The sequence below is a fragment of the Paenibacillus vandeheii genome, from assembly GCF_030433635.1.
GTDB classification, from domain to species: domain Bacteria; phylum Bacillota; class Bacilli; order Paenibacillales; family Paenibacillaceae; genus Paenibacillus; species Paenibacillus vandeheii.
Map to the genome: position 1 here is coordinate 115,343 of NZ_JAROCD010000005.1, position 56,848 is coordinate 172,190.

At 45.4% G+C, this 56,848-nt stretch carries 64 protein-coding genes, 1 pseudogene, 1 riboswitch and 1 other annotated feature (2 of these 67 cut by a window edge); of the genes and pseudogenes, 58 read left to right on the plus strand and 7 right to left on the minus strand.

Annotated elements, in window-relative coordinates; genetic code table 11:
* From fur to sigF, 8 genes are all read left to right on the plus strand, one after another.
* Positions 1-461, plus strand: the 3' portion of a protein-coding gene (fur, locus tag P5G61_RS10845; RefSeq protein WP_301246422.1) for a ferric iron uptake transcriptional regulator. It extends 7 nt beyond the left edge of the window; 461 of the gene's 468 nt are visible here — the last part of the coding sequence; its start codon lies off the left edge, out of view; the stop codon is at positions 459-461.
* 156 nt (positions 462-617) lie between these two features.
* Entirely contained in the window at positions 618-860 is a 243-nt protein-coding gene (locus tag P5G61_RS10850) for a DUF4227 family protein (protein ID WP_301246424.1), read from the plus strand.
* Between the two features lie 73 nt (positions 861-933).
* Complete coding sequence (locus P5G61_RS10855) at positions 934-1,824, plus strand: tyrosine recombinase (protein ID WP_301246425.1); 891 nt, start codon at positions 934-936, stop codon at positions 1,822-1,824.
* Positions 1,825-2,003: 179 nt separating this feature from the next.
* Positions 2,004-2,828 (plus strand): purine-nucleoside phosphorylase, encoded by an 825-nt coding sequence (locus tag P5G61_RS10860; RefSeq protein ID WP_076291905.1) that lies wholly within the window; start codon positions 2,004-2,006, stop codon positions 2,826-2,828.
* Positions 2,829-3,133: 305 nt separating this feature from the next.
* Positions 3,134-4,255, plus strand: coding sequence for a D-alanyl-D-alanine carboxypeptidase family protein (locus tag P5G61_RS10865; RefSeq protein WP_301246760.1), 1,122 nt, complete (start codon positions 3,134-3,136; stop codon positions 4,253-4,255).
* A gap of 143 nt (positions 4,256-4,398) precedes the next feature.
* Positions 4,399-4,752 carry an anti-sigma F factor antagonist gene (spoIIAA, locus tag P5G61_RS10870; RefSeq protein ID WP_036663380.1) on the plus strand — a complete coding sequence of 118 codons (354 nt, stop codon included), beginning with the start codon at positions 4,399-4,401 and terminating at the stop codon, positions 4,750-4,752.
* Positions 4,749-5,204: an anti-sigma F factor gene (spoIIAB, locus tag P5G61_RS10875; RefSeq protein ID WP_301246426.1), complete on the plus strand. Its 456-nt coding sequence runs from the start codon at positions 4,749-4,751 to the stop codon at positions 5,202-5,204. The genes spoIIAA and spoIIAB overlap by 4 nt, the downstream gene beginning before the upstream one ends.
* A 14-nt stretch (positions 5,205-5,218) precedes the next feature.
* The gene (gene sigF, locus P5G61_RS10880) at positions 5,219-5,974 is read left to right on the plus strand and encodes an RNA polymerase sporulation sigma factor SigF (protein ID WP_076291907.1); all 756 of its coding nucleotides are present in this window, start codon (positions 5,219-5,221) and stop codon (positions 5,972-5,974) included.
* Positions 5,975-6,063: 89 nt separating this feature from the next.
* On the opposite strand, the pseudogene P5G61_RS10885 reads toward sigF, so the two are convergent.
* A pseudogene (locus P5G61_RS10885) lies at positions 6,064-6,411 on the minus strand (DMT family transporter); the annotation flags it as partial.
* A gap of 120 nt (positions 6,412-6,531) precedes the next feature.
* Here P5G61_RS10885 and P5G61_RS10890 point away from each other — a divergent pair.
* From P5G61_RS10890 to P5G61_RS10965, 16 genes are all read left to right on the plus strand, one after another.
* Complete coding sequence (locus P5G61_RS10890; protein WP_301246427.1) at positions 6,532-6,888, plus strand: helix-turn-helix transcriptional regulator; 357 nt, start codon at positions 6,532-6,534, stop codon at positions 6,886-6,888.
* Positions 6,889-7,562: 674 nt separating this feature from the next.
* Positions 7,563-8,219 carry a stage V sporulation protein AA gene (locus P5G61_RS10895; RefSeq protein WP_301246428.1) on the plus strand — a complete coding sequence of 219 codons (657 nt, stop codon included), beginning with the start codon at positions 7,563-7,565 and terminating at the stop codon, positions 8,217-8,219.
* On the plus strand, positions 8,206-8,628 hold the full coding sequence (locus P5G61_RS10900; protein ID WP_024630950.1) for a stage V sporulation protein AB: 423 nt from the start codon (positions 8,206-8,208) through the stop codon (positions 8,626-8,628). Before P5G61_RS10895 ends, P5G61_RS10900 begins: the two co-directional genes overlap by 14 nt.
* Before the next feature lie 86 nt (positions 8,629-8,714).
* Entirely contained in the window at positions 8,715-10,322 is a 1,608-nt protein-coding gene (locus P5G61_RS10905) for a spore germination protein (protein WP_435874140.1), read from the plus strand.
* A gap of 105 nt (positions 10,323-10,427) precedes the next feature.
* Positions 10,428-11,759: a diaminopimelate decarboxylase gene (gene lysA, locus P5G61_RS10910; RefSeq protein ID WP_301246430.1), complete on the plus strand. Its 1,332-nt coding sequence runs from the start codon at positions 10,428-10,430 to the stop codon at positions 11,757-11,759.
* Between the two features lie 217 nt (positions 11,760-11,976).
* A complete protein-coding gene (locus tag P5G61_RS10915) occupies positions 11,977-12,408 on the plus strand; it encodes a peptidylprolyl isomerase (protein ID WP_301246431.1) in 432 nt (143 codons plus the stop codon).
* Between the two features lie 148 nt (positions 12,409-12,556).
* A riboswitch (FMN riboswitch) is annotated at positions 12,557-12,720 on the plus strand.
* Between the two features lie 357 nt (positions 12,721-13,077).
* Entirely contained in the window at positions 13,078-14,181 is a 1,104-nt protein-coding gene (gene ribD, locus P5G61_RS10920) for a bifunctional diaminohydroxyphosphoribosylaminopyrimidine deaminase/5-amino-6-(5-phosphoribosylamino)uracil reductase RibD (protein WP_179282958.1), read from the plus strand.
* A 40-nt stretch (positions 14,182-14,221) separates the two neighbouring features.
* Entirely contained in the window at positions 14,222-14,890 is a 669-nt protein-coding gene (ribE, locus tag P5G61_RS10925) for a riboflavin synthase (protein ID WP_024630945.1), read from the plus strand.
* 57 nt (positions 14,891-14,947) lie between these two features.
* Complete coding sequence (locus tag P5G61_RS10930; RefSeq protein ID WP_024630944.1) at positions 14,948-16,186, plus strand: bifunctional 3,4-dihydroxy-2-butanone-4-phosphate synthase/GTP cyclohydrolase II; 1,239 nt, start codon at positions 14,948-14,950, stop codon at positions 16,184-16,186.
* Positions 16,187-16,277: 91 nt separating this feature from the next.
* Positions 16,278-16,745, plus strand: a complete 468-nt coding sequence (ribH, locus tag P5G61_RS10935; RefSeq protein WP_024630943.1) for a 6,7-dimethyl-8-ribityllumazine synthase — start codon at positions 16,278-16,280, stop codon at positions 16,743-16,745.
* 102 nt (positions 16,746-16,847) lie between these two features.
* On the plus strand, positions 16,848-17,648 hold the full coding sequence (locus tag P5G61_RS10940; protein WP_024630942.1) for a segregation and condensation protein A: 801 nt from the start codon (positions 16,848-16,850) through the stop codon (positions 17,646-17,648).
* A complete protein-coding gene (scpB, locus tag P5G61_RS10945) occupies positions 17,617-18,279 on the plus strand; it encodes an SMC-Scp complex subunit ScpB (RefSeq protein WP_301246433.1) in 663 nt (220 codons plus the stop codon). The genes P5G61_RS10940 and scpB overlap by 32 nt, the downstream gene beginning before the upstream one ends.
* Positions 18,280-18,465: 186 nt before the next feature.
* A complete protein-coding gene (locus tag P5G61_RS10950) occupies positions 18,466-19,194 on the plus strand; it encodes a DUF2953 domain-containing protein (protein ID WP_301246435.1) in 729 nt (242 codons plus the stop codon).
* 179 nt (positions 19,195-19,373) lie between these two features.
* Complete coding sequence (gene ytfJ / locus P5G61_RS10955; protein WP_301246436.1) at positions 19,374-19,859, plus strand: GerW family sporulation protein; 486 nt, start codon at positions 19,374-19,376, stop codon at positions 19,857-19,859.
* A 135-nt stretch (positions 19,860-19,994) separates the two neighbouring features.
* A complete protein-coding gene (locus P5G61_RS10960; RefSeq protein WP_063870640.1) occupies positions 19,995-20,447 on the plus strand; it encodes a phage holin family protein in 453 nt (150 codons plus the stop codon).
* Positions 20,447-21,202, plus strand: a complete 756-nt coding sequence (locus P5G61_RS10965) for a peptidoglycan recognition protein family protein (protein WP_301246438.1) — start codon at positions 20,447-20,449, stop codon at positions 21,200-21,202. Before P5G61_RS10960 ends, P5G61_RS10965 begins: the two co-directional genes overlap by 1 nt.
* 24 nt (positions 21,203-21,226) lie before the next feature.
* On the opposite strand, the gene P5G61_RS10970 is transcribed toward P5G61_RS10965, so the two are convergent.
* From P5G61_RS10970 to P5G61_RS10985, 4 genes are all read right to left on the minus strand, one after another.
* Positions 21,227-21,415 carry a hypothetical protein gene (locus tag P5G61_RS10970; RefSeq protein ID WP_301246439.1) on the minus strand — a complete coding sequence of 63 codons (189 nt, stop codon included), beginning with the start codon at positions 21,413-21,415 and terminating at the stop codon, positions 21,227-21,229.
* 216 nt (positions 21,416-21,631) lie between these two features.
* A complete protein-coding gene (locus tag P5G61_RS10975) occupies positions 21,632-21,868 on the minus strand; it encodes a hypothetical protein (protein WP_024630935.1) in 237 nt (78 codons plus the stop codon).
* 202 nt (positions 21,869-22,070) lie between these two features.
* On the minus strand, positions 22,071-22,340 hold the full coding sequence (locus tag P5G61_RS10980; protein WP_094936936.1) for a hypothetical protein: 270 nt from the start codon (positions 22,338-22,340) through the stop codon (positions 22,071-22,073).
* Between the two features lie 174 nt (positions 22,341-22,514).
* A complete protein-coding gene (locus tag P5G61_RS10985) occupies positions 22,515-23,375 on the minus strand; it encodes a GT-D fold domain-containing protein (protein ID WP_301246440.1) in 861 nt (286 codons plus the stop codon).
* Positions 23,376-23,660: 285 nt separating this feature from the next.
* On the opposite strand from P5G61_RS10985, the gene P5G61_RS10990 reads away from it, so the two are divergent.
* The 18 genes from P5G61_RS10990 (at position 23,661) to P5G61_RS11075 (ending at position 41,262) form a co-directional block, all read left to right on the plus strand.
* Positions 23,661-24,059 (plus strand): Na-translocating system protein MpsC family protein, encoded by a 399-nt coding sequence (locus P5G61_RS10990; protein ID WP_301246441.1) that lies wholly within the window; start codon positions 23,661-23,663, stop codon positions 24,057-24,059.
* A 732-nt stretch (positions 24,060-24,791) separates the two neighbouring features.
* Positions 24,792-25,358 (plus strand): sigma-70 family RNA polymerase sigma factor, encoded by a 567-nt coding sequence (locus tag P5G61_RS10995; protein WP_179282955.1) that lies wholly within the window; start codon positions 24,792-24,794, stop codon positions 25,356-25,358.
* A gap of 97 nt (positions 25,359-25,455) precedes the next feature.
* On the plus strand, positions 25,456-25,893 hold the full coding sequence (locus tag P5G61_RS11000) for a hypothetical protein (RefSeq protein WP_301246442.1): 438 nt from the start codon (positions 25,456-25,458) through the stop codon (positions 25,891-25,893).
* An 85-nt stretch (positions 25,894-25,978) separates the two neighbouring features.
* On the plus strand, positions 25,979-26,422 hold the full coding sequence (locus P5G61_RS11005; RefSeq protein WP_301246444.1) for a hypothetical protein: 444 nt from the start codon (positions 25,979-25,981) through the stop codon (positions 26,420-26,422).
* Positions 26,423-26,638, plus strand: coding sequence for a hypothetical protein (locus tag P5G61_RS11010; protein WP_301246445.1), 216 nt, complete (start codon positions 26,423-26,425; stop codon positions 26,636-26,638).
* Between the two features lie 133 nt (positions 26,639-26,771).
* Complete coding sequence (locus P5G61_RS11015) at positions 26,772-27,389, plus strand: lytic transglycosylase domain-containing protein (protein WP_301246447.1); 618 nt, start codon at positions 26,772-26,774, stop codon at positions 27,387-27,389.
* Between the two features lie 82 nt (positions 27,390-27,471).
* Positions 27,472-28,239 (plus strand): sigma-70 family RNA polymerase sigma factor, encoded by a 768-nt coding sequence (locus P5G61_RS11020; protein ID WP_301246448.1) that lies wholly within the window; start codon positions 27,472-27,474, stop codon positions 28,237-28,239.
* Positions 28,240-28,397: 158 nt separating this feature from the next.
* Positions 28,398-29,585, plus strand: a complete 1,188-nt coding sequence (locus tag P5G61_RS11025) for a D-alanyl-D-alanine carboxypeptidase family protein (protein ID WP_301246449.1) — start codon at positions 28,398-28,400, stop codon at positions 29,583-29,585.
* Between the two features lie 18 nt (positions 29,586-29,603).
* Positions 29,604-30,230, plus strand: coding sequence for a nucleoside recognition domain-containing protein (locus P5G61_RS11030; protein WP_024634048.1), 627 nt, complete (start codon positions 29,604-29,606; stop codon positions 30,228-30,230).
* 6 nt (positions 30,231-30,236) lie between these two features.
* Positions 30,237-30,770, plus strand: coding sequence for a spore maturation protein (locus P5G61_RS11035; RefSeq protein WP_079349442.1), 534 nt, complete (start codon positions 30,237-30,239; stop codon positions 30,768-30,770).
* A 65-nt stretch (positions 30,771-30,835) separates the two neighbouring features.
* Positions 30,836-31,654 (plus strand): S1 family peptidase, encoded by an 819-nt coding sequence (locus tag P5G61_RS11040; RefSeq protein ID WP_301246450.1) that lies wholly within the window; start codon positions 30,836-30,838, stop codon positions 31,652-31,654.
* A 221-nt stretch (positions 31,655-31,875) separates the two neighbouring features.
* Positions 31,876-32,625, plus strand: coding sequence for a pseudouridine synthase (locus tag P5G61_RS11045; protein WP_024634051.1), 750 nt, complete (start codon positions 31,876-31,878; stop codon positions 32,623-32,625).
* A 131-nt stretch (positions 32,626-32,756) separates the two neighbouring features.
* Entirely contained in the window at positions 32,757-33,284 is a 528-nt protein-coding gene (locus P5G61_RS11050) for a redoxin domain-containing protein (protein ID WP_053784499.1), read from the plus strand.
* Between the two features lie 14 nt (positions 33,285-33,298).
* Complete coding sequence (gene resB, locus P5G61_RS11055; protein WP_301246452.1) at positions 33,299-34,972, plus strand: cytochrome c biogenesis protein ResB; 1,674 nt, start codon at positions 33,299-33,301, stop codon at positions 34,970-34,972.
* Complete coding sequence (gene ccsA, locus P5G61_RS11060) at positions 34,969-36,231, plus strand: cytochrome c biogenesis protein CcsA (protein ID WP_079349439.1); 1,263 nt, start codon at positions 34,969-34,971, stop codon at positions 36,229-36,231. Before resB ends, ccsA begins: the two co-directional genes overlap by 4 nt.
* Before the next feature lie 148 nt (positions 36,232-36,379).
* The gene (locus P5G61_RS11065) at positions 36,380-37,096 is read left to right on the plus strand and encodes a response regulator transcription factor (protein ID WP_017687664.1); all 717 of its coding nucleotides are present in this window, start codon (positions 36,380-36,382) and stop codon (positions 37,094-37,096) included.
* Positions 37,065-38,549: an ATP-binding protein gene (locus P5G61_RS11070; protein WP_301246454.1), complete on the plus strand. Its 1,485-nt coding sequence runs from the start codon at positions 37,065-37,067 to the stop codon at positions 38,547-38,549. The genes P5G61_RS11065 and P5G61_RS11070 overlap by 32 nt, the downstream gene beginning before the upstream one ends.
* Positions 38,550-38,745: 196 nt before the next feature.
* Entirely contained in the window at positions 38,746-41,262 is a 2,517-nt protein-coding gene (locus tag P5G61_RS11075; protein ID WP_301246455.1) for a BclA C-terminal domain-containing protein, read from the plus strand.
* Between the two features lie 103 nt (positions 41,263-41,365).
* On the opposite strand, the gene serA is transcribed toward P5G61_RS11075, so the two are convergent.
* On the minus strand, positions 41,366-42,961 hold the full coding sequence (gene serA, locus P5G61_RS11080) for a phosphoglycerate dehydrogenase (protein ID WP_079349437.1): 1,596 nt from the start codon (positions 42,959-42,961) through the stop codon (positions 41,366-41,368).
* 199 nt (positions 42,962-43,160) lie between these two features.
* Positions 43,161-43,391, minus strand: a binding site (T-box leader).
* A gap of 346 nt (positions 43,392-43,737) precedes the next feature.
* On the opposite strand from serA, the gene P5G61_RS11085 reads away from it, so the two are divergent.
* From P5G61_RS11085 to P5G61_RS11095, 3 genes are read left to right on the plus strand one after another with little or no spacing between them, the layout of a single operon-like run.
* Positions 43,738-44,331, plus strand: a complete 594-nt coding sequence (locus P5G61_RS11085) for a type II CAAX endopeptidase family protein (protein WP_024630696.1) — start codon at positions 43,738-43,740, stop codon at positions 44,329-44,331.
* Positions 44,332-44,348: 17 nt separating this feature from the next.
* Positions 44,349-44,780: a hypothetical protein gene (locus tag P5G61_RS11090; protein ID WP_301246456.1), complete on the plus strand. Its 432-nt coding sequence runs from the start codon at positions 44,349-44,351 to the stop codon at positions 44,778-44,780.
* Complete coding sequence (locus P5G61_RS11095) at positions 44,768-45,592, plus strand: metallophosphoesterase (protein WP_301246457.1); 825 nt, start codon at positions 44,768-44,770, stop codon at positions 45,590-45,592. Before P5G61_RS11090 ends, P5G61_RS11095 begins: the two co-directional genes overlap by 13 nt.
* Before the next feature lie 99 nt (positions 45,593-45,691).
* Here P5G61_RS11095 and P5G61_RS11100 read toward each other — a convergent pair whose 3' ends face one another.
* Entirely contained in the window at positions 45,692-46,624 is a 933-nt protein-coding gene (locus P5G61_RS11100) for a polysaccharide deacetylase family protein (RefSeq protein WP_301246458.1), read from the minus strand.
* A 94-nt stretch (positions 46,625-46,718) separates the two neighbouring features.
* Between P5G61_RS11100 and P5G61_RS11105 the strand changes: the two genes are divergently transcribed.
* From P5G61_RS11105 to P5G61_RS11165, 13 genes are all read left to right on the plus strand, one after another.
* The gene (locus P5G61_RS11105) at positions 46,719-47,075 is read left to right on the plus strand and encodes a hypothetical protein (RefSeq protein WP_024630692.1); all 357 of its coding nucleotides are present in this window, start codon (positions 46,719-46,721) and stop codon (positions 47,073-47,075) included.
* A gap of 187 nt (positions 47,076-47,262) precedes the next feature.
* Entirely contained in the window at positions 47,263-47,877 is a 615-nt protein-coding gene (locus P5G61_RS11110) for a genetic competence negative regulator (RefSeq protein WP_024630691.1), read from the plus strand.
* Positions 47,878-47,919: 42 nt separating this feature from the next.
* The gene (gene prsW, locus P5G61_RS11115) at positions 47,920-48,615 is read left to right on the plus strand and encodes a glutamic-type intramembrane protease PrsW (protein ID WP_024630690.1); all 696 of its coding nucleotides are present in this window, start codon (positions 47,920-47,922) and stop codon (positions 48,613-48,615) included.
* Positions 48,616-48,637: 22 nt separating this feature from the next.
* Positions 48,638-48,904, plus strand: a complete 267-nt coding sequence (locus tag P5G61_RS11120) for a hypothetical protein (RefSeq protein WP_301246778.1) — start codon at positions 48,638-48,640, stop codon at positions 48,902-48,904.
* A 122-nt stretch (positions 48,905-49,026) separates the two neighbouring features.
* On the plus strand, positions 49,027-50,373 hold the full coding sequence (gene ypeB, locus P5G61_RS11125) for a germination protein YpeB (RefSeq protein WP_285080385.1): 1,347 nt from the start codon (positions 49,027-49,029) through the stop codon (positions 50,371-50,373).
* Between the two features lie 154 nt (positions 50,374-50,527).
* Positions 50,528-51,181: a flagellar brake protein gene (locus tag P5G61_RS11130; RefSeq protein ID WP_079349431.1), complete on the plus strand. Its 654-nt coding sequence runs from the start codon at positions 50,528-50,530 to the stop codon at positions 51,179-51,181.
* A 68-nt stretch (positions 51,182-51,249) separates the two neighbouring features.
* A complete protein-coding gene (locus P5G61_RS11135) occupies positions 51,250-51,465 on the plus strand; it encodes a hypothetical protein (RefSeq protein WP_301246460.1) in 216 nt (71 codons plus the stop codon).
* A gap of 115 nt (positions 51,466-51,580) precedes the next feature.
* The gene (gene cmk, locus P5G61_RS11140) at positions 51,581-52,285 is read left to right on the plus strand and encodes a (d)CMP kinase (protein WP_285080388.1); all 705 of its coding nucleotides are present in this window, start codon (positions 51,581-51,583) and stop codon (positions 52,283-52,285) included.
* On the plus strand, positions 52,282-52,869 hold the full coding sequence (locus P5G61_RS11145; RefSeq protein WP_024630685.1) for a lysophospholipid acyltransferase family protein: 588 nt from the start codon (positions 52,282-52,284) through the stop codon (positions 52,867-52,869). The genes cmk and P5G61_RS11145 overlap by 4 nt, the downstream gene beginning before the upstream one ends.
* Positions 52,870-53,014: 145 nt before the next feature.
* Positions 53,015-54,229, plus strand: coding sequence for a 30S ribosomal protein S1 (rpsA, locus tag P5G61_RS11150; protein WP_024630684.1), 1,215 nt, complete (start codon positions 53,015-53,017; stop codon positions 54,227-54,229).
* 184 nt (positions 54,230-54,413) lie between these two features.
* Positions 54,414-55,736 (plus strand): ribosome biogenesis GTPase Der, encoded by a 1,323-nt coding sequence (gene der / locus P5G61_RS11155; RefSeq protein ID WP_024630683.1) that lies wholly within the window; start codon positions 54,414-54,416, stop codon positions 55,734-55,736.
* A gap of 11 nt (positions 55,737-55,747) precedes the next feature.
* Positions 55,748-56,371 carry a glycerol-3-phosphate 1-O-acyltransferase PlsY gene (plsY, locus tag P5G61_RS11160; RefSeq protein ID WP_076288925.1) on the plus strand — a complete coding sequence of 208 codons (624 nt, stop codon included), beginning with the start codon at positions 55,748-55,750 and terminating at the stop codon, positions 56,369-56,371.
* On the plus strand, positions 56,364-56,848 hold the 5' end (the start) of the coding sequence (locus P5G61_RS11165) for an NAD(P)H-dependent glycerol-3-phosphate dehydrogenase (RefSeq protein ID WP_301246464.1). 556 nt of this gene lie beyond the right edge of the window; 485 of the gene's 1,041 nt are visible here — the first part of the coding sequence; the start codon lies at positions 56,364-56,366; the stop codon falls past the right edge of the window. Before plsY ends, P5G61_RS11165 begins: the two co-directional genes overlap by 8 nt.

The window sequence follows — 56,848 nt, forward strand, 5'->3', positions numbered from 1 at the left end:
CACGGATCGATAAAATTAAGCAGCAACTACAGTCCCAAGGATATAAATTAACGCCCCAGCGGGAAGCCACCGTAAGAGTACTTCTTGAGAATGAAGAAGATCATCTGAGCGCAGAAGACGTATTCATGCTCGTGAAAGAAAAGGCTCCCGAAATCGGTCTGGCAACCGTGTACCGTACCCTCGAACTGCTGAGTGAGCTGCATGTTGTAGAGAAAATCAACTTCGGCGACGGTGTAGCGCGTTATGATCTACGCGGAGATACATCCAAGCATCACCATCATCACTTAATCTGTGTTCAATGCGGAAGTATGGATGAAATACGTGAAGACTGGCTTGGACCGCTTGAAGAGCGACTGGAGCGGGAATTTAACTTTTCGGTAGTAGATCACCGACTGGATTTCCATGGGATTTGTTACCGTTGCAAAGCTAAAAATGACCAGAAGGCCAAAGATGAAGAATAACATAGCATATCTTCAAGCTCTCACCGGCGGTTTTGACGGGAGAGCTTTTTTGGTCCAGCATGTGATGTAAGGTTTACCCTGAATGTCATATTCCTGTGTTTGCGGACATACCTTGATTCTAGACGAATCAGTTCGAACCAGGAGGGGGTACAACCCATGATTATATCGCTGCGGAGAGGGCTCCGTTTTATTCGATTTATCGTATTTTTTGCTGCATTAGTTTATCTGTTCTATCATGTCCTGGATTTGTTCAACGGCTGGATCTCACCTGTGGACCAATATCAGATGCCAACAGGAAATGCGGTTAAAGTATTTCAGGAAACGGTTTGGCCTAGTAACGGGGAAGGACGTCCTACGATGTCAGAGCGTCTCCGTTTATTCTATTGGTACGGAGAGTAGCTGGACAGCCAGGGATGCAAATACGGAAGCAGGTTGCCCGTGTGGTAGTCCTGTCAGATGAGGAGCGTTGTGCATGAAACAGACGATACACGCCTATGCCTTATACTTGGAAGAGGATAAAGGGATGTCGAGCAGCACGCTGGAATCGTATCTTCGGGACGTGGACAAGTTCATCGAATTTGCGGATAAAGAATACGGTATCCGGGAAGCGGAGCAGGTGCGCCGGACGCATGTTATCCTGTTTATAGGTCAGCAGAAACAGGCAGGACGTGCGAATGCAACCATTGCCCGCAGCGTCGTATCCCTGCGCTCCTATTTTCACTTTTTGATGCGGCGTGGTGAGATAGTACAGGACCCCACGTTTGACGTGGAAGCTCCAAAAGCAGACAAGACACCGCCGCAGGTGTTAACCATCCAAGAGATCGAATTGCTGCTCGCGTCCCCCGATACCCGTTCACCGCAAGGGGTGCGTGACCGGGCCATGCTGGAGCTATTGTATGCGACAGGCATTCGTGTATCCGAACTGATTGCGCTTGACGTTCGGGATGTACAGCCAGGTATGCGCTTTATCCGCTGTGGAGGTGCCGGTAAAGAACGGATTTTGCCAATAGGTGCACCTGCCGCACAGTGGGCGAGTGTATATGTGAATGAGTATCGCAACCTGCTAATCAAAAATGGGACGGACGAGCAGGCTCTCTTTGTCAACGTGTCCGGCAGAAGATTAACCCGTCAGGGCTTCTGGAAGCTGCTCAAAAAAGCAGCGGTGGATGCGGGAATCTCAGGCGAAATTACGCCACATACGCTCCGTCACTCCTTTGCCGCTCACCTGATTGCCAGTGGGGCAGATACACGTGCGGTGCAGGACATGCTCGGTCATGTCGAGCAGCCTGGGCAGCAGTATGGACATCATGGCCGCAAAACGATGAAAGAGATATATGAATCTCATCATCCGCGGGCGAAATAGTTATATATGCATACAAATATGCAAAAAAAAGCGGAACAATAATCCGATTTAGGATAAAATAAATTGAACACATTTAAACGCCGTTATACATAAGTAAATGCATCATTTCAGTGTGTATGTTTGGATTGATGCCATTTGCGGATACAGACGGATCGTTTCAACTCAAGGGGGAACATCTTATGACAGCATTAAACCAACAGATGATTTTGGAAGCGGCATCTTACATTCAAAGCAAAAGTTCCATTAAGCCGGAAGTCGGCTTGATTTTAGGTTCAGGACTTGGCATTTTGGCAGAACTGATTGAAGATGGCGTCAGCATCGCCTATCAGGATATTCCGCATTTTCCGGTGTCCACAGTAGAGGGACATGAGGGCGAATTACTGGTGGGGACGATCAAAGGCCGTCCGGTCGTCATGATGAAAGGTCGTTTCCACATGTACGAAGGGTATGGTCCTGAACTGACAGCCTTCCCGGTACGTGTCATGAAAGAACTGGGTGTGACTTCCTTGCTCGTAACGAACGCAGCAGGTGGTGTGAACACCTCATATGAAGCCGGTGACCTGATGCTGATCTCGGATCATCTGAATCTCACAGGCAAGAATCCGTTAATCGGACCGAATGACTCCGCCCTTGGCGTACGCTTCCCGGATTTGTCCGAAGCCTACAGCCGCCGCCTGCGCGCGCTCGCGAAGGATACGGCCGCTTCACAAGGTTTTGATGTACGTGAAGGTGTATACGCAGGTATGCTTGGTCCGAACTACGAGACACCAGCTGAGATCGTGATGCTGCGTACGCTGGGTGCCGATGCTGTCGGCATGTCTACCGTTTCCGAAGTCATCGTGGCACGCCATGCCGGCCTGGAAGTGCTCGGTATCTCCTGTATCAGCAACATGGCTGCCGGCATTTTGGACCAGCCGTTATCGCATGATGAGGTTATGGAGACGACAGAGCGTGTTCGTGAATCTTTCTTGGCCCTTGTTCTGGCTGTTATTCCACAAATGTAAGTTGTAATATAGAGAAGCAATCTTCCCTCGTGAGAATCATTGGGGCAGATTGCTTTTTTATTGCCTTGCTGTAACAAGCTGCTCATCAACGAAGTGAGTGAAGACGCTTTTTTTTGTGTTTCACACCGATTAGATAAAAAGTTCGGGAAATCATTCTTTACATGGAATAATTTAGTCCAAACGGGCCGACAATGATTAGCAGTACATGCATGGAACATGCAGTAAGCAAGTCATTTGAGGAGGTAACCCTAGTGAAGAAACGAATAATGGCATCGTTCATGACCCTTTGTATTCTGCTGCCCCTGATGGCATCAACAGCGCTGGCTGAAGAAACACCGAAAGCTGCGGGAGGAGCGGATCTGGCCCCGTCGGCACGCTCCGCCATTTTGATGGATGCGGATACGGGCACCGTTATTTTTGAAAAAAACAGTCATGATCAGCTGCCTCCAGCGAGCATTACGAAAATTATGACCATGCTGCTCACCATTGAAGCGGTCGACTCGGGCAAGCTAAAGATGACGGATAAAGTGAGAACGAGTGAATATGCCGCATCCATGGGTGGATCACAGATTTTTCTGGAGTCTGGAGAAGAGATGACGGTCGATGATATGTTAAAAGGCATTGCCATGGCGTCCGGTAATGATGCTTCTGTAGCGATGGCGGAGAAAATTGCTGGCTCAGAGGAAGCCTTTGTGCAGCTAATGAATGAGCGCGCGAAGGAGCTCGGCATGAAGGATACTCATTTTTCCAACTGTAACGGCTTGCCGGTAGAGAACCATTATTCTTCCGCCCATGACATTGCGGTCATGAGTCGTGAGCTGCTGAAGCATCCCGGGATCACGAAATATACAGGAGCATACCAGGACTACCTTCGTAAAGATAGTGAGAAGCCATTTTGGCTGGTAAATACCAACAAATTAGTTCGTTTCTACTCTGGTGCGGACGGATTGAAGACAGGATATACATCCGAAGCCAAGTTCTGTCTTTCGGCTACAGCGATGAAGGACGGGCTGCGTACCATCGCAGTTGTACTTGGAGAACCCAATACGAAAACACGGAACAGTGAAGTGTCCTCGATGTTTGACTATGCTTTTGGGCAATACACGATGAAAGCTCTGTACAAATCAGGGGACCTGCTGGGCAGCTTGAAAATTGAAAAAGGTGAAGTGGCCGAATTGCCGCTGAATGCAACGCAAAATTATAGTGTGCTGATGCGCAAAGGTGCGAAATCGGATGAGATTCGTCATGAATTGCTGATGGCAAAAGAATTAAAAGCTCCGGTTAAAGCAGGTCAGAGTGTAGGTAAGCTTGTCGTCTACCAGGGCAACGAGGTAATTAAGGAATTCGACATTCAGGCTCCGCAGGATGTGAACAAAGCTGGCTGGTGGAAGCTGTTTAAACGCACAACCTCCAAGTTGTTCGATTAAGTGACGATTGATGCAGGGTACGTACATCCTTTGAACATATTTTGTAGTTAAATAGGGGTTTTCTTCTAGTTTTGTCGGGGGGCAGGAAAAGCCTTCGGAAACGTAGAAATCCTTGTTCAAGACAGGGAGGAGAGTGAGCAAACATGAACTTGCATGTGGAAATGGAACATCACCGCGGGATTCTGATTGTGCGATTATCCGGGGAGCTGGATCACCATACAGCTGACATGGTACGGATGCAGATGGATGAAGCTATTCAGCGCAGACAATGCGAGCATCTGGTACTCAGCCTGAAAGATCTGCAATTCATGGACAGTTCGGGTCTGGGTGTCATTTTGGGAAGATACAAGCTCATTAAGAATAAAGGCGGCAAGATGGTTGTCTGTGATGTCAATCCGCCGGTGTATCGTTTGCTGGAAATGTCGGGATTGTTCAAGATTATGCCGATTTACGAAAATGAGGGAACTGCTCTCTCAGGTCTGGAGGTCGTCTCATGAATGAAGGAACGGGGGCAAATTTCATGAATCTGCAATTCGCGGCCAAGTCGGAGAACGAATCGTTCGCCCGGGTGACGGTTGCTGCCTTCATCTCCCAGCTTGATCCTACGATGGACGAGCTCAGTGATCTGAAGACGGTCATCTCGGAAGCCGTAACGAACAGCATCATCCACGGTTACAATAACAATCCGGATGGTGTCGTGTCCATTCAAGCCGAGATTCGCGATGACATGATTACTATTATTGTGGAAGACCGCGGTGAGGGAATCGAAGATCTTGAACTGGCCAAACAGCCGCTGTATACGTCCAAACCCGAACTTGAGCGCTCGGGCATGGGTTTCACCATTATGGAAAACTTCATGGATGAATTCGAAGTCAGCAGTGAGCCCGGCAGAGGCACCTCCATCAAGATGAAGAAGAGGATCGAATCCAAGAAAGCATTGTATAATTAGGGGTTGGTGTTCTTATGGATGCTGAAGTGAAACAGTCTTCACAGACCTATTTGGACGATGCCGAGGTCAAACGGCTGATTGCGCTCAGTCAGTCGGGTGACCATGTCGCGCGGGATACGCTGGTGAACTGCAACATCAGACTCGTCTGGTCCGTCGTACAACGTTTTATGAACAGGGGATATGAGCCGGAAGATCTGTTCCAGATTGGTTGTATCGGGCTGCTCAAATCGGTGGATAAATTCGATCTCAGTTATGATGTGAAATTCTCCACCTATGCTGTCCCGATGATTATCGGAGAAATTCAGCGTTTCCTGCGGGATGACGGCACACTTAAAGTCAGTCGTTCACTCAAGGAAATGGCGAATAAAGTCCGTAAAAAAAGGGACGAGTTGTCCAAAAATCTGGACCGTCTGCCAACAATCAAGGAAGTGGCTGAAGAGCTGGGGGTTACCCCGGAGGAAGTCGTCTTTGCACAGGAAGCGAACAAACCGCCGACCTCCATACATGAGACGGTATTTGAGAATGACGGCGATCCGATTACTTTGATGGACCAGATTGCCGACGAGTCTCAGGAACGGTGGTTTGACAAACTGGCGCTAAACGAAGCGATCGGTGGTCTCAGTGAACGGGAACGGCTGATTGTATACCTCCGGTATTATCGGGATCAGACCCAGTCCGAGGTCGCCAGCAGGCTGGGTATATCCCAGGTGCAGGTGTCACGGCTGGAGAAAAAAATACTTCAATCCATCCGCGACCAGATCGCACAGTGATTTGTGGATTACAGACAACAATATTGGTGCTAATTCACCAATATACGACAACTAACAACCTTCTATCGCACGTTAATATGCGAAGAAGGTTATTTGTCGTTGACTTGGATGGGTTTGGGTTTGGAGCGATTTGACTGCAACAGTACGATCAATCCAATGATACATGCTGTCCCCAGCCATTGAAATAAACCAAAAGGTTCATGCAACCAGATTACAGTGGTCCCAACGGCAGCAAGGGGCTCTGCGCTTCCCATTAGACTCGTTTCTTTCGCTGTCAGGCTTTTTAAACTTTCGATATAGAACCAGAATGTAATCATCGTCCCTAAAATAATGGTAAATGCCAAATATCCGTAGGTTTCCAAACGCAAGCTGGCAAACTCCATTTTCCATGGGGGGTGGATAAGGCTCAGTGCAGCCCCTCCGATAATCAAGGCCCAGCAGCCTCCATTTTACGAAGTGAATGTGGCTTCAAGCCTTTTGACAATATGGAAACTTCTGATTACAGGTGGATACGCGCTGGAACATGATCTAACATTAGAAGCAGGCGAATGAAGGACATGGTCGAATGGATTCACATGCACTTTGCTGATTCAATCAAACTGGAGGATATAGCAAGGGCGGGTCAGTTAAGCCGTTCGGAAACCTGTCGTTATTTCAAGCAAATGTTGAAGACAACACCCATGCAGTATGTCATCGATTATCGCATCCGAAAGAGCGTGGAGATGTTACAAATCCCAGATTATAGCATTACTCAGATTGCTTATGAAGTCGGTTTTAATAGCACGAGTTATTTTATCAATCAGGGATTAGACATTGAACAGAAAAATGAAGGGTTCGTTATCCATCCTGTTAGCTATTACGGGTATTGTTTTCGTGCTGACACGCTATTTCAGTTTGTTTCCCCAAGATATTGAAGTAATCCAAATTACTCCATCTTCAGATATAACATCTTCACAGGAAGTCCTGACAACGATGCGTAAGGCTTTCCCAAAGTTGCCCGATCTCCAAGTTTCTTACCAGTCTATCCATAAGATTTTCTCCTCTCAGTAAGTCCTAAGTCGCTATATTAGCGGCTTTTTTTGATCTGAAAAAAGGGGCCTGACAAAAAAATATAGCTTTAATTCCCAGCTTATAAAATCTCCTACTACCACTTCCCAGCATATTTATTGCAGACCTTTGGAAAAAGGGGAACCCGTACAACGGAGGGATGGAATCGGACAAAAGGAGCGAAGCCTCGAAGGTAGGTTCTAATACACTAGCAACGAAAGCGGCAGAATAAACCTGAAGAAGCGAAGCGTTCGCCTAAAAGCTTTCTGAAAGAAAGCTACTTCGAAAGCATACCCTGTCTCCGAATTTCTACAATAGTAGAAATTAATCAAGAAATTTGGAGACAACAGCGATCGGAAGGTTGGTCTGCAGCTGGAGTACCTGCGTGTAGTTCCCTTACTAACCGGAGAGCAACAGCGACCGATGGCCTATCCATCCCGAAGCGCCCGCAGGGCCCACACAACCTTTTTCCAACAGAATGTAATAAATTTGCACATTCTTCAAATACTAACCTAAATTACGCAGTAAAGGAGTGTTTCGGATGTCACTGACACCCACTCCAACGGTCTATGTTCGTTTGCGCAGCCGTATTCGCATCCAGAGGGGCCGAAGTGTCAAGCTTGGAGATGTCGCTCACTTGCTCACCTCTCCCGAAGAACAGGAAAGAAGGCTGCTTGAGCTCGAATTGCTGCGCCCCGGACCGGAGGACGGCAATCTAATCCTCATTGATATATTGCAGATCATTCCTCAGATCCGTCGGGTCTTGCCAGATGTCACCGTTGAATTAATCGGATCGGGGCACACACTTGTTGAAGTGATTGTGGGAAGTGGCAAGCCTTCCAAATCTCTGTTCATCTTGGTGTGGCTGCTGCTTTTCTTTGGATCAGCATTGACTATTATGAATTTTCATGCGGATGTCAACATGCAGGAAGTTCAGATTCGAATTGTAGAGATGATTACAGGCCGCCGGGATGAGCATCCGTATCTGTTTCAGGTGGCGTATTCCATCGGGATCGGGTTTGGCATGGCCGTGTTCTTCAATCATTTATTCAAGAAAAAGTGGAATGAAGAACCTACCCCTTTGGAAGTAGAAATGTTCCTATATCAGCAAAATGTAGACAAGTATGTAGTGATTGAAGAAACCGAACGTATGCATGAAGAGGAACGCAGGGAGATGAATGCGGATGAGCGTTCTTAACGGAGCAATCAGCATTGTGCTGGGAATTGCGGGGGGAATCGCCGTAGGAAGTGGTGTAATTGCGTTGATTCTCGTGCTCGATATGATCCCCAGATTGGCGCAACTTACGCGTACTTACGATAAAACCCATTGGTATGAAGGGGCCTTGATTGGAGGTTCGCTGCTCGGTACAGTTGCGGATTTTTGGCACTGGAAAGTACATGGCGTACTGCTGCTCAGCCCGATCATCGGACTATTTTGCGGTGTGTTCATTGGTCTGCTTGCTGCGGCACTCACGGAAGTGCTTAATGTACTTCCTGTACTGGCGAAACGACTGGGCATGAAATCCTATTTGTTCGGATTGCTGCTTGCCATGATTTTGGGGAAGATGACAGGCTCCCTGTTTGACTTTTTTGTATACCAGCGTTAGAACGTTAGGCCAAAGGAGGATGGGAAATGGACGTACGATCGGGCAACGACGGGCAGGACTCCAACGAGGCAGCAACCGAAGAGAAGATGCATAAATCTAATTATGAGATTCAGGAGGAAGAAGAAAAGAAGGCTCACGAAAAGAAGAAGCAAAATGAAATGTCTGATAGTATCGAGGAATCGGTGAAATATTGGCAGGAAAACGACGATATCTCCCCTCGCATGAGTGATAACAAATACACGCTTCAGCAAGTGTTGGGACTTGGAGAGTCCTTTGATGTGAATATGAGGGAAATGGTCTTGGGCGGCAAACGCGTTGGATTGTTGCTGCTGACTGGGTTTGCGAAAGATGAGATTCTACTCGAGGTATTAAAAAGGTTAACCTATCTTACACCGGAGCAAGTGTCCGGACATGCGTTAAAGTCGTATTTCGAATGTTACATTCCTCATATTCAAGTTGAGCGAGTGGAGAAAATGAGTGCCGTCATCAACAAGGTCCTCACAGGGATGAGTGCCATGTTTGTTGAAGGGGATCGTTCCGTCATCATTATGGATACGCGCAACTATCCGGTACGTTCACCAGAGGAACCTTCGCTGGAGAGAGTGGTGCGTGGTTCAAGAGACGGGTTCACGGAGACACTTCTGACCAACGTGGCGTTAGTGCGTCGAAGAATACGGGACCCTGGATTGAAATTTGAAATTATGCAGGTAGGCCGGAGATCTCAAACGGATGTCTGTGTTGTATATATTGACGATATCGTGGACAAAGTTCAGGTGGATTCCGTTCGTGAAAAGATCAAACGTGTGAATATCGACGGCATCCCTGCTGCCGATAAGCAGCTTGAAGAGGCGATTATTAACAAGGGATGGCACCCGTATCCGTTAGTTCGCTATTCGGAACGACCGGATGTGACGGCTTCCCATCTGATGGACGGACGGGTTGTTATTTTTGTAGATACATCACCCAGTGTGATGATTCTGCCGACGACTTTTTTTGACTTATGCGAGCATGCGGAAGAGAACAGACAGACAGCGTTTATGGGAACCTATCTGCGCTGGGTACGATTTGGAGGTATTCTGATTTCGCTTTTCCTGCTGCCGTTATGGTTGTTGATGGTTATTGACCCTGCCATCAAACCAACAGGAATGGAGTTCATCGGTCCTCACGAGAATGCAAAATTGCCGCTGATTTTGCAGTTCCTACTTATTGAATTCGGGGTGGATTTATTACGGATGGCAGCTGTACATACCCCTACGCCACTCGCTTCGGCAATGGGTTTGATTGCGGCCATTTTGGTCGGGGATATCGCTGTGAAAACGGGTTATTTTGTGAATGAAGTTGTACTGTATATGGCTATTGCTGCTATCGGCATGTTTGCAACACCCAGTTACGAGCTTGGTTTGGCCAATCGATTGGTCAGGTTGTTCTTGCTGGTGGCTGTGGCGATATTCAAGGTTCCCGGATTTGTTGTCGGAACGACGTTCATTATCGTAGCGCTCACTTTGCATCGCTCGTACAACTCTTCGTATCTCTGGCCGTTCATACCGTTTAATGCAAAGGCTTTGGGTAACTTTTTGTTCCGTTTACCGCTGTTGGAAAATAAAAAACGTCCTTCAATCAATAAAACGCGTGACAATACCAAAATGGACAATGATCCGGACGGGGAACTGGAAAAAAGTAAAAAACACAAATGATCAGCCGAAAAATCCATTCTTCTCATTTTCTAATTTGATATACTGGTGTAAAATCATTGGAATAACAGCTGTTCCAGTATATAAAAAAAGTGAGGAATGCAGAATATGTATTTACATGGTACAAGTAAAATAAATGCACAGGGACATCTGGAAATTGGCGGAGTCGATGCAACTGACCTGAAAGAACAATTTGGAACTCCCCTGTATGTTGTGGACGAGCAATTGGTTCGCGAGCGCTGCAGAGAGTATATGGAAGCATTCCGAGCTTCTGGCCTGGGCTTCCAGGTGGCTTATGCAAGTAAAGCATTCTGCGTAATGGCTATGTGTGCTCTTGCTGCGGAAGAAGGTCTTTCCCTGGATGTTGTATCCGATGGGGAACTGTTTACGGCATTGCAAGCTGGCTTCCCGGCTGAGCGCATTCACTTCCACGGTAACAACAAAACGCTGGAAGAGATCGAAATGGCGCTTGATGCAGAGATTGGCTGCTTTGTTGTGGATAACTTCAATGAACTGCACTTGCTGCAAGCTGTAGCCGCAGACAAAAATCGCAAGGTGAACATCTTGCTGCGTGTGACGCCTGGTGTTGAAGCGCATACGCATGAATATATCTCGACAGGACAAACGGATTCCAAATTTGGATTTGATATCGGAAACGGAACGGCATTTGAAGCGATTGAATTGGCATCCAAGCAGTCTAATCTGGTATTGCTCGGTGTGCATTCACACATCGGATCGCAAATTTTTGAGGTTGAAGGCTTCCAAATGGCCGTTCAGCGCGTTGCTGAGTTTGCAGCAGATGTGTATGAGCGCCTTAACGTTGCTTTCAAAGTGGTTAACCTGGGCGGTGGCTTCGGTATCCGTTATATCGATGGAGATACGCCACTTGAAGTTTCACAGTACGTGAAAGCCATCACGGATGCAGTGAAAAATCATTTTGCCCAAATCGGCTATGCTGTGCCTGAGATCTGGGTTGAACCAGGCCGCAGTATCGTGGGTGAAGCTGGAACAACGCTTTACACCGTTGGAACGAGCAAAGATATTCCGGGGGTTCGTAAATACGTGGCAGTGGATGGTGGGATGACCGATAATCCACGTCCAGCACTGTATGAGTCCAAATATGAAGCTGTATTGGCTAACCGTGCAAATGAGGCTGCTCAGGAGACGGTATCTATTGCTGGTAAATGCTGTGAAAGCGGCGATATGTTGATTTGGGATCTCGACCTGCCTAAAGTGCAAAGCGGCGATTTGCTCGCGGTAGCTTGCACAGGCGCGTACAACTACTCTATGGCCAGCAACTATAACCGGATCCGTCGTCCGGCAGTGGTGTTTGTCAAAGATGGTCAAGGGGATGTTGTCGTACGCCGTGAGACGTATCAGGACATCATTCAGAATGATCTGGTACCTGAGCGCATTGCCAAACAGCCAGTCATCCGTTAATCCAAAACATAGTTGAGTTTTATAAAAGAAGACCAAAAAGGATGATCCTTTTTGGTCTTCTTTTGCATCTTTAGGCAAGCATTTCAAAAAATCTTGCTGATTATTTTGCGATCAATGCAATTTCGGTGTACACTAAGAAAAGTGCTATAAAGCTTGGCCCAGGGTCAAGCGTTCTGGCACCATTAACGATGGTCAATACGAAAGGAGTCATTTACATATGGCGAAACAAGCGAAAATCAAAATGGCAAACGGCGGAGAAGTTGTAATCGATCTGTTCGATCAAGAAGCTCCAAACACAGTGGCAAACTTTGAGAAACTGGCTAACTCCGGTTTCTACAACGGTCTTGTATTCCACCGTGTTATTCCGGGCTTTGTAGCTCAAGGCGGCTGCCCTAATGGTAGCGGTGCAGGCGGTCCAGGTTACACAATCAACTGTGAAATCAACCCGAACAAACATGAGCGCGGAACATTGGCTATGGCACATGCAGGCCGTAACACAGGCGGAAGCCAGTTCTACATCTGCTACCAACCGCAACCACATTTGGATGGACAACATACGGTATTTGGTAAAGTAACCAAAGGTATGGAGTTCGTAGATGCTTTTGAAGGTAAAGACAAAATGGAGACTGTTGAAGTTGTAGAAGCTTAATCAGGATCTCTGTAAGGAAACCGTTTCGCTTTGGCGAGACGGTTTTTTTATTGCACTTAAGCTTATTAAAAGTTAGTATGTGACAAAAAGGAACAAAAAACAATTGATTTTTTGGCGTTAAAGTGCTAACATCCAATTAATAACGCAACGAATCCTTCAGGGCAGGGTGTAATTCCCTACCGGCGGTGATGCAGTATGTGAGGATATCTATCCAGCATTGATGCAAAGTCCGTGACCCGTCTGCCTGTGGCAGATGGCTGATCTGGTGTAATTCCAGAACCGACAGTATAGTCTGGATGGGAGAAGGAGAGGGTGCTGTCCTAATGGGCCGCATTCCGCAGTAGTGTTGCTGTACAGTTTGTGACGAATTCATTTCCTGTGCAGGGAGAAATCCGGTTAATTCCGGCAATCTTCATACATATGCCACATCATAGAAGCTCTTTACCTGTAATTGAAGTTCATTAAGGTATGTGTCTGCTTTCACTTGCCTGAAATGAAGCTTTGGGCGAAGTGTTGTTGGCCTGTATCCATACTACTGCTGGTGACACATGTCTCTCATCATCCCCATCGAACGGTTTGTTCGACGGGGATTTTTTATTGGATATGGAACATGCCTCTCTGTTGGAAGGGAGGTCTATAACTGAGATTTTAACCGTGGGGTGAACGGACTTGGAAATGATTAATGATGAATTTTATATGGCGTTGGCACTGGATATGGCAGAACGGGCACAAGGACAGACCGGAATCAATCCGGTAGTAGGTTGTGTCGTTGTAAAAGAAGGACGAATCGTGGGCCTCGGAAGTCATCTCAAACGGGGGACGGGCCATGCAGAGGTTCATGCATTGAACATGGCGGGCAATGATGCAGAAGGCAGTACAGTGTACGTTACACTCGAACCTTGTAGTCATTATGGCAAGACTCCACCATGCAGCGAACGCCTTATTCATGAAAAAGTAAAACGTGTCGTCGTATGCTGCGAAGATCCAAATCCGCAAGTATCCGGCAGAGGCATCAGCATGCTGCGTCAACAAGGGATTGAAGTCGAAGTTGGTGTACTGCGTGAGCGCGGCAGACGCATGAATGAGAAATTCATTAAATACATTACAACAGGTCTCCCCTTTGTGACTTTAAAAACGGCCTCTACACTGGATGGCAAAATTGCAACTCGTAGCGGGGACAGCAAATGGATCTCCAACGAGTCGGCTCGGGAGATCGTGCATGCCCTTCGTCATCGACATCAGGGCATTATGGTTGGTGTGGAAACCGTGATTGCAGACAATCCGGAGCTCACGACAAGATTGCAAGTGGAAGGCATCAGCCCGGTGCGAATCGTAGTAGATTCCAAGCTGCGTCTGCCTGTAGGCTCCAAAATGGTCAAGGATGGACTTGTACCGACATGGGTGCTTACAACGGATGAGGCAAGTCCTGAAGCGGCTGAGCGGCTGGAAGCCTACGGTGTGGAAATTATCCGCTGTGGTCCTGGACCACGTGTAGATCTACTAAATGCACTCAGCAAGCTCGGTGAGCGCGAGATCGGATCGATTCTGCTTGAAGGCGGGGGCACACTGAATGGGGCTATGCTGGAAGCACGATTGGTAGACCGACTGCTTATGTTCATTGCTCCGAAAATTGTCGGAGGATACGATACGCCAGGCAGTTTCCGCTTCGAGGGAGTTGAGCGTATGAGCCAGGCGATTCAATTACATCAGCTGGAAATTGAGCAAGTTGGAGATAATATCAGCATTGGCGGAATTCCAGTCTGGCCTGAATAAATGAGCTTACGATAATGAAATAAATAAAGGAGGCGGCAGCATGTTTACCGGTTTGGTGGAAGAAGTCGGTCAGATCCGGCGTATAGGTCGGAAAGGCGAAGCGATGGTCCTGAATATCGGAGCTTCCGCCATCATGAACGACTTGAAGATTGGCGATAGTGTAGCGGTAAACGGGGTATGCTTAACTGCGACAACCCTGGAGGGTGGTGGTTTTACTGCCGATGTGATGCCTGAAACATATCGACACACCAATCTCAGTCAATTGCAATCCGGCAGCAAAGTCAATTTGGAGAGAGCGATGCTCTCAGGTGGTCGTTTTGGCGGGCATATCGTTCAGGGCCATGTCGATGGTACCGGAGTCATTGGCAGCATTACACGTGACCAGAATGCGATTGTTTTCGAGATTAAACCTGATGATACGCAGTTGTTTAAATATTTAATACCTAAGGGGTCTGTAACCCTGGATGGAATTAGTTTAACGGTTGTGCAAACTTCACAGACTGCATTCACAGTATCCATTATTCCACATACGATTGGTGAGACCGTATTAAATGTCAAAAAGACAGGCGACACCATCAATATTGAGTGTGATATTTTGGGTAAATATGTGGATCATCTGCTCCACTATGGTAAGGGACATCAGGAGAACGGAGCAGGTAAGCCGCGAAGTATCAGTGAGGATTTCCTTGCTAATCATGGTTTTGCTTAACTTATCGAAATGGATTAAATACAAATATAAATTGAAGTGGAAACTGGAGGGGGACCTATGTCAGAGCAGTCCATTCTGAATTCTATAGAGGAAGCTATCTACGATCTCATGCGGGGAAAACCCGTCATCGTGGTGGATGATGAAGATCGGGAGAATGAAGGCGACTTTATCGCTTTGGCCGAGAAGGCTACACCTGAAGTGATCAATTTCATGATTACAGAAGGTAGAGGTCTGGTATGTGTTCCCATTACGCAGCAACGTGCCGACGAACTGAATCTGAAACCTATGGTTCAGCAAAATACAGATTTTCATGGGACGGCGTTCACCGTCTCTGTAGATCATAAAGACACCACAACGGGCATCTCGGCACATGAACGCTCCATTACCGTGAAAGGTCTGATTGATCCCGAAGCGAAAAGTGGAGATTTCCGCAAGCCGGGCCACATGTTCCCACTTATCGCCAAAGATGGCGGTGTACTGCGGCGCGCCGGACATACGGAAGCCGCTGTAGATCTCGCCATTATGTGTGGTTCCTATCCGGCAGGTGTTATTTGTGAAGTGATCAAGGAAGATGGAACGATGGCCAGACTTCCGGATCTGCAGGAAATCGCTCGCAAACATGATCTGAAGTTGATCAGCATTCAGGACATGATTCGCTATCGGAATGAAAAGGAACAGCTGGTTCAACGCGAAGTGGCTGTACGCATGCCAACGGACTTCGGTGAATTCCAGGCGGTTGCTTATACAAATGCGGTGGACAACAAAGAGCATATCGCTTTGGTTAAAGGCGAAATAGACGGTTCCAAGCCAGTTTTGGTCCGAGTACACTCCGAATGTCTCACAGGAGATGTGTTCCATTCTCATCGCTGCGACTGTGGTCCGCAATTCGATGCAGCATTGAAACAGATTCACGACGAAGGTAACGGCGTTCTACTTTATATGAGACAGGAAGGCCGCGGTATTGGACTGATCAACAAGCTCAAAGCCTACAAGCTGCAAGAGGAGGGTCTGGACACGGTGGATGCCAATCTGAAGCTTGGATTTGCCGCCGATCTTCGTGATTATGGCATTGGAGCCCAAATTCTCAAGGATCTTGGCGTTCGTCAAATTCGGTTGTTAACCAACAATCCACGCAAAATTAAAGGACTTGAAGGTTACGGACTTGAAGTGGTGGAGCGAGTTTCGATTCAGATGGAAGAGAACGAGGATAATACGGTCTACTTGCACACGAAGCAGGCGAAGCTTGGTCATATGTTGAAGTTCGACGATATCGAGCAGAATGAAGAAAAAAACTGAGCAGCTTTTCAGATGGTAAAAAAGAGTTGAAAATATTTTGCCCGAAGATCAGCAGTGTACATCATAAAAAATAATTAGGGAGATGACTTGAATGCCACACTTTTTTGAAGGACATTTGGTATCGGAAGGATTAAAATATGGAGTAGTCGTAGGACGTTTTAACGAGTTCATTACTAGCAAATTACTTAGCGGAGCGCTGGATGCGTTCAAACGTCACGGTGTTCAAGATGATGAAGTCGATGTAGCCTGGGTTCCGGGTGCCTTTGAAATCCCGTTGATTGCACAAAAAATGGCCGAAAGTGGCAAATACGATGCTGTCATTACATTGGGAACGGTAATCCGCGGTTCAACGACACATTATGATTATGTGTGCAATGAGATGGCTAAGGGTGTAGCCGCAATTAACCTGAAAACAGGTGTACCAACCATCTTCGGCTTGGTTACGACGGAGAATATCGAACAGGCCATCGAGCGTGCCGGAACAAAGGCAGGAAACAAAGGCTGGGATGCAGCTACTGCCGCTATTGAAATGGCCAACTTGACGAAACAGCTAAAATAGTGCTTATTTAATATAGTGCCCTGCTCTGCGCAGACGAAAACGGGAGACCGGATTCGGCGGCTTAGCGGGGGTTTTTATTTTTCTGGCGGGAGGATTCGTCTAGTGACGGTAGTTACATACAAACTGGAGACTTTTGAAGGGCCTTTGGATCTGCTGCTTCATCTGATCGATAAGGCAGAGATTCATATCCAGGATATTCCCATCAGCGATATTACCGATCAATATATGGCGTATCTGCATTCGATGCAGGAGCTGGAGCTGGATATTACGAGTGAGTTTCTGGTAATGGCGGCGACACTTCTGTCGATCAAGAGCAAACTTTTACTGCCCAAACCACCGGTAATCGAGGACTTTGAGGATTATGCATATATGGAAGATGAAGATTATGATCCACGTGCAGAACTGATTGCACGTCTGATTGAATATCGCAAATACAAGGGAATTGCGCGTCACTTGCACGAACGGGAGTGGGAACGCAGCCTTATTTTCTCCAAAGAGCCCGAGGATTTGCGACCGTATATGCCTGTAGAAGCACAATCGAATCCGGTTGAGGGTTTGCATACCTCGGATCTGATTGCAGCCTTCCAGAAGGCGCTGCGTAAAGCGGAGAAGCGTACAACCGTAACTCGCATCCAACGGGATGAGATTTCGGTTAAGGATCGCATTCGCGATGTCATCGGTGCGTTGGAAAGTATGGGACCGGGAGGCAGGCTGTTATTCTCCAAGCTGCTGGATAACCAAATTTATCGGCATGAGATTGTCGTGACTTTTTTGGCGGTGCTGGAGCTGATGAAGATGAAGCAAATTGTCTGTTATCAGGAGCGGATGTTTGAGGATATCGTTATGGAGTGGAGAGGGGAAACAAAGAATCATGGATTTTCCGAAATTGAAATCGATTATTGAAGGCCTGCTGTTTTTGTCCGGAGAAGAAGGTCTGAGTATTAAACAAATCGCCGAAATCGTGGATCAACGTACCGAACTGGTGTCGGATGCGATCGAGGAGATGATCGCTGAATTTGCCAATCAGGGACGTGGTGTACAAATTCTTAAAATTGCAGGGGTAGTCCAACTGGGTACGTTACCGGAACATGCGACTTATTTTGAGAAATTGGCCTATTCTCCAGCACGTACCTCTTTATCCCAGGCAGCTTTGGAGACACTCGCTATTGTGGCGTATCGGCAACCTATCACGCGGGTAGAGATTGAGGAAATCCGTGGTGTGAAGTCCGAACGCGCCATCCATACGCTTGTGAACAAGGATCTCATTCAGGAAGTGGGACGAGCTGAAGCGATTGGACGCCCGATTCTATACGGCACTACCAAGTCTTTCCTGGATTACTTTGGTTTGGCTTCGCTCAAAGATCTGCCTGAGCCAGGGTTGTTTGAAGATTCCGAAAATCTGGAGGAAGAAACTCAGCTGCTCTTTGAAAAATTGGATGTGCAGCATGTAGATCTGGACCTGGACAATTCAAGCCTGGAAGACGATGCAAATACAATCGATATAACTAACGAAGATGATCCTATGGATTCTTAACGTTGGAGCTGGATCGATCCAAAACCGGTACCCTGTCGGGGTGCCGGTTTTTTTGACGTGTTATCCGAATGGATTGCAGGTGGTGGTTCAAAGATTAAATGGAATTTTTAGGTCAGACGTGAATTTTTTCCTATATAGAGTGTCATACTAGACGAGAAAAGAATTGAGGGCTTGGAGGTAAGGCCTGTGTGGATTTGGCTTGGAGGAATCGGCTTGTTGATCGCACTGCTTCTTGTCGCAGTCCTCATCTCGTATGTTCATGTGCATTTTACATTCAGGAAACATAATCATGATGATTATGCCAAGATTACGGTTCGTCTGCTATATGGCATTGTGCGTATTAACTATGAAATTCCCAGCATCGTCTTTCGTAATATGAAGGAAGGTTTTCTGGTGAAGACGGAGCAGCGAATGAGTCATTCGAGGGAAGCCCAGAGCCACGAGCGTGTTAACAAACGTAAAGTCAAAAAGTGGGCTAAGGATGTAAAAGTCATGCTCAGGGCAACGGAAGCATTGAAGCTCTGGATCAAGCAAACACTTTCTCGTATACATATGACTGATCTGTCCTGGTCTACCCGCGTTGGCATCGGCGATGCAGCGTATACGGCTGTTCTCATAGGTTGGGTGTGGAGTATCAAGTCCATCATCATTGGATACCTCTCTTATCAAATCCATTTTGAGCAAACGCCAAAGTTACAGGTTGTGCCTGTGTGGGAAGATGAAATGGAGTTCCAAACCGAGCTGGATTGGAAGCTGAAAATCCGGATTACAGCAGTCCTAATCGCAGGAATTACGTTGTTAACCCGGGTGCTCCAGGTTGAGGGAGGATGGCGTATGTGGTTCAAACTTTTAAAAGAGCAGCGGCGCAGACGCAAGCTAAAGCTCAAGAGACAACACAGCAAAGCGCACACATAAGTGTGTGAATTAGCGGATATTTTCCACAGTTTGTTCCAACTGGCGGGTTTTATTTTAACGAGTCAGCAGCTTCAAGTTTAAAGGTTTTGTTAAATGGCTGGCTTACATAAGTCCCTTCAACTTTGGGGATGATATGTTTAGATCAAACCTAGCTTAAATTGAAACTGGAGGGAATTTAAATGTCAGATCATCCAATTCAAGGCTTAATGGAAACCGCAATGGAAAATATCAAGGCCATGGTGGATGTCAATACAATCGTGGGCGATGCGGTTGAAACACCTGACGGTACCGTAATCCTGCCAATTAGTAAAGTGGGATTTGGATTTGCTGCCGGTGGCAGTGATTTTCATGTAAATGAAGGAAGCAGCAAAGGGGGAAGCGGGGGAAGCAGTACGACTGAACATGCCAGCTCCGCTTCGGTGGCCTCACCATTTGGAGGCGGAAGCGGGGGCGGTGTATCCATTCGTCCTATCGCGTTCCTGGTGGTTGGCAAACAGGGCGTTCACATCGTTCCGCTTGACAATTCAACTCACCTGTTCGAGAAACTGATCGATTCCACTCCATATGTGATGGATAGAATTCAGGACATGTTCCGCAGTCGGAATACAGCACAAACTCCAGAGTCAGGCATTCATGTCACACCTGATCCTTCTACGTTCAGCTAATGATTCAGCGAAGATCCCTTCCGCAGTGCATATGCGAAAGGGATTTTTGCTGTTCACTTAGTAGAATGCTGAGGAGAATAAACAAAGGCAACAACATCTCATGAGACTTATCCCCTTGTTCCGCCTAACCTAAACATGAAAAAGATTTTGAAGGGGGAAGGCGATTTGCAAAGAGATACGATCTTTACGGTTTTATGTGGATGGCTGTTGTCTGCCATGGTGTACTTGGTTGGAGGGATGGATCACCTGTTTATTGCAGTAACGATTTTTGTGGGGTTGGATTACATGACAGGTGTGTTATCTGCTTGGTACAAAAAGGAACTTTCCAGTAGGGTCGGATGGTGGGGACTTGCTCGCAAGTCACTGACATTTGTATTCGTCATTATTGCTCATCAACTGGATATAGTTTCGGGCAATTCCAACGACTTTATGAGAGATGCCATGCTGATGTTCATCATCGGTACTGAAGGAATAAGTATTCTCGAGAACATGGGAAAATTAGGACTTCCTGTACCGAAATTTATCACTTCTGCTCTTTTCAAGCTTCGGGGTGAGGAAGATCAATCAGAAGGGAAGGAGAAGATGTAATGCTTTCGATTACCAAGGACTACATACCTGTTAATAAATATAGTCGAGCGGGAATGAAACTGAAGGCTAAACGAGGAATTGTTATGCATTATACGGCTTCTCCAGGAGCATCGGCAAGAAACATTAGTACATATTTTGCGAGCTTAGCACAGCAAATTGGGAAAGGTCGTTATGCAAGTGCACATTACTCTGTAGATCGAACTTCCATCTATAATAGCCTTCCAGATGATGAACTTGCATACCATTGCGGGAGTGAGACGTATACAAAGGAAGCTTTATCCCATCTTGGAACATATCCAAACAATAGCACAGTGGGAATTGAAATGTGTATTGAGAAGGACGGCAGCATTCATGAGGATACATTTAATAACGTTGTAGACCTTGCAGTATATTTGATTAGTGAACGTGGCTTTCCCAATGTGTTCTTTACACATAAAGAAGTTGTTGGGTGGAAGGAATGTCCATTACCTTGGATCAAAAAACCTGAGGAATATGAAAGATTTAAGCAAGCAGTCAATTCTAAATTAAGTCCACTTAAGGAAGAAGTGGCTACGGAGGATGATGATATGAATAAAGTGCTGGATTATGCTCAATGGACATGGAATGAACTTGATAAATACGTAGGAGATGCCTATAACGACAAAATCATTGACGAATGGGCATGGGTGGAGAAAGTACGCAAGAAGAAGCTCACCTACGGGGAATTGCTCATGTTGAAGGTTCTGATTGATGAACGCAGACGCAAAAAAGCTTGAGAGGACGATAAGGTAAAGAGAGGATTATCCGCAACGTTCTTTTAACCAATCATTAAAATGAGCTGCGTCTTTCAAAAAATAATAATTTTGTATGATCACAATTTTGGTAGGATGTTCATGCTCATATTGAGAGTGAAACAAGGTTGAATCCACCACTCCAATTACAGAGTGATTTAAATGGTCTATAACATGTTCTAAATCTGCTTGGTTCATATAACCATCCTTTCGTTAAATAGGTCATGTTGAAGAAGGAGATATCCGTGATGTCTCCTACATGTTCTATACGAGTTCAGAGGAAGGATGTTAAGCCGTCTGATGTAAAACAGAAAGAAGTAGAGCCCCAAGTCCAATGACTTGAGGCTCTACTTTTTTGGCTTCGTTTTGCAAAAAAACATATATCCGGTCAATTCTAAATACTGAAACTGTTATCTACTCTTGTAAAAAAGCGGAAAGGGCTTCATCTGCAAAATCGAGTTCTGCAAAGGCTCTGCACACTTTCTGGAAGGATCTAATGGTATTGGTTTCGTATAAAATGTTAATGGGATCGAAACCTAGCATAACTAGCGAATCAACAAGTTCTGTCTGGTCCACTTCGATATGGTGCAGTGCTTCAAGCATGGTTTCAATGACTGCTAAAAATAGAATTGCTTTATTTACTTGATCCATATGTGTTGCTCCCTTCGTTAATTCCTTTTCTCCTGTCATTCTGCCAAGGTCTATTCTTAGAATAAGCAGGGTGAGATGGAAAATAACGCGAAGCACATAAGCAAGCCAATATAAACTAAATAAATCTGAAATGAGGGGGAGAACAAAAAAAACAAAATAAAAGGTCAGATGGATTTCAATGAATCTCCCCTAATATGTAAGATTAGGCGTTCTCGTTGACCTCATTGATGATTGAATCAATTAACTCATCATCAACCAATGTACTGGCTTTTTCAAGTGCTGATAAAATGCCTTGCGGATTATCAAAAAAAACATTAAACAGAATGGGAGCGACGTCGTCTATGTTAATTTTCTGAGCTTTAACCATACTAATCAGAGCAACAACGATTTCGTGCCCCTCTACATTGCCTTCCATGAATCTATTTCTTAAGTGAGTTGCCACTGCTTCGGTCTTTGACTGCGAGTACGCCATTACATTCCCTCCAACGATTGAGTAGTCTAAGTAGTGCTCCTCTTTTATGCAAGTCTAAACCAGGTTAGATTAGGAGTTATCTTAACAATAATAAGTCAGTTAGTTCAATTTATCAATAACTACTACAGCAATGAAATTTCACATGAATCCTGTCTATATACAACAAAAAAGACCCTAGAAGGGTCTTTTTTTTGGTCTTCCTTCCCAATAATCGGGAAATCCTTCGTAGTCCCAAGCGTACAGATTTTCGCTGTCTGCCTGAATGGCAACATCTGCTCCTGAACCGAAATCAACACCTACAGAGCCAAGTTCTTTTGCTTTAATGGCTAATACTTTGCCAGGTGCCCCTGCACATACAAGAGCCAGTTTCCAAGGTGTTTTTTTATGGATGTTTTCCATTTCTTTAGAGGCTGCGCTCACATGAGACCAAGAGGGACAGTCCACTGTTGCAACGATGCCTGTCCAACCGTAACGGCGTTCCAGAACTTCTTTGTATTGTTCGGCCTTGGCTCCACAGATCAGTATGGGCATGGTTTTGAACGTTTCATAGAACAGCTTAAACCGGGCGATGTAATTATTTTCAAATGCATAAAATGTCTTCTTGGGCTTAATCTTGTAATACGCTAGACACATATCAAACAAGGGTCTGAAATACCAGTGATCCGTCTGAGTCAAGTGACCAACATAATCGGCTTCTCTCAGGCAGTGTACAATGATCTCTCTCGCTCCTGCATTGGGTAGCGTAATGCCACAGTATGTGGGATCATTCACCCACCCGTAATGGGATTGGATGAAATCCATGGTTAGGACAATTCCATGGGCCAGAATGGTATTGGAAGCATCCCCGAATCGAACGGAAGCATGAGGTTCTCCATCCGAAGCCTTTTGGAACCAGATAATGAGGAGATTGTCACAATGGAGATGACCACGGAGAAGGACGATCTTAGTTGGTGCAACGGAAGAGGCATTCGATGTGATTGAGAGGGAGTATGGTGCCAATGTGGTTTTGAATCTGGTAGCGTTCAGTCTGCTCAAAGTTGATGCACCCAATGAACAACAAAGTTAAAAATAGCTAATTAAAAGAAACTGTTTAGTTCTACGCGTACTGTTCTGCTTTATTTGCATAATTGTAAACCATAGTAAAACAAGTGATATACCCCAAGCCTACTTCTGGGGTCTATTCCTTTTTCTGAAAAGATACCGGGAACTTTAGTCCATAAACGCATTGAAACTTGTCTTGCATAAGGAGTTTTGATTAAATTAGGTTTGATTATTGTATTCAGGGCAATAGGAGGAAAAAGGATGATTGTAGGGAGGGATGTGAACATTGAGATAAAAGACTTGGAAAGAGAACTCGCGAAAATGGCATCAAGAATAAGAAAAGATTTTACTGAACGCGGGCCAGTAGATACCAGAGTCGTCATCATGAATCATTTTATCATCCTGAAGTTTACAGCAAAATTCACCAAACCTGAAGCGTTCATGCTTGAACACATGCAATCGCATTCCAGTCAGATCTTTGCCGAATACAAGCTGAAGCTTGCACAAATGATGAGAGAAGATTTCAGTCCTGTTTTCTCCTATATTCACCTGGGTTTAAAAATTGAAGATATTGAAACCATGTTCTTTGGTACTAATTTTGCTGAACAGGTGACCGTCTTTAAAATGAACAAGGATATTGAGGGGCTGCTGAAAAATGATACTATAAACATGCCTTAAGACCTAATAAATTTCGTTTTGTTATTGGATAGGTTCTTCGGAACTAATTTTAATGTTGACAATATCCTACATATTTCCTTATACTACCCTTATGGCGATCAGATAGAATTAATAATCTTGACGAAGCCTGTGACAGTATTTGAGAGCTTCAAGACCATATCTTCGGTAATTGGAACGAAATAGATGTCAGACCAAGACCGACACATTCCACCATTTTGGTATTTTCCTAGTGGTGCGCTCTGTGTTGGTCTTTTTGTTTGCAAAAAACGGGCTTTACGTTTCCTAGTTGGCTTCGTATATAGTGGGTAAAAGGTGTATAGACGAAGCTGATAAAAATATGTTGCGAACATTAGTTCGTATTTGTTATTCTGAATGTAATAGGTTGGAAAAGTGGCACTGAACTGAACAAATTTTCATTGCTGTATTTTGAAAGTTAGGATCTTGTTGTTGTGGATATCAGAATGGGGAGGTGGATCATTTACGAATTTTTTTTGCAATGCAAAACTTATCCAGCTTTAAGTTTGGCCTAAAGAAGATGTTTTCATATTTACGAAGAAGTGATAACACTACATATTAGACATGGTTTTTTTGGACATCGGCAAGTCATTTATAAAGTTTGGTTACGGTGAGAGATACTAGATTGCTGAGTGAAAGAATTGATGATAATTATAACTATAGAAATACAAGTTAAAGTTTAACTAACAACTAAATAATCATTGGGGGAAAATGATAATGTCTGCTACGACTGCTATGGGGTTTGATGATTTATTTGAAATTGGGGATATAGATACGTTTTTGAACAAAGCACAGGAAAAATGTCGCCATAAGCTTAGAGGCAAAACGTTTGCAGGGATGGAAAAAGAGGATGTAACGCAGGAGATCATGATTAAGTTATATAACGCGCTGGACAAGTATGATGCTGAAAAAGCAAAAATGTCGACGTTTGTTGATCACTTGATCGAGAATAAAATCAAGGATATGTATCGCAAATGCATGTCTGAGAAAAACCTCAGTGTCGTTAACGCTGTCCAGCTTGTGTGTACTGATCTTGGCTCCAGTGATGAAAGTGAGGGAACAGATACAGCGCTAACACTTGGGCACGCCGGGTTTGCTTTTGAGAATTTTGAATTCGTGACCGACATCATGGAGAATATGAAGCTTAATGAGCGGGAGAAAGAGATTTTTAAACTTCGAACCTCGGGGTACGAGTTTGTAGAAATTGCAGCAATGTTAGGTGTATCCAAGGCACGCATATCACAGTTGTGGAAAGCGATTCGTGAGAAATACGAAGCTCTGTAGTATCAAATTAAATGGCAATTAATAGCCGAAGCTTGTTGCAGATTGATCATCAAAACGATACATATCATTAAAAGCACTCTTAACGGGGTGCCTTTTTATGTCGTATAGGGTAATTGATCGATTGAATAATGGAGGGTGGAAGAAAAATATGCTCAGTGTTGTTGTGTTGGGATTTACGTTGGAAAGTCTGTCGGCATTTCCTGATATTGCTTGGGCCCACCATGATTCGTCTACCGCTTCCGACCTAAGTAACCGGGAGTATGCGTTGATTATTGAGAAGGTTGTCTTACAAGCAGATGCGTTGCTAGTTAATCTCGATGTGGAAAAGCTGACTCCTACTGAGGTAGTGATCTTACATCATGCGTATATGCAAAACAAACCGATTATGGGTGTAGGACTTAGGGTATGGGAGCCGGTGATTGAGGAAATGTTGTCCAAGCGAATGAATGACCTAAATCGGGCAGTTGCTCATATTCGAACGTATTATACGCTCTTTAGTGGTGCCCCAGATATTTCTCCTGTATTAAAACGTTAACTGTCAATGATACAACGCGTATAGAGCAATTGAAGAGCTGAAAAGCCAGACTCAAGGTATTTTGAATCTATGGAGGAATGACCGTATGACACAAATGATAAAAGCAAAAGACGATACATTAACCGAAGAGTTGGTTGCAAGTCTAGTTGGAAAATGCGTTCACGCACCAACAAATGTGCATGAGATTCAAACGCCCACAGGCGCAACAACAAAAGCCAATGTTTGGTTTGCGGGTACTGTAGCTGGCTATGAAAAAGCAGTTATTGGATTCAACTATGAAGCGGACGAATTTCACGAGAAACCGCAAACCTACTACAACGTCCATTTAACGGATGGTATGGGATATATTCTAACAAGTGCATTTGAACTGGAGATATATGAGTTGACTCAAGAGGAATTTGCTCAGTTGATCGAGGAGAAAAAGAAAGAAGAGAACACCGAGAATATCAACCAATCCCTTTCCGATGTGCTAACCAATAAAGAAACAAACGAAGAATTAAATCCCGAGCTTCTTATCGGTAATGAATAAATGAACATGAAAAATTATGCTGTAGATATTGCTGTAAAGATGTTTTTATCCCCATCACCTCTGGATCTCGAGGAACAGATCAACACCTGGATGAATGTCAAACCAAATGTACTGGTTATTGGGTTGGATGTTACTTCCGCCTACGATCCAGCAAACAGCAGGTTAGAATATACAGCAATCTTGGCATATCAAACCAGTGAGCGAGATGAGCCTTAATAGGAAAAAGGAGACCTATAAAGTTGACAACAACAGACCTTTAAATTATTGAGGTACAAGTTCGTGCAAGCAGGCATAAACTACGGTTTCTTTCTATTATATAAGGTTCAACCTAAGGAGGTGAGCAATCCCGTTGGTTATATTTGAAAAAATCGGGATGATCATTACGGTGGTACTAGCATCTATAACGTTATATGGCGGGCTGATTGCACCAACTGCTTCTAATTCAATTGGAGAACAACATACAAAACAAGCTCTCAAAGTGAAATCAAGTCCGGATTCTACGTCCCATAAAGAAATAGTAGATATGTTGGAGCATTATATTGATTCTTATCAAGAGAAGATGGTAAGCCAGGCTAAATTGTTGAAGTATGTGAAGTGGGTTGATCAATATATTGAAGGCTCCAATATAGACTCTCTGTGGATATTCGCCATGATGTGGCAGGAGAGCCGCTTAATAGAGGATAGCACATCAAATCATGGAGCCATCGGGCTCCTTCAAATACTGCCGAGTACGGCCAAAACGTTTGGTGTTACAGGCAGTGACTTATACAAGCCTGAAGTTAACATCAAAACCAGCATTAAATATATGGAATATCTGTTGGAAAAGTATGATGGAAACCTTCGTACAGCAACGATTGCGTACAATCAAGGGGAAGGAAATGTCGACAAGGGTAAGGCTCGCCCCTGGTATTACAACCAAGTGAAGAAACACCATAGCAAGATGACTCAGATGTTAAAGAAAAATTAAGTAAGAACGTTAGATTGTTGGTGAACTTCCACAACATTTACATAGGGAGATCTAGATGGATAAATTTTCAGAACATATTAACATGAATTTGAAGTTGGACAAGAAATTTTACTCTATGGACCTTGTAGGAAATATTGAACGATGTCAAGTCGATGAACATTTTCTAGGAGATAGCATTTTGGTAAACGAGAACTTGATTTGGCACTCCGTACATAAATACATTGGAAAACCGGAAGTCATTATCAAAAATCATTGTGTGGAAAAAGACGATATTCTTCAATTGGGTCGCCTTGGTTTCATTAAAGCGGTCAATGCATTTGACACGGGGCGTGGTGTGAAATTTAGTTCGTTTGCGGTTACTGCCATAGTAAGGGAAATCCGATGTTTTCTGAGAGATAGCGCAAGCATCATTCGACCCACTCGTACAGCTACTGAATTAATTAACCGAATCAATCGGTTGGAGCATGATATGGGGTATCTCCCGACAGCTCATGAAATCGCCTTGTTGATCGACGAAGAAGAGGAGAAAATCAACAAGGCGCTCCAAGTGGGCAAGGGAGTTAAATATCTGGATGAGCCTGTCGGAGCAGATGATCAGCAAGCTCAAGCAGTTACGTTGATGGATACCATCTATAGTGGGGAAAACATTGAGGATGGAGTGGTAGACCAAATTTATGTTGACGCCGTTATTGACTCAGTGAAGCGCAAGTTAAGCGAGAAGGAAGTCACTGTCCTGAAACATCGAGTAGACGGCTTTAATCAAACACAAACAGCGGAGATGGAAGACATTAGCCAGATGAGAGTCTCCAGAATTATGCGAAAAGTGGCCAAGATGCTGGATAATAACTAATTTTAATCAAGCCTGGCAACTCCTCTTTAAGACTACAAAATCCCTTCCGCAGCGCATATGCGAAAGGGATTTTTGCTGTTTTCTAACACTGGGACATACTTCGGGTTGTCCAGACATAAGCTAGTACAAGATTCCAAGTGACCCGGAGGAATGAATCGATGCGAAAAATAATGAAATTTATGGCATGTATGCTGGTACCCTTGTTCCTGTTCCCCTCATTTGGGCTTGCTGAAGCCCAGGGAACAATACCCGGCCCTTCAACCCATGCGCAAAGCGCTGCTCTCATTGACGTGACATCGGGCCGAATATTGTATAGCAAAGATGGGGATAAGGAACTCCGAATTGCCAGCTTGACCAAAATCATGACGGCAATTGTAGCGATTGAACACAGTAAACTGGATGACAAAGTAAAAGTGACTTCCTCGGCGTTTGCCAAAGAAGGATCATCCATCTATCTCAAGCTGGGTGAAGAAATGACGCTGGAAAACATGCTGTATGGGCTAATGCTGCGATCAGGCAACGATGCGGCTTCGGCAATTGCTGAACATGTCGGTGGATCTGAAGAAGGATTTGTCCTGTTAATGAACAAAAAGGCAGAGCAAATTGGGTTGACCCATTCTCATTTTATGAATCCTCACGGACTTGACGCCGATGGACATTATTCCACCGCCAATGATCTGGCACGTTTAACCGGGTATGCGCTCAAGAATCCGGTATTCAAACGTATTGTAGCGACAGAGAACAAGTCTGCCCCCAATCCAAATGAGAGCTGGGATTACTCCTGGCAAAATAAAAATAAAATGCTGCGACTGTACGAGGGAGCCGATGGCGTAAAAACAGGGTATACCAAGAAGGCATTTCGCTGTCTGGTCAGCTCTGCTACTCGTAATGGTCAACAACTTGCTGCGGTAACCCTGAACGACGGCGATGACTGGAATGATCATGCACGTATGCTAGATTTCGGCTTTGAAAATTTCCCTTTGGTGGAAATTGCAAAAAAAGAACAGCCTGTACAGAACACGGATGTGGTCACAGGCCGCGGGTTCACTTATCCTCTGGCGAAGAGTGAGACATCCTCATTGACGAAAAAGCTGATTTTACGCGAAAGCCGTGTCCAGGAGAGTACAGAGGGTGATGCAAAATCAACAGATCCTTCTTTTGGCTTGGCAGGCCGAATTGATATGCAACTTGATGGGAAGCTGGTGGGTTCAATTCCTGTGTATCGCAAAGGTAGTTATATTCCACCGGAGCCGAAAACCGAGGATGCCACTCTGGGGGGAATCGGTGAAATTTCTACCTGGGCTTCCGCATGGCGTGCAGTGTTAAGCCATCTGTTATCTCCATAATGAGGGGAGGGTTATTCTTTGATCAATTTAATCTGGCTTCTCATGATTGTAACCGGCTTTGCTTTTGCAGCAGCGCAGGGCAAAATTGAAGTCGTAACCCAGGCAGCTTTTGATGGAGCAGCAACGGGTGTAACGGTATGTTTTGGACTGATCAGTGTTCTCGTATTCTGGATGGGCATGATGAAAATGGCTGAGGATGCCGGGCTGCTGGGCCGGATTGCGAAGCTCCTGGGTCCGGTTGTCGGCTTTTTGTTTCCTGATGTTCCACGGAACCATCCTGCTATGGGCTACATTTTATCCAACATGAGTGCCAATCTGCTTGGCCTCGGGAATGCGGCTACCCCAATGGGGATCAAAGCCATGCAGCAGCTGCAAGAGCTGAATCCGGATAAACAGACAGCGTCCCCTGCAATGTGTACCTTGCTGGCTCTGAATACGGCGAGCATCACCATTATTCCGACAACCCTGATAGCCATTCGTCTTAATTATCATTCTGCGAATGCCACGGAAATTGTAGGTACAACGCTAATGGCAACCATTGTTGCGACATTTGCAGCTATCGCAGCGGACCGCTGGTACCGAAACAGGGCGCTTCACAGGCCGCCGCGTGTACATAAAAGTGACAATCCCGGTATGAAAGGATGAGTAGCGTTGTTAACCTTCATCAACTGGATTTCCGCCTGGGCCATTCCGGTTATTATCGCGTTTGTTCCATTATATGCGTTTACCAAAAAGGTCCCGGTCTACGAATCCTTTGTTGATGGGGCCAAAGATGGATTCTCTACGGCAATCAGCATTATTCCCCATCTGGTAGGCATGATGGTAGCGATCAGTGTTTTCCGGGCTTCAGGTGCACTGGATTATGTGATTAGTCTGATCGCCCCACTCGTGTCATGGATGGGAGTTCCGGGAGAAGTATTGCCGCTTGGCATTTTGCGTCCTTTGACCGGGACAGGCTCGCTCGCCTTTACGACAGATCTGATCAAAACCTATGGTCCCGACTCTATGATTGGCCGCATGGCTTCTACGATTCAAGGGAGTACGGATACAACTCTGTATGTTTTGACTGTTTATTTTGGAGCCGTAGGTATACGTAATGGCCGCTATGCGCTCAAAGTCGGTTTGTTTTCCGATGTGGTAGGTTTTATTGCTGCCTTGGTCATTTGTTTAATCGTTTTTGGATGAAAAATAAGTCCTCTCCTTCCGATATACTAGTTATGCTAGAATAATAGCGGAGGAGAGTGAGGATCATGCAGAAGAGTTGGAAACGAATGCTCCGCATTGGAATGTTAAGTGTGATTGCCATTGCGTTGATTACAGGACAAACAGGTTTTGCGGCGGCTCAAGCCGTCAATACGATTCAATTTACGGGTTACTTTGATAAACAGTTGCGTGCTCAGCTGGCCGTTTTAGCGGATTCTTTTCCAGTTGTGAACGTACGTTTGGTCAAAAAGGCTGAACCCGATACGGTATATTATGATGTGGGTACCTCAATACTGATCTCCAAGGATGAAGTGCTTACCAACTATCATGTCGTTCAGGATTTTGCTGAATTGTCTGATGGGGATAAAGGCACATTGACCGTAGCGAGCCCAGGTCAGCTGGACAAGCCAGTGAAAGCCAAAATCATCAAAACAGATCCGGTGACGGATATGGCATTGCTGAAGCTGGACAAAGAAATCGATGCACAACCAGTGACGTTTGCTAATGCGAGAGATAATCAAATTGTGTATACTATCGGATTTCCTAAAAATTCAGCTGGGGAACTTGTACTCTTGGACGAGGATTTTCCTTCAACTTACAATACGATAGCCAAGAGCCGAGTATTTAATTCACAGGATACGGACGTTCCAGGCAAGAAGGGTATTGGCAGTATCTTAAAATCAGTGGCACAAGGCAATTCAGGTGGCCCTGTTCTGGATCAGAATAATCGGGTTATTGGCATGATGACCTTTGTATACGGTGGACGCACTTATTTTATTACTTCAAAAACGCTGCAATCCTTCATTAAAGACAGTGCAACCCCTGCCAAAAAACCGGTTGCTGTTGACGGTAAAGTAGCGAGTTAACCTCATTAAATGTTCAGTGGTTACATACGGTTCAAATTGAACGGCTCACCTTAATGCTCCTGTTGCAAACAGGCAGTAAGAGGGTGAGCTTTTTTGGCATAAATTCATAGCTAAAAACTGCTCAAAAGGTGATTTCAACTCCCGCGTTTACAAAATCGATGGATTATCCTTGTGATTTCCGGCCCTGATGGGTATCATTAGTGTGAGGTGACATGACAAACATGGAAAGATTACAAAAAATTATCGCACAGGCAGGCATTGCATCCCGCCGCAAGAGCGAGGAACTGATCCTGTCCGGCAAAGTTGAAGTTAACGGGGAGGTCGTAACCGAACTGGGTACGAAAGCAAACCCCGAAGAGGATATGATTACGGTTAATGGTAAACCGATCCGCAGTGAAAAGAAAGTGTACATGATGTTAAACAAACCGAAAGGTGTTATCACAAGTGCTTCAGACCCGGAAGGTCGGAAAATTGTATCCGACTATCTTAAAGGTGTCAAAGAACGTGTGTATCCTGTTGGTCGTTTGGATTATGACACAGAAGGCTTGCTGATTCTGACCAATGATGGGGAATTTGCTCATTTGTTGACCCATCCAAAGCATCACGTACCGAAGACGTACCTGGCGACTGTTAAAGGGGTCCCACATGGTACTGCTCTGGAAAAATTAAAGACAGGCATTATGCTGGATGACGGTATGACAGCTCCTGCAGAGGTTGAGTACAAGGATGTTGACACCGCAGGAAATGAAGCTGTAATCTCCATCACAATTTACGAAGGGCGTAACCGTCAGGTTAGACGTATGTTCGAGGCGATTAACCATCCGGTAACACGTCTGAAGCGGATCTCGTTTGGTGGTATTTTGCTGCAAAACCTGAAACGGGGGCTGACACGCAATTTGACCAAAGAAGAAGTCAACAACCTGATTACGCTCGCAAAATCAGAACCCGCCAAAAAAATGAAAAAAAGGTAATGTGAGGACACATAATTTTCATAAAAGCGCCGCAGATTTGTGACGAAATTCGCTATAATTGTTCATAGGATGTTCACAGTTGTCCGAGACCGTAATATGCGAATGCTAGTCACTTAAAAGGGGAGCAGCACATGGGCAAATCAAGAAGAGCGGTGCAAATCGTCATTTTGTTATTGATCCTGGTGTTGGGCGGATACGCGATTACTACATCCGTATCCGGCTCGAATGGCAAGCCAAAAGAAGGGGACAAGGCTCCTTCTTTTGAACTGCTGGGCCTGGATGGACAAGTTCATACGTCTGAGGAATACAAAGGCAAAGCCATGGTAATCAATTTCTGGGGAACATGGTGTGAGCCTTGTGTCAAAGAGATGCCTGCACTTCAAGCGCAAGCGGACAAATGGAAGGACCAGGGTGTTCAATTTGTTGGTATCAATGTTGGGGAAGACCAGATGACCGTGGAAAATTTTGTACAGCAGGTGGGCGTTACGTTTCCGATTATGCTCGACCGTGACAAAAACTCGATCCGGGATTTTGGCATATCACCGATGCCAACGACATTTTTTGTCTCCGACACGGGTAAAATCTCCACCATTCATATCGGTCAACTAGACTTGGACACACTTGACGCTCAAATTTCACAACTGGCGAAACAGCCCTGACAGGAGGTCTAGTCGTGTTCCAAAATACGAAGTGTGAGTGCGGACACCAGAATCCGGTGGGCACTGTATTATGTGAAGCATGCGGCAAGCCGCTGCTGGAGGCCGAGGTCAAATCGGATGAAGTATTGGAAATGCGTTATGATGGCATGGCACGCCGTTCGCAACGTATGAATCCTAAAATTATTGACCGCATATGGAACTTTTTCTCCTCGGTCAAAATTGCGGTTTACATGATTGTGTTTACGCTTGTAGGTTCCATGCTGGGCACGATCTATCCACAAGAAAGTACGTTTCTGAATATTGATCCATCCGTATATTACAAGGACACATACGGTCAGTTGGGTCATATCTATTATCTACTGGGTCTGTCCCATACATACGAATCCTGGTGGTTTATTTTGCTACTGGTGCTGATCGGTGCCTCACTGGTCATATGCAGTCTTGACCGGGTACTTCCACTATACAAAGCGCTGAACAAACAGAAAATACGTAAACACATGCAGTTTCTTACACGCCAGCGTCTGGTATACCAAGGCTCCGTAGATGAGGCATCAGAAGACTGGATTAAGAAAGCGGTTACCCCGCTTAAAAAGAAAGGTTATCGTGTGCACACCGAAGGTACGGCATTACTGGCTGAGAAACAGCGATTCAGCCGCTGGGGGCCTTATGTCCTTCATATCGGATTGATTATCTTTCTGTTGGCTGTTCTTGTTCGGGGACTTCCTGGCCTGAATCTGGATGAGCATGTTGCTTTTCCCGAAGGGGAGATCAAAAAAATCCCGAACACGTCTATGTATTTGAAGAATGAACAGTTTAATGTTGAATTTTACAGTGAAGATGAAGTCCCGGAACAATTTCGGAATCTGAATAAAACCGTTCCAAAACTGTTTGTAACCAAAGTGGTATTGTATAAATGTACAGCAGATTGTTCGGATCCTTCAAAGAAACCTCAGTTATCCGAGGTGGCCCGACATGATGTTCGAGTGAACCATCCACTGAATTACAACGGATTGAAAGCGTATCAGTTTGATTATGATCTGACGCCAACGATTCGTTCGGTAACGCCTGATCTGGTCAATACCCAGACGGGTGAGAAGTACGGAGCAATCCAAATTTCCATGATGGATACGCAGCGAACGTTTGAAGCAGGCCCCTATAGTCTGACTGTAAAAGAGAAATATATGGATTTTGGATTGGATGAAAATGGAGAGCCCAAATCAAAGTCCCCTTCGCCTAATGCGCCTGCCTTTCTATTTAACATCAAGGGGCCCGTTTTACCCGAAGAGGGAATGCAGTACTTGTATTTTGCGAAGCAGGTGGATAAGCAGCGTTTTCAACAGGATGCAATTAACAAACAGCTAAATGGAGGAGAAATTCCTTTGCAGCTGGAGGTCGACAGTATGGACAAGGTTGATATCATTCAATCCGTAAGTTACCTCAATATACGTATTGATAAGGCTATGCCTTTCGTATGGGTTGGGGCAGGAATCGTCATGTTGGGTCTGGTTATGGGCTTTTACTGGCATCACCGTCGTATTTGGATTCGGATTGATGATAGACAGCTTACCCTAGGCGGCCATACCAACAAAAACTGGTTTGGCTTCAGGCGTGAAGTTGCAGCTGTGTTAAAACAGTTGAATGTGGAAGTGGATGAGAAGTCGTTGGATAACGGGGGGAACCAAACATGAGTTTATTGGATTTCAGCAGCGACGCATTTATCGTATCTTTTTTTCTATATTGTGCTGCATTTATGTTATATGGCGTTGCCGTCATGGGCAAGAAATGGAGTAATCGCGACCCGCAAGTTCATGTAGATCGATGGGGAAAGCGAGCCTTTATTGCATCAACTGTAGCACTAGCTGCACATCTTATCTTTTTTGGTACACGCTGGGCTGGGGCAGGACATATCCCGGTAAGTAATATGTATGAATTTATGAGTTTTCTATCCATGATGATTATGGTGGCATTTATCGTAGTCTATGCAATCTATCGTAAGTCATTGTTGGGACTGTTCGCATTGCCCCTAACCATCCTTATTATGGCCTATGCAGCCGTATTTCCTCAGGAAGTACAGCCGCTAATTCCTGCTTTGCAGTCGATATGGCTCAAGATTCACGTGACGTTGGCAGCGCTTGGAGAGGCATTCTTCGCCGTTGGCTTTGCGGCAGGATTCATGTACTTGTTACGTACGGTCGATTTCAGTGGCAAGGACAAGTCCTCCAGACGCCAGCGTGGGTGGGTTGAGTTTACATTAATTACGATCGTCGTTGTGGTTGGGTTTATCGGCTCTGTATTTGCTTTCCGTGCTTCTGGATATGAGGCGGTTTTTGTTAAGCAAACCACTAGCATTGACACAGAGGTACAGGAAAATAGTACAATAGAGAAAGTGATTTATCGCATGCCTCCTATATTTGCACCTTATAATAGTGAAGTGGAGAGCATAAAACCGTTTCTTGGCATGAAGGAACCTTTGCTTGAGACGCCTTCCTGGATGAACGGGGTAAACGCTGGACGTAAACTGAACACGGTAGTCTGGTCGTTAATCGTAGGGCTTATCCTGTATGGACTCATTCGTTTAATTGTAAGAAGACCGCTTGGACAAGCTCTGCAACCGATGCTGGACGGCATTGATTCCGATGATCTGGATGAGATTAGTTATCGTGCAATTGCTATCGGTTTCCCTATATTTACATTGGGAGCATTAATTTTCGCCATGATTTGGGCCCAGATTGCCTGGAGCCGCTTCTGGGGATGGGACCCCAAAGAGGTGTGGGCACTGATAACATGGTTATATTATAGTGTGTACCTGCATTTGCGTTTGTCCAGAGGCTGGCAGGGCCGCAAGTCTGCCTGGCTTGCAGTACTTGGATTTTTGGTCGTTATGTTTACGCTCGTTGGTGTGAATTTGATCATTGCCGGGTTGCATTCCTACGCAGGGGCAGACTAGGATAGGTCGTTTCGTTTTGTAAAGTTCCGGAGAGAAGTCCATGAAACATATATGTAAGCCCCTGCTTCAATAGGGGCTTTCAAATATTGTTCGCCAGATCGAACATAATAGAAGTGATGAGGAGTTATTGTAAAGGGGCTGGAGTGGAATGGCTGAACATGAGAACCGTATACTGGTCGTGGATGACGAGGAGAGAATCCGCCGACTTTTGAAAATGTATCTCGAAAAAGAAGGTTATGAAATTGATGAAGCAGAAGACGGGGAAACTGCGCTGCGTAAAGCAACTGCGGGTGACTATGGTCTGATTTTGCTTGATGTGATGTTGCCGGGTATGGACGGCGTTGAAGTATGTACTCGTCTGCGTCAGGTGAAATCAACCCCGGTGTTGATGCTTACTGCAAAAGGCGAAGAAATTAATCGTGTTCAGGGCTTCGAAGTGGGAGCTGATGACTATGTTGTTAAACCATTCAGTCCACGTGAAGTGATTTATCGGGTTAAGGCGATTCTACGTCGTTCTTCTGCGACAGCTTATCTGTCCAAAGAGAGTAATTCAAGCAACAATATTGTGTTTCCTCATTTGGTCATCGAACATGATGCTCACCGCGTAACCGCAGGTGGGGAAGAGATCAGTTTAACACCGAAAGAATATGAACTGTTGCATTATCTCGCGACATCTCCAGATAAAGTTTTCTCCAGAGAAGAGCTGCTGAAGGATGTATGGAACTATGAATTCTTTGGTGATCTTCGTACGGTGGATACACATGTGAAGCGACTTCGCGAGAAGTTAAACAAGGTGTCGCCAGAATCAGCGGCGATGATTACGACGGTGTGGGGTGTGGGTTATAAACTGGAAGTACCGAAGTAGTTTTAGTTTCTGGAGATCGCTGGTCGGGAAGTTATGGATTACGATTATTTGCCTCGTTGGCTGTGTACTCATAGCATTGGGTCTTTTTTTGCTGCCGTATATTGATACGAATTTTGCGGAGTCTGAGTCGAGAGATATCAAACGTTTGTTCACGTATGTTTGTATTATCGGCTTTAGCTTGACGACCTTTTTTGCGCTGTTTCTTTTTACGAAAATTACGCAGCCGATGCAGCAGTTAATTCAGGCAGCCAATGCGATTCGGAAAGGAAACTACGGTACGCGTCTCTCTCTTGTAACGAGCGATGAGATTGGAGAATTAGGTAATACATTTAACCATATGGCTGCACAGCTGGAAGATAACATTCGCAACCTTAACCATGAGAAAGAACATTTGGCAAGCGTGCTCCGAAGCATGACCGATGCGGTAGTTACTTTCGACGGGGAGGGAAAGGTTATTTTGACGAACCCTCCTGGAGAGAAAATCATGCAGGCTTGGTGTGATTTGGACTGGGCTCAGATGGGCGAGGGACAAGATTCGGAGAATTCTGTAAGTTCTTCTCGAGAGGTGCCGGAACCACTCGTTCCTTTGTTCAAAATGGTGATGGAGCAAGGTGGCGATCAGAACTCTAACGTGCATGTTCAACAGGGAGTCTGGTCTGTTCAGATGGCACCTTTGTACGCAGATAGTGTCGTACGGGGTGCTGTAGCTGTGCTTCGTGATGTAACAGAAGAAGTACGACTAGAGAAGATGCGCCGTGATTTTGTCGCAAACGTATCTCACGAGATACGTACTCCGCTATCCATGATGCAAGGGTATAGTGAAGCTCTTTTGGATGGGATGGCGGCTTCTCCGGAAGAAAGTGAAGAGTTGATTCAAGTAATTCATGATGAGTCCTTGCGTATGGGCCGATTGGTTAAAGATCTGCTTGATCTTGCTCGAATGGAAGCGGGTCATACGGATATGGCCGTGAAGGAAGTGGATCTGGTTGAACTACTGGAACGAGTGTACAGAAAGTTCTCGGTACGTTCCAAAGAACAGGGGATCCATCTTCGGTTTGAGTGCAGACAGACTTTCATTGAACTTCATCAGGCCGATGAGGATCGTCTTGAACAGGTATTTACCAATTTACTGGATAATGCGTTTCGTCACACCCCATCAGGCAAAAATGTTCTTATCTCGGCAGAACTGTTAACGGATACTCGAACACCTGTAGCTAAAGTGATTGTAAAAGATGAGGGCGTAGGCATACCGTCTTCTGATTTACCATTCATCTTTGAACGTTTTTACAAAGCAGATAAGGCTCGGGTCCGGGGTGAAAGTGTCGGTACGGGACTTGGGCTCGCAATTGTAAAAAATATTGTGGATGCCCATCACGGCACCATTATCGTTAATAGTGTACTTGGCGAAGGTACAGAGTTTATTTTACAATTTCCTGTGGATTCTTCGAAATAGCCCGATTTCATACAAAAAGTGCGAAAGCATCCTCATGCTGAGGGTGCTTTTTTTGTTGAACACTACCGTTTAATCTTGTTCAACGTGGAACAGTATGTTCACTTTTTTTATAGCAAAAAATGTGTCCAAGATAAATTTGCCTCTTATTAAACATAAGCTTGAAAAGCGAAGTAGTTAAAGGAGGAGTGGATTAAGCATGTCTGATGAGAGGAAAAGGGTGAATATAAAAGCTTTTCTAGAAGGAAGATCATTTCGAGCAGGATCGCCGTTTATTCCCATAACATCGAGTGAAGTGGAGCAGTTTGAATCCATATTGAAAGCACTGGCAGTGACTATTCCTGCAGCTGTCAGTCAGCCTACAGCGTCAAATATTCTCGCATTGCAAAACAGTTTACGGAGCTTGCTGACCTTTGTTAATACCTCTGGTTTTCGAGCTGGTGTGAAAGCGGAGTTGCAATCCGTACTGGAGCTAACAATAGCAGGCTCTGAAGTTGTGCCTGTAGCCGTCATCAATCTGGCTGGCAACTTGCAAAATTTGCTTGATGATTTATTAAGTGTGACGTTGCTGCTGGAAGTTCCGCCTGCAGAAAAAGATAAACTGGTTGGGGTGATTCGGTCCATATCCGTATCATTGAGTCGTGCCACCAGTTCGTTTGGAACCCCTGGCACCCCCGGCCCACCAGGTCCCCCCGGAGTTCCAGGGGTTCCGGGCGTACCGGGCGTGCCAGGTCCTGCCGGGCCAGGAGGAGCAGCAGGACCTGTAGGTCCAGTAGGTCCAGTAGGTCCCCAAGGCGTACCAGGTCCACAGGGGTTACCGGGAGTTGGACTGAATGATATTTTCTTTTTTGATCCAGCTCAGGCACCTAGCTTTGTGGAAGGTCAAGTGGTGTCATATAGTGGCAGTCTTTATGTTGTTAATGCGAATGGGCCCACGGGTATACCCGGAAGTTCTCCGGACTACACGTTGTTTTTGTCAGGCGGAACCACTGGAGCTACCGGGGCAACTGGTGTGGGACTCAGTGGCTCTGTGCCGTTTGACCCAGCAGTGGCCCCAACGTACCCGGCCGGTCAAGTTGTAACTCTTGATGGCAGTACCTATATTACAAATGTGGCATCGCCGACGGGAACGCCGGGAACATCACCGGATTATACTTTAATTGCAGGTGCAGGTCCTACTGGACCTACGGGTGTAACGGGGGCGACTGGAGTAGGGCTGAGCGGGATCGTTCCATTCGATCCGGCAGTAGCGCCAACGTATACAGCGGGTCAAGTGGTAACGTTTGATGGCAGTACGTATATTGCAAACGTGGCATCGCCAGCAGGTACGCCGGGAACATCCCCGGATTACACGTTGCTAGCCGGCGCAGGAGCCACCGGTGCGACAGGTGCAACTGGATTAGGTGTGACGGGCGGAACAGGGGATACAGGTGTAACGGGTGCGACAGGCGCAGGTCTGACTGGCGTGGTACCATTCGATCCCGCAGTAGCGCCAACGTATCGGGCGGGTCAAGTGGTAACGTTCGATGGCAGTACGTATATTGCGAATGTGGCATCGCCAACAGGTACGCCGGAAACATCCCCGGATTACACGTTGCTGGCTGGCGCAGGAGCCACAGGTACGACAGGCGCAACGGGAGTAGGAGTAACGGGTAGTACTGGTGATACGGGGGTAACCGGGTCGACTGGAGTTACCGGAGCTACTGGCATTAGTGTAACGGGAAGCACAGGGGCAACAGGCGATCCCGGAGTCACCGGAGTCACTGGAGCAACTGGGATAACCGGAGATACGGGAGCAACAGGAGTCACAGGCGTAACCGGAGATACGGGAGCAACAGGAGTCACGGGCGTAACCGGAGATACGGGAGCAACGGGAGTCACTGGTGTGAGTGTAACGGGAAGCACGGGAGTCACTGGGGATACCGGAGCAACTGGGATAACCGGGGATACAGGAGCAACGGGAGTCGCAGGCGTAACCGGAGATACAGGAGCAACGGGAGTCGCAGGCGTAACCGGAGATACAGGAGCAACAGGAATTACGGGAGCTACTGGCATAAGTGTAACGGGAAGCACGGGAGTCACAGGGGATACCGGAGTCACCGGAGCGACTGGGGTAACTGGCGATACAGGAGCAATGGGAGTCACGGGGGCTACTGGTGTGAGTGTAACGGGAAGCACGGGAGTCACAGGAGCTACTGGTGTGAGTGTAACGGGAAGTACAGGAGCAACAGGAGTTACAGGAGCTACTGGAGAAAGTGTCACCGGAGCAACAGGAGCTACTGGAGGTACAGGTGCAACCGGAGCAACCGGAACTTCTGTAACTTCGAATTCGGCATTTGCTGAGAACACAAGTGGTACCATTATTGTAATTTTGGGTGGAACATTGATTACATTGCCGAATAACCAAAATATAGGCACTGGCATAACCGTCAATGGAACGAATGATACCTTCACTCTTGCCAATGCAGGGCGCTACTATATCTCTTATAAAATAAATCTGACAGCGGCACTTGCTATTCAATCCCGGATTTTACTTAACGGGACAGCAATTCCAGCGAGTGTTGTATCCCCAGTACTCTCTCTCAGTCAGTTGCAATCAGACTTTATTGTGACGGTTACAGCCGGATCTACTATCCAGTTCCAATTATTTGGGCTTGTTGCTACAGCTATCCTTTCTCCACCAGGGGCTACTATAAACATTATTCAATTAGCTTAATGCATGAATTACGCTCTTAAAAAGAATTTTTGAGTTATAAAGAAGAGACGAACCCGATAAGGTTCGCCTCTTCTTTTTGTCTTAAAAGTGTATAATCCGGCAATTAATTCAAAACGATTTCAACGGCTGTATTGATTTCTGGAAGGGCTGCAAGTTGCACAAGCACGTCTTTTGGAACTTCCTTGTCAACAGTCAAAATCATGATAGCAGCTCCACCAATGATTTTACGTCCAACCTGCATGGAGGCGATGTTAACTTCATTTTCTCCAAGCAATGTCCCAACACGTCCGATGATACCCGGTTTATCATTATGCGAAATCAAAATTTGATGACTTTCCGGAGCAATATCCACTGGGAATTTGTCCAGACGAACGATTCGCTCTCCGTAACCGGCAAGAAGGGTGCCGGCAACACGACGCTCTTCAGCATCCTGAGTCGTTACAAGTGTGACGGTAATGAGATTGGTAAACCCTTTAGTGGTCGATGTTTGGCTAACCACTACGTTGAGATCCCGCACTTTAGCCAAATGCATGGAGTTGACAATATTGGCTTCCCCGCCTAAATGTCTTGCCAGAATGCCTTTTACAATGTAACGAGTCAAAGGAGAAGTATCCACTTCAGACAGATCTCCAGCATAGTCGATCCGAATTTCCTGAACCGCATTTTGAGTGATCTGAGCTGCAAAGCTACCCAGTGTTTCGCCCAGTTTAAAATACGGCTGCAGTTTGTTCATTACGGTTGGGGCTACTGCAGGCATATTGACCGCGTTTTTGAACGGTTCATTGCGAAGGATATGCAGGACTTGCTCGGATACGTCGATCGCTACATTTTCTTGTGCTTCTACTGTGGATGCACCAAGATGAGGCGTGACAATAATGCTAGGATGATTCAGGAACGGGTGATCAGCAGCTGGTGGCTCGCTCTCGAATACGTCGAACGCTGCACCAGCAACGATACCTTCATTAATGGCTTCAACAAGTGCCATTTCGTCAACAACTCCACCGCGGGCACAGTTGATAATACGCATGCCTTTTTTCATCACTTCGAATTGTGGGCGGGAAATCATATGGCGTGTCTCAGGTGTTAATGGTGTGTGAACGGTCATGAAATCAGCATTGCGAATGATATCATCCACACTAGCTAACTTAACTTGAAGTTTCTCCGCACGGTCTTGAGTGAGGAACGGGTCATAAGCCAGAATATCCATTCCGAATGCTTTGGCACGTTTAGCTACTTCGCTACCGATTCGTCCCATACCGAGCACACCCAGGGTTTTATTTCTTAACTCCACACCCAGGAAGGTTTTACGATCCCAAGTACCTTGAATGGTTTTGGCATATGCCTGAGGAATATGTCGTGCCAGTGCCATCATCATGGCAAATGTATGTTCACATGTCGTAATCGTATTACCGTCAGGAGCGTTAATAACAATGATACCGCGTTGGGTAGCAGCTTCCAAATCAATGTTATCTACACCTACTCCGGCACGTCCGATGACTTTGAGGTTTGTACCTGCAGTCATAATACGATCCGTTACACGAGTCTGACTTCGAACCAGAAGGGCATCATAATCGCCGATAATTGCAACAAGTTCATCTTCGCTAAGACCTGTTTTCTTCTCAACTACAACATCATTTGCATCCACCAGTTGCTGAATTCCCAGATCACTAATGGGGTCCGACACTAACACTTTGTACATGGTTTCTTCCTCCTTAGGTATGTGTATCTATATCGTCAAGGTTTCACCTCACGAAAGAGGCATTCCTTAAAACCGTTGGAACTCTTCCTCTCAACAACGCGGTGTCGCAGCAGAGGAGGAGGGTGTAGCAAATAGGGCAATTCCACGTCTGTACTTTAAAATAAATCAAAAAACTCTCAATCCACATACTGCTTGCGCAATAAGGGACGAGAGTTGTCGTGGTACCACCCTAATTCACCGCCGTTTCGCAACGACAGTCTTAGCGGTCAATGAAGACCGAAGAGGATAACGGGTCTAAACCGATTGCACCTACTCCAATTTCAATGCAATAACTCAGGAGCGCTCAAGATCATCTGCCTGCCACCGATTTGCACCATCCATCGGCTCTCTGTAAGACAAAGCAACGTCTTTTTTCCGTCATCGTGTTTAACGTGACTAATTTTTTCATAATGTATCATGGCTGACATGAGCATGTCAATAGGCTTAAATGTTTTAATTCGATTTACTATTGTTCTTTTCTTCAGTGGCAAAGGAAGCATACAAATATTAAGAATTGACTTCCCTAATGGATATAAATAGCTCGATTACAAGCTGTTTTATGAATTGAATTTTAATGCATTAATGAAATAACGCATTCGATACAGCTTCGCTTAAAAAACGGGACTTGGGGCAGGCCTTGAACCAATTTGGTTTTTTGGCTATCATTTAGTATACTATCCGATTGGACAACGAACTTGTTATCCATCAAATATAAGTCAAGAGGACAGACACAGGCGATGAAAAAATTAAAGTTTCCCAAGTTCAAGATTCAGAAGGCTGAACCACAGCAACTTACCGAGCGTTTGCTTCTGATCAATCTATACTTTACACAAGGGTTAACTTTGATCATTGGGGTTGTATGGATTTTATTGCAGAAGAGAAATCTGTTTGATGTGCTTGCTTGGCCTGACAGTTACCATTTTATTTGGTGGGGCCTTGGTCTGGCTGGCATTATGCTTGTTATGGACCTGGTTCTTTCTTATGTTATTCCTCAAGAAAGTATGGACGATGGGGGAATTAACGAGATGCTGTTCCGTCAGCGTCCGATCTGGCATATTGTATGCATAGCAGCCATCGTTGCTGTTTGTGAAGAATTGTTATTTCGCGGAGCCATACAGTATGCGTTAGGTCCTTACTGGACAAGTATTTTATTTGCGGTCATCCATATTCGCTATCTGCGGCATTGGATTCCGACGGGTTGGGTATTTGTCTCAAGCTATGGATTGGGTTGGATTTATATGCAATCCGGCACATTATGGGCGCCTATTTTATGTCATTTCATTATTGATTTGGTGTCTGGATTAGCGATACGTTTTCGGAGGGGATCATGAATCAGCAATTAAGTAGAATGAAAACTTACGGCAGTCAGCGCCATCGTAACTCAGATAAGACAGAGACATCTGAGCGTCCTGAAGCTTCTCAAACAAATCTGGTCGTTGAATCAGCTGCCGCCGCAGAGGTAGGAGAACTTACACCGATTACCTCTGTTTCTATACCAAGATCACAACGCAAGTCTTATACATCATCGCTGGAAAGTCCGGTACTTCCCCGGCGGGCACCAGCACGTGCCAATAAAGAACAAAAGCCATCAGAAGAATCCGTTTCCGAAGCGGGCACACTTCCTACACGGACGGAGCTTCATCCTTCTCGCCGTTTACGGCTCAGTAAACGATTTGTGAATTCACTCATTTTAATATTTGTTTTGCTCACAATCAGTCTGGTTTGGTGGGGAATAAAAGGAGCGCCTCCTCTGAATACTTTTCTTCCATGGCCATGGTAATGCTGGCCTGGGTCGTTGCTGTTATATTGGCAGGGATTGCATTGCTCGTTCATATGTGGAGGGAGGCCCACCTTCACCACATTGTTACAGAAGAGGTTGAAGTGCCGAATTTACCGTCTTCTTTTGATGGAAGCAAAATACTGTATATATCTGATATTCATAAACGCAAGCTGAAAAACAATGATCTGGAACACCTTCGAAATCAGGTGGATTGGGTTATCATTGGGGGAGATGTGGCGGAAAAGGGAATCTCATGGCCCATCGTCAGACATAATATGAGCTTGTTATCATATATTGCACCTGCGTATACTGTGTATGGAAACCATGATAAAAGAGCAGGAATTGCGCAGCTCGAACGTATATTCCGAGATACACGCGTTCAACTTCTACAAGATTCAACTGCCTATCTTCATAAAGGCAAAAGCAAACTGTGCCTGGTCGGAGTTGATTATCGTTCACGGCGAGGGGATTCGCTTCTTGCTGAATTGGATACAAAAGAGTGCAAGATTGCCATCGTGCACGACCCCTTACAGGCTCTTCACTTGAATGAACCTGTGGATCTGATATTGAGTGGTCACACCCACGGTGGACAATTGGTAATTCCGGGCGTTGGCCCCGTGTTTCTTAACAAAGCGTACCGCTCCGTGTCTAGCGGGTGGTTCTCTTTGAAACGTGATGATAAGGATAATGGGCTAGAAGGCAAAATGCTTGTTAGCAAAGGATATGGAACAAATCATTTGCCGCTCAGACTTTGTTGTCCAGCAGAAATGCATATCATTACATTGAGAATGCTCTCAAATAAACAGCCTTGATCCGTATAGGATCAAGGCTGTTTATTTGAGTTAACTTTGTATGTTGCTTCGGGCCAATTCCAAATGGATCACTGAGACTACACCGATTGTAATTGAAACTCAGCGTGCTTCCAGTTCAATGGAGCGAGGGTCGACGAATGTGTAGCCTTTCTGTTCGAGTTTGGTTAACAACTCATCCAATGCTTCAACCGTCCAGGGCAACTCATGCATCAAAATATTACTGCCGGGATTTAATTGATCCAGCACATTCTGAATGACTTTCTCCGGTTTGTTTTTGGTGCTCTTATCCCAATCCAGTGAGCCATTGGACCATGTCATATATAACATGCTGTTATTTTTGACTGTAGCCTTCAGTGCATCATTTCCGGATCCGAACGGCGGGCGGAAGAACTGAGGCTCCACGCCAATCGTTTCTTTTACAATTTTTTGCACATCGGTTACCTGTTTGGCGGCTGCCGTAGTGGACATCTTTTTCAGATCTTCATGATCCCAGGCATGATTTCCTACAATCTGACCACGTTTATGAATGATCTCCAGCAACTCGGGATGACTTTTCACTCGGTATCCGTTAACAAAAAATATTGCTTTCGCGCCATGTTTATCCAATGTGTCGATTAATCCGTTAATCATTTTTTCTTCTTTAGGTCCGTCATCAAATGTCAACAATACAACCTTGCTTTCGCTCGCTTTGTCGTTTGGTTTGATGTAATAATTGGCGTTCATGTGATACGTTTTTTCAATATTATCTTCGGTTGTTTGTCCGGAAGTGTTGTCATTTTCTTCCTTTTCTATTGTGGACGTTTCGTCACGCCTAGGTGATTCATGATCAGATGTTGAGTCCGTAGTGGACTGGGAATCATTGGTTTGTGTTTCTTCTGTGCCAGTGGCAGTTGGCTCGTTTGGTTGCTCCTGCGTCGAAGTAACCGAGCCATTGCTGGACATCGTCGTTTCAGGCGTTGTTTCGTCCTTGGCTCCACACGCTGACAACAGCATGCAAACGATCATAATTAAGGCGGTGGTGTGTCTAATCATGACTTCAACTCGCTTTCCTGTATTTATGCGGAATGAGATGACGCGCTCCCGCAAACACTAGTTGTGATTTTAACATTAAAAGGAGGTTGGTGTAATGAAGGCGTCATCCTTTTTCTGGGGTGTTGTAATTGGTGTAGCAGCCACTTCTTGGCTGTCCAAAGGTAAAATGTCTATGCTGTCTTCCGGTTCATCCCGCAACATGATGAATCAGGCCAAACACAAAATGATGGAGATGACGTTCCCTGGTATGGACGGGTTCAGCTCTAAGTCAAACGAACAAAGCGGAGATTCCCACAAAAGTACGCATAAAAAAACGGCCAAACCGATTACTCCGCAGGAAAAAGAAGAGAACATGAACATGCTCAAAGATTTTATTCGCACCAATCCGGATGTTAAACATGAAGTTGAGCAAATCTTAACTCAAACAAACACAACAGTACCGGGTTTATAAACACAAACTTCCCATTAGAATCATCCACAGTCTTGTTTTGATGTGGAATGATTCTTTTTTTGTCGATTTTACTTCGTGCATTTGGAGGTATAAAATGATAACATAACTACATAGATTTATTTTCAGCACATATTGTTTTGTGCTTCATAATCTGTTATAAGACTTGCTTATAAAGGGGAGATCCTGTATGAAAATAGAACGATTAAGTCACGATAAGATACGGATTTTCCTGACCTTTGACGATCTGAGCGAGCGCGGAATACAAAAGGAAGATATGTGGCAGGAAATACCTAGAGTTCATGAACTGTTCACTGAAATGATGGACCAGGCTTATTCCGAACTTGGATTTGATGCTACAGGTCCGCTTGCTGTCGAAGTATTCGCACTTCCCGCTCAAGGGATGGTTGTCATTGTTACCCGGGGGAAATATGATCCGCAACAATATGGTTCAGGTAACGAGGATGATCTGCCTGAAGAAGTATATGAGATGGAAGTTACACTTGAGCAAAGCGATTCCATCGTCTATGCATTCAAAGATTTTGAAGTGCTAATTGAGGCTGCACATATGTTGCGTCAGCACGTAACGGATGCTGGAAGACTCTATTCCTATAAAGACAAGTGGTTTTTGCATCTGGAACCGGATGACGTGGATTCCACCAAACATGCAGCGCTGATTGCACTGCTTGCTGAATTTGGTGAAGGGTCTTCAGTTACTCCAGCAGTCATGGAAGAGTATGGAAAGGTTGTTATGCCTGAGCAAGCGATTGAGGTTATTTGCACCCACTTCAAACGTCAGGATTAAGCTCTAGTTGTAATTGCGTTCTTAGTCAGAGGGGGAATTTCGGTGCTTTTGTTTTCGGTTTTAGCGGCAGCAGTAGCTCCGGGTCTCGCCTTGTTAACATACTTTTATCTGAAAGACCGTTATGACTCTGAACCTCTTCACATGGTATTTCGAGTCTTTCTCATGGGAATTCTAATGGTATTACCTGTGATGATTATTCAGCGTGGCATGATGATCTGGCTTGGAGATAATCCTTATGTTGAAGCCATCCTCATTTCAGGTTGGGTTGAAGAGTTCGTCAAATGGTTTGTGATATACCATATTATCTATAACCATACTGAATTTGACGAGCCTTATGATGGGATTCTTTACTCCGTTGCTGTTTCACTCGGGTTTGCTACGGTTGAGAATGTGTTGTATGCCTTTGCGGGGAATGCTTCCGTCTCTGCCATGTTTATTCGTGCTTTGCTTCCTGTATCGGGTCACGCCATGTTTGCAGTAATTATGGGTTATTACATGGGGCGGGCCAAGTTCACGGATGGCAAGAAAAAACGTTGGTTTCTTATGCTTTCACTCGTTTTGCCGTTCTTCTGGCACGCACTTTACGATGTCATTATGAATACCATGGTGAATCATTGGTTGTGGTTCATTGCGCCATTGATGGCGGGATTATGGTACGGAGCAATCGGCAAGATTACAAGGGCCAATAATCGTTCTCCTTTTCGTTTTGTGAAGCGTGAGGAAGAGATTAAATTATAAAAATACGGACACACTGGTGGACATGGAGCGCAACCTGCGCCTGATGCCCTGGTGTGTTTTTTTTGCTGCAACAATAAAAATTCCCGGGGAAAGACAAATAGAAACGGGGATAAGCGTGATGAGAATCAAAATTAAAATCAGATGCAAACAATGTGGAGAACGTTTTACACTGCGAGGCAAGAAGGAACGCGGAAGAATCGAGACCGGTTTTAAACAGTGTTTGTGTGACAATCGGGATCAGTTCGAAATTGAGGAAGATGGCGGTACAACCTGGGTTCAATTGAATTAAACTAACGTCTTGGAACCATTCGTAATAAGCCCGTCATTGGACAGACTGGAAATCGCATGCATAAGAGGTCTTTCTTCGATCCACAATAGAGGTAGTGGCTTAGAAGAAAGGAGACTCTATCGATGTATAAACGTTTAAGTTCAGTTATGTTTCCGATATTTGCAGTTCTGTTAATCGGTGCTCTCGTATGGGGATACCAAGAGAACCAGGAGAAAAATGCAATTCTGATCAAGGCAGAGAATCAATACCAGCGTGCTTTTCACGATTTATCATTTCATATGGACAAATTGCACTCGGAGATTGGGAATACACTGGCGGTTCATGCCACGTCCCAAGGGATGCATCGTAAAGGTCTGATGAATGTATGGCGACTTACCAGTGAAGCGCAAAATGAAATTAACCAATTGCCGCTCACGATGCTGCCATTCAGTGAAACGGAGGAGTTTCTCTCCCGCATCTCCAACTTTGCTTATCAAGCGTCCATGCGTGATCTGACCAATGAACCTTTAAGTGAAAAGGAAATGGGTAACCTGAAAAAGCTGTATGCGAATTCATCCGAGATTACCAAAAATCTGCAGAATGTTCAGCAGAAAGTCCTTTCGGACCGTTTGCGCTGGATGGATGCGGAGTCGGCTATGGCGACGGAACAGCAAACAATGGATAATACCATCGTGGATGGATTCCGGACGGTCAACAAAAAGGTACAGGAGTACCCTGAACTTGACTGGGGTCCTTCAGTCTCAAGCATTTATGCCAAACGTTCGGTGAAAAAGCTGGATGGCTTACCGATGACCAAAGAGCAGATCCAAACGAAAGCTGCCAAGTTTTCTGACGCCGAGCACAGTAAGATTCAAGTACAGGAAAATGGGAAAGGCACAGATTGGGAATCGTACACAGCCACGATTAATCAGTCCAAAGACAGTAAATTGATGATGGACTTTACACGTAATGGTGGTCTGCTCATCTCATACAGTGACACTCGTCCGATCGGGACAAAGAAAGTAACACGTAAAGATGCCATGTCAAAAGCGGATCAATTCCTTTCCAATAAGGGTTACAAAGATATGAAGGCGGTCAATTACGATGAGTTTGGCAATCTCGGTAACCTGACCTATGTGCGCAAACAAGGCGATACATTGATTTATCCGGAAAAAATGTCTGTTCGAGTAGGTCTCGATAACGGGGATGTTACCGGCTTCCAGGCAAGTGACTTTGTGTATGAGCATCAGAAGAAACGGGAGATTCCAAAAGCTGCACTCACAGTTGAACAAGCCCGCAAAAAGCTGAATCCGGAATTCGAGGAGAGCTACGTTCGTAAGTCACTCATTAAGAATGATTACAGCAAAGAAGTTCTTTGTTACGAATTCGGCGGACGCATTAACGGCACGAAATATAGAATTTACATCAACGCCGATACAGGTATGGAAGAAGCTGTTGAGGAAATCAAACCGGTGAATGAGACCACATAACCTCCAGAAGTCAGCAGCTTGTTAAAAGGCAATTAGATTACGAAACAGACCACTAGATGGTCTGTTTTTTGTTGTCCACTATGAGAAAGGTCATGGTATAATAGTCCTTGTACATATGATGCCAAGATAAAAAGCTAAGGTGGCGGTGAACAGCTTGTTTCCCAAAATAAATGAAGTTTTATACATCCAGATTGCCTCTGCAGATGAAAAAGAGGAAAGCAAAGAATATAAATCACGCATAGCGGATGTGGATGAGCATAGTTTCCTGATCGAAGTTCCGATGCAGCAGGGAAGCAGTCGGTTGAAAAGGTTGTTTTTTGGTGAGGAATTGTCCATTTCTTATATTACGGAAGACGGGGTTCGTCATTATTTCAACACGTACGTTACCGGATTTGAAGAAGATGTGGTCCGTCTTGTACGAATTCGCAAACCTTTGCCGGATGACATTACCAAAATTCAACGTCGCAGTTTTCTGCGTGTTCATGCAAACCTTGAAATGGCTATACAGGGTGAAGATCTGACCCGAGCCGTGGGCTTGACTGAAGATATTGGCGGCGGTGGGTTGTCCATTTACGGTGAACCCAGTTTTCCTATTGCGGAAGGGCAAAAGCTGAAATGCTGGCTGCTTATTCCTTATCGTAATGCAGTGATTGAACATGCGAATTTTGAAGCCGAAGTGGTACGGATCAAAACACTGGAAACGGGCAGACAGTTGTGTATGTTAAAGTTTGTGCAGATTTCGGATTCGGAGCGGCAGAAGATCATCAAGTTTTGTTTTGAACGGCAATTGGATTATCGAACGAAATAAGAATCGTGATTATATGGATAAAAAGAGACAGTGGCGGGCACTGTAATGGAAAAACGGAGGTTCGGGTTGTGAACAATCGTCGCCATGCGTCCCGCAGATACGAGCGCCTATATTATGTATTGTCCAAGCGAATGGAGAGAAGGGCTCTGATGCTGATTACAGCTCTTCTCATTCTGCTTGTGATCTACCAGTTAATACTTCTTGTGCCTGATATGAAAAAAAATATGACCTCCATTGATCGTCTGGAAGGAACACCAATACAGATACAAACGGTGCACGAATAATAGCATCACTGATTTGTCTGTTTTTGCATCCATGTGTATAGTGTGGTATAATTTTGACGATGCAGGCAATGCCTGTTTTTTTATTGAGGCTTATCGTTTGAGGAGGAATGCCCCGTTGGCAAGCCAGAACACATCAGAGAACGGGAAGATGAACGTTGCAATTGACGGACCTGCCGGTGCCGGGAAAAGCACGGTGGCCCGATTGGTTGCAGAGGCGCTCGCGTATATATACGTTGATACTGGCGCAATGTACCGTGCGGTAACCCTGCATATGCTTCGGAAAGGTATTTCACCGGAAGATGTGCCAGAGGTGCTTCAGGAAACCCAGAAGCTGGTCATTGATTTACAACCGGATCCCGACGGACAGAAAGTGTTCTGTAATGGGGAAGATGTAACCTCGGAAATCCGCTCCCGTGAAGTGACGGGAATCGTGTCCCGATATGCGCAAATCGAGGGGCTGCGTACGCAATTGGTGGATACACAGCGGCAAATGGCTTTGCGCAAGGGCGTCGTCATGGATGGACGCGATATCGGAACGACAGTATTGCCCGACGCGGAAGTGAAAATCTTCATGACTGCCAGTGTGGAAGAGCGTGCACTTCGCCGCTTCAAAGAACTGGACCCCTCAGAAGGACTGACGTTGCAGCAACTTGAGCGAGACATTGCCACCCGTGACCAATTGGATGAAAGTCGGGAAGTATCCCCGCTTCGTTGTGCTGAGGACGCTACCGTGCTCGATACAACTGAGATGAGCATCCATGAAGTGGTTGACAAAATCGTGTCTTATTGCACAATGGTCAGAGGAGAGATCGGTCTATGATTTACACATTTTGCAGCACATTACTGCGGATCATTTACACCATTCTTTTCCGCCTGGAGGCAGTTGGACGGGAGAACATCCCGAAAGAAGGCGGCGTACTTTTATGTTCCAATCATATCAGTAACTTTGATCCTCCAACGGTAGGTATCAAGATTAGCCGTCAGGTGCGCTTCATGGCTAAAAGCGAATTGTTTGATGTTCCGGTCTTCGGCCGAATTATCAAAGCCGTAGGCGCTTTCCCCGTTAAACGTGGAGGCGTCAGCAAGGAATCCATCAAGACCTCACTCAACATTTTGCGTGATGGTGAAGTGCTTGGCATTTTTCCTTCGGGAAGTCGACACAATGATGGAGGCATCGGCAAAAAAGGGGCAGCGAGCTTCGCTCTCCGAAGTGGTGCTACAGTTATTCCTGCCGCTATTATCGGTAACTACAAGGTTTTTCGTAAGATGAAAGTGGTCTATGGAGCACCAGTGAATTTGGACGAGTTCAAGGAAGATCCATCCGGCGATGCGCTGGAGAGAGCGACGGAGAAGATTATGTCCAAGATTAATGAAATGGTGCAGACAGGCGTGCCAAGCAAATAATGGCGTCGTCGTCAGACAGCTGAGTGCATGTTTCCATATTTTTGAGGGAAGCTAAAGATGTTCATTCAGTGATGAAAGTGTTTTGAACTCTGCTACAGGCAGGTTTGAATATAATGGGGTTTTTGAATTGAGGAGGGTATTTGACATGTCGGAAGAAATGAAAAATCAAGAAGCAACCCAAGATGAGTTGGATCAATTCGTTTCCTTGAAAAAAGGAGATACCGTAAAAGGAACCATCGTCAAATTGGAAGATAACCAAGCCTATGTGAGCATTGGATATAAATATGACGGTGTAATTCCAATTCGTGAACTGTCTTCTCTGCACGTAGACAGCGCGTCTGATGCAGTTGAAGTTGGACAAGAAGTTGAAGCTAAAGTACTTAGCATCGACGACGAGAAAGAAAAACTCGTTCTGTCCAAACGTGCAATCGACAGCGAAAACGCTTGGGATCAATTGCAAAAGCACTTTGAAGACCAAGACGTATTCGAAGTTGTTGTAGCTGACGTTGTTAAAGGCGGTCTGGTAGCAGACGTGGGCGTACGCGGATTTATCCCGGCTTCCATGGTTGAACGCCATTTCGTTGAAGATTTCAGCGATTACAAAGGACGCACATTGCGTGTTAAAGTGAAAGAGATCGATCGTGAGAACAACAAAGTGATCCTTTCCCAAAAAGACGTACTTGAGCAAGAATTCGAAGCAAACAAAGTTAACGTTATGGCTGGTTTGCAAGAAGGCCAAGTGATCGAAGGTACGGTACAACGCTTGACTCAATTCGGTGCTTTCGTTGATGTAGGCGGAGTAGACGGATTGGTTCACGTATCCGAGCTGGCTTGGACACACGTTGACAAACCATCGGACGTTCTGTCTGAAGGCGATAAAGTAAACGTAAAAGTGCTGAAAGTTGATCCTGAAAAAGGTAAAATCAGCCTGAGCATGAAAGCTGTTCAACCAGGTCCTTGGGAAACAGCTGGCGACAAATTCAACTCTAGCGATATCGTAACAGGTGTTGTAAAACGTCTGGTTGACTTCGGTGCTTTTGTTGAAATCGCTCCTGGTGTTGAGGGACTTGTGCATATCTCGCAAATCTCCCACAAACATATTGGCACTCCGCACGAAGTGTTGAAAGAAGGACAAGAAGTTCAAGTTAAAATCTTGGACATGAACCCTTCTGAGCAACGTGTAAGCCTGAGCATTAAGGAAACTGAAGAAGCTCCTGCTCAAGCACAAAAATCAGAAAGACCAGCAAGAAACAATGCTCCACGTGAAGAAATCAACAACCCGAACGTTTCCATGAGCAATCAAGGTCTGAGCATCACGCTCGGCGAGCGCTTCGGTGACAAACTCAGCAAATTCAAATAAGTTACACATGCTTGGTTCTTAGTTATATACTGCATATTTTGCTGAACAATAAAAGCAAGATCGGCGAGCCCCAGCGGGTTCGCCGATTGTTGTTATTGCGAGTATAACGGCATGAAACGTTAGCCAAGACAGGTGTTTTTTGCTATGATGAGTATCGTAAGTATGGACAGGAGGAGTGGAATGTATGGCAAGACCCGTTGTGGCAATTGTCGGGCGACCGAATGTGGGTAAATCCACCATTTTTAATCGGATCATCGGCGACAGATTGGCCATTGTGGAAGACAAGCCGGGCATTACCCGTGACCGTATCTACGGAATCGGCGAATGGAACGGTAAACCATTTAGCATTATCGATACAGGTGGTATCGAAATCGACGGCGAGGACGTCATTTTAAAATCAATCCGGATGCAGGCAGAGCTCGCCATTGAAGAAGCGGATGTTATTGTATTCATGTGTGATGCAAAAGCAGGGATTACGCAATCTGATGAAGAAGTCGCAGAGATGTTGTACCGCTCGGGCAAGCCTATCGTTGTAGCCGTTAACAAAGTGGATAATATCGGGCGCAGTGAGCTCATTTATGAGTTTTATGGATTTGGATTTGGTGATCCAATTGGAGTATCAGGAAGTCATGGTACAGGTGTAGGAGATTTGCTCGACGCCATCGTAGAGAAATTACCTGAACTTGAGGAAGAGACTTACGATGACGATGTCATTCGTGTAGCTCTGATCGGACGTCCTAACGTGGGTAAATCTTCATTGGTGAACGCTATTTTGGGTGAAGAACGTGTTATTGTCAGTGATGTTGCTGGAACGACGCGGGACGCTATTGATACACCGTTTGAAAAAGACGGCCAGCGTTATGTGCTGATCGACACAGCAGGTATGCGTAAACGTGGTAAAGTCTATGAAACCACGGAGAAATACAGCGTAATGCGTGCGATGCGTGCCATTGAGCGTGCAGATGTTGTTCTGATTGTTATTAATGGCGAAGAAGGCATTATTGAGCAGGACAAGCACATTGCGGGTTACGCATTCGAAGCAGGTAAAGCTTCTATGTTTGTTGTGAACAAATGGGACGTTGTCGAGAAGTCTGATAAAACAATGAATGAGTTTGAGAAGAAAATTCGGGATCATTTCCTGTTTATGACTTACGCTCCGGTTGTATTTTTGTCAGCCAAGACAAAACAACGCTTACAAAAATTGTTGCCTGTTGTGCAGCGTGTAGCACAGCAGCATTCTATGCGTGTTCAGACGCATCTGCTTAACGATGTCGTGTCTGATGCAGTGGCGATTAATCCGCCGCCAACAGATAAAGGACGCAGAATGAGAATTAACTATGTGACGCAGGTTGCCGTTAAACCTCCGACCATGGTTATCTTTGTAAACGATCCGGAATTGATGCACTTTTCTTATGAACGTTACCTGGAGAATAAAATTCGTGCAGCGTTTGATTTTGAAGGGACACCAATTCGCATATTTACTCGGAGGAAGTCCGACGAAGGTTAGGGGAGAAGTTTGTGATTTTACAAATCGCAGCGATTGTCCTGAGTTATCTGCTCGGTTCAATCAGCTTTAGTGTCCTCCTTGCAAAAGCACTACGGGGGATCGATATCCGTCAGCACGGAAGCGGAAATGCAGGAGCCACCAATACTTTGCGGATATTGGGAAAAGGGCCGGCAATTCTGGTACTGCTGCTGGATGTACTCAAAGGTATTGCGGCCGTTTGGATTGGGGTTTGGTTCAGCAACGGTTCCGATTGGATTCCTGCACTAAGTGGTATAGCTGCCATTGCAGGACATAACTGGCCGCTGTACTTCCGTTTCCGTGGAGGAAAAGGAATCGCGACAGCAATCGGTGTGCTCGTGACTCTTGCACTTATTCCTGCGCTGTGCGCCGGGGTATTTGCCATCCTGTCCATCGTATTGACACGATATGTTTCACTGGGTTCCCTTATTTTTGTAGCTTTGACACCGCTCTTCATCCTTGTGTTGCCCGGATACTCAATGAGTATCTTCTGGGGAAGTCTGATTATTTGTCTGTTTGCGTTCTGGAGACATCGTACCAATATTGCGAAGCTCGCCAAAGGACAGGAAAATAAATTGGGATCGAAAAACCCTGGAGGGGGAAAACGAGTTGTCTAAAAAAGTTGCTGTTCTGGTTGCGGGTAGTTGGGGTACTGCACTCGCCAGTGTATTGGCTGCCAATCAGCTGGATGTGATCATGTGGACACGTGGTGAAGACCAGGCCGCAGAGATCAATAATAAACATACTAACCAACGCTTCCTTCCCGATGCAGAGCTGTCGCCCCTTATTCAGGCAACAACAGATATGGCAAAGGCAGTTGAAGGAGCTTCAGCTGTGTTAATTGTTGCTCCTTCATCGGCGATGCGTTCGGTTGCTCATCAGCTTAAGGCCTATTACAAACCGGAAATGTTAATCATTCATGCAACCAAGGGGTTTGAGACAGAAAGCCTCAAACGCATGTCCACGGTCATTTCGGAAGAACTTGAATGTGAAGAAGGACGTGTCGTTGTGCTTTCTGGTCCAAGCCATGCGGAAGAAGTGGTTAAGCGTTGCCCAACAACGGTTGTTGTGGCATCACTGGACAAAGCTTCTGC

What these genes read in the sequence shown, in the direction of transcription:
- P5G61_RS10850 (WP_301246424.1), top strand. Translation starts at nt 618, where the DNA reads ATGATTATATCGCTGCGGAGAGGGCTCCGTTTTATTCGATTTATCGTA.
- P5G61_RS10855 (WP_301246425.1), top strand. Translation starts at nt 934, where the DNA reads ATGAAACAGACGATACACGCCTATGCCTTATACTTGGAAGAGGATAAA.
- P5G61_RS10860 (WP_076291905.1), top strand. Translation starts at nt 2,004, where the DNA reads ATGACAGCATTAAACCAACAGATGATTTTGGAAGCGGCATCTTACATT.
- P5G61_RS10865 (WP_301246760.1), top strand. Translation starts at nt 3,134, where the DNA reads ATGGCATCAACAGCGCTGGCTGAAGAAACACCGAAAGCTGCGGGAGGA.
- spoIIAA (WP_036663380.1), top strand. Translation starts at nt 4,399, where the DNA reads ATGAACTTGCATGTGGAAATGGAACATCACCGCGGGATTCTGATTGTG.
- spoIIAB (WP_301246426.1), top strand. Translation starts at nt 4,749, where the DNA reads ATGAATGAAGGAACGGGGGCAAATTTCATGAATCTGCAATTCGCGGCC.
- sigF (WP_076291907.1), top strand. Translation starts at nt 5,219, where the DNA reads ATGGATGCTGAAGTGAAACAGTCTTCACAGACCTATTTGGACGATGCC.
- P5G61_RS10890 (WP_301246427.1), top strand. Translation starts at nt 6,532, where the DNA reads ATGGTCGAATGGATTCACATGCACTTTGCTGATTCAATCAAACTGGAG.
- P5G61_RS10895 (WP_301246428.1), top strand. Translation starts at nt 7,563, where the DNA reads ATGTCACTGACACCCACTCCAACGGTCTATGTTCGTTTGCGCAGCCGT.
- P5G61_RS10900 (WP_024630950.1), top strand. Translation starts at nt 8,206, where the DNA reads ATGAGCGTTCTTAACGGAGCAATCAGCATTGTGCTGGGAATTGCGGGG.
- P5G61_RS10905 (WP_435874140.1), top strand. Translation starts at nt 8,715, where the DNA reads ATGCATAAATCTAATTATGAGATTCAGGAGGAAGAAGAAAAGAAGGCT.
- lysA (WP_301246430.1), top strand. Translation starts at nt 10,428, where the DNA reads ATGTATTTACATGGTACAAGTAAAATAAATGCACAGGGACATCTGGAA.
- P5G61_RS10915 (WP_301246431.1), top strand. Translation starts at nt 11,977, where the DNA reads ATGGCGAAACAAGCGAAAATCAAAATGGCAAACGGCGGAGAAGTTGTA.
- ribE (WP_024630945.1), top strand. Translation starts at nt 14,222, where the DNA reads ATGTTTACCGGTTTGGTGGAAGAAGTCGGTCAGATCCGGCGTATAGGT.
- P5G61_RS10930 (WP_024630944.1), top strand. Translation starts at nt 14,948, where the DNA reads ATGTCAGAGCAGTCCATTCTGAATTCTATAGAGGAAGCTATCTACGAT.
- ribH (WP_024630943.1), top strand. Translation starts at nt 16,278, where the DNA reads ATGCCACACTTTTTTGAAGGACATTTGGTATCGGAAGGATTAAAATAT.
- scpB (WP_301246433.1), top strand. Translation starts at nt 17,617, where the DNA reads ATGGATTTTCCGAAATTGAAATCGATTATTGAAGGCCTGCTGTTTTTG.
- ytfJ (WP_301246436.1), top strand. Translation starts at nt 19,374, where the DNA reads ATGTCAGATCATCCAATTCAAGGCTTAATGGAAACCGCAATGGAAAAT.
- P5G61_RS10960 (WP_063870640.1), top strand. Translation starts at nt 19,995, where the DNA reads ATGAAAAAGATTTTGAAGGGGGAAGGCGATTTGCAAAGAGATACGATC.
- P5G61_RS10965 (WP_301246438.1), top strand. Translation starts at nt 20,447, where the DNA reads ATGCTTTCGATTACCAAGGACTACATACCTGTTAATAAATATAGTCGA.
- P5G61_RS10970 (WP_301246439.1), bottom strand. Translation starts at nt 21,415, where the DNA reads ATGAACCAAGCAGATTTAGAACATGTTATAGACCATTTAAATCACTCT.
- P5G61_RS10975 (WP_024630935.1), bottom strand. Translation starts at nt 21,868, where the DNA reads ATGGATCAAGTAAATAAAGCAATTCTATTTTTAGCAGTCATTGAAACC.
- P5G61_RS10980 (WP_094936936.1), bottom strand. Translation starts at nt 22,340, where the DNA reads ATGGCGTACTCGCAGTCAAAGACCGAAGCAGTGGCAACTCACTTAAGA.
- P5G61_RS10995 (WP_179282955.1), top strand. Translation starts at nt 24,792, where the DNA reads ATGTCTGCTACGACTGCTATGGGGTTTGATGATTTATTTGAAATTGGG.
- P5G61_RS11000 (WP_301246442.1), top strand. Translation starts at nt 25,456, where the DNA reads ATGTCGTATAGGGTAATTGATCGATTGAATAATGGAGGGTGGAAGAAA.
- P5G61_RS11005 (WP_301246444.1), top strand. Translation starts at nt 25,979, where the DNA reads ATGACACAAATGATAAAAGCAAAAGACGATACATTAACCGAAGAGTTG.
- P5G61_RS11010 (WP_301246445.1), top strand. Translation starts at nt 26,423, where the DNA reads ATGAACATGAAAAATTATGCTGTAGATATTGCTGTAAAGATGTTTTTA.
- P5G61_RS11020 (WP_301246448.1), top strand. Translation starts at nt 27,472, where the DNA reads ATGAATTTGAAGTTGGACAAGAAATTTTACTCTATGGACCTTGTAGGA.
- P5G61_RS11025 (WP_301246449.1), top strand. Translation starts at nt 28,398, where the DNA reads ATGCGAAAAATAATGAAATTTATGGCATGTATGCTGGTACCCTTGTTC.
- P5G61_RS11040 (WP_301246450.1), top strand. Translation starts at nt 30,836, where the DNA reads ATGCAGAAGAGTTGGAAACGAATGCTCCGCATTGGAATGTTAAGTGTG.
- P5G61_RS11045 (WP_024634051.1), top strand. Translation starts at nt 31,876, where the DNA reads ATGGAAAGATTACAAAAAATTATCGCACAGGCAGGCATTGCATCCCGC.
- P5G61_RS11050 (WP_053784499.1), top strand. Translation starts at nt 32,757, where the DNA reads ATGGGCAAATCAAGAAGAGCGGTGCAAATCGTCATTTTGTTATTGATC.
- ccsA (WP_079349439.1), top strand. Translation starts at nt 34,969, where the DNA reads ATGAGTTTATTGGATTTCAGCAGCGACGCATTTATCGTATCTTTTTTT.
- P5G61_RS11065 (WP_017687664.1), top strand. Translation starts at nt 36,380, where the DNA reads ATGGCTGAACATGAGAACCGTATACTGGTCGTGGATGACGAGGAGAGA.
- P5G61_RS11075 (WP_301246455.1), top strand. Translation starts at nt 38,746, where the DNA reads ATGTCTGATGAGAGGAAAAGGGTGAATATAAAAGCTTTTCTAGAAGGA.
- serA (WP_079349437.1), bottom strand. Translation starts at nt 42,961, where the DNA reads ATGTACAAAGTGTTAGTGTCGGACCCCATTAGTGATCTGGGAATTCAG.
- P5G61_RS11085 (WP_024630696.1), top strand. Translation starts at nt 43,738, where the DNA reads ATGAAAAAATTAAAGTTTCCCAAGTTCAAGATTCAGAAGGCTGAACCA.
- P5G61_RS11090 (WP_301246456.1), top strand. Translation starts at nt 44,349, where the DNA reads ATGAAAACTTACGGCAGTCAGCGCCATCGTAACTCAGATAAGACAGAG.
- P5G61_RS11095 (WP_301246457.1), top strand. Translation starts at nt 44,768, where the DNA reads ATGGCCATGGTAATGCTGGCCTGGGTCGTTGCTGTTATATTGGCAGGG.
- P5G61_RS11100 (WP_301246458.1), bottom strand. Translation starts at nt 46,624, where the DNA reads ATGATTAGACACACCACCGCCTTAATTATGATCGTTTGCATGCTGTTG.
- P5G61_RS11105 (WP_024630692.1), top strand. Translation starts at nt 46,719, where the DNA reads ATGAAGGCGTCATCCTTTTTCTGGGGTGTTGTAATTGGTGTAGCAGCC.
- P5G61_RS11110 (WP_024630691.1), top strand. Translation starts at nt 47,263, where the DNA reads ATGAAAATAGAACGATTAAGTCACGATAAGATACGGATTTTCCTGACC.
- P5G61_RS11120 (WP_301246778.1), top strand. Translation starts at nt 48,638, where the DNA reads ATGGAGCGCAACCTGCGCCTGATGCCCTGGTGTGTTTTTTTTGCTGCA.
- ypeB (WP_285080385.1), top strand. Translation starts at nt 49,027, where the DNA reads ATGTATAAACGTTTAAGTTCAGTTATGTTTCCGATATTTGCAGTTCTG.
- P5G61_RS11145 (WP_024630685.1), top strand. Translation starts at nt 52,282, where the DNA reads ATGATTTACACATTTTGCAGCACATTACTGCGGATCATTTACACCATT.
- rpsA (WP_024630684.1), top strand. Translation starts at nt 53,015, where the DNA reads ATGTCGGAAGAAATGAAAAATCAAGAAGCAACCCAAGATGAGTTGGAT.
- der (WP_024630683.1), top strand. Translation starts at nt 54,414, where the DNA reads ATGGCAAGACCCGTTGTGGCAATTGTCGGGCGACCGAATGTGGGTAAA.